51 protein-coding genes (1 of these 51 running past the window's edge) are annotated in these 57,671 nt (G+C 69.6%); 15 read left to right on the top strand and 36 right to left on the bottom strand.

The features are described from left to right. Both FGD71_RS20410 and FGD71_RS20405 read right to left on the bottom strand, forming a co-directional pair. Positions 1-775 carry the 5' portion of an aldehyde dehydrogenase family protein gene (locus FGD71_RS20410; protein ID WP_119101915.1) on the bottom strand. 602 nt of this gene lie to the left of the window's left edge, so only the first 775 of its 1,377 coding nucleotides appear in the window; the start codon lies at positions 773-775; its stop codon lies off the left edge, out of view. Positions 776-786: 11 nt separating this feature from the next. Then, positions 787-2,151 (bottom strand): glutamine synthetase family protein, encoded by a 1,365-nt coding sequence (locus FGD71_RS20405; protein WP_119101914.1) that lies wholly within the window; start codon positions 2,149-2,151, stop codon positions 787-789. Positions 2,152-2,228: 77 nt separating this feature from the next. Here FGD71_RS20405 and FGD71_RS20400 point away from each other — a divergent pair, with 77 nt between their 5' ends. The 3 genes from FGD71_RS20400 to FGD71_RS20390 all read left to right on the top strand — a co-directional run bounded on the left by FGD71_RS20400 (position 2,229) and on the right by FGD71_RS20390 (position 5,195). Next, on the top strand, positions 2,229-2,963 hold the full coding sequence (locus FGD71_RS20400) for a FadR/GntR family transcriptional regulator (protein WP_119101913.1): 735 nt from the start codon (positions 2,229-2,231) through the stop codon (positions 2,961-2,963). An 84-nt stretch (positions 2,964-3,047) separates the two neighbouring features. After that, positions 3,048-4,493, top strand: a complete 1,446-nt coding sequence (gene eat / locus FGD71_RS20395) for an ethanolamine permease (protein ID WP_119101912.1) — start codon at positions 3,048-3,050, stop codon at positions 4,491-4,493. Between the two features lie 9 nt (positions 4,494-4,502). Then, a complete protein-coding gene (locus FGD71_RS20390; protein WP_420878325.1) occupies positions 4,503-5,195 on the top strand; it encodes a gamma-glutamyl-gamma-aminobutyrate hydrolase family protein in 693 nt (230 codons plus the stop codon). Here the strand turns inward: FGD71_RS20390 and FGD71_RS20385 are convergent. The 5 genes from FGD71_RS20385 to FGD71_RS20365 form a co-directional block, all read right to left on the bottom strand. After that, positions 5,164-6,132 carry an aminoglycoside phosphotransferase family protein gene (locus tag FGD71_RS20385; protein ID WP_119101911.1) on the bottom strand — a complete coding sequence of 323 codons (969 nt, stop codon included), beginning with the start codon at positions 6,130-6,132 and terminating at the stop codon, positions 5,164-5,166. The two genes, FGD71_RS20390 and FGD71_RS20385, sit on opposite strands and share 32 nt — an antisense overlap. A 245-nt stretch (positions 6,133-6,377) precedes the next feature. Next, complete coding sequence (locus FGD71_RS20380; RefSeq protein ID WP_119101920.1) at positions 6,378-7,091, bottom strand: helical backbone metal receptor; 714 nt, start codon at positions 7,089-7,091, stop codon at positions 6,378-6,380. A gap of 5 nt (positions 7,092-7,096) precedes the next feature. Further along, positions 7,097-7,660: a helix-turn-helix domain-containing protein gene (locus FGD71_RS20375; RefSeq protein ID WP_119101910.1), complete on the bottom strand. Its 564-nt coding sequence runs from the start codon at positions 7,658-7,660 to the stop codon at positions 7,097-7,099. A gap of 539 nt (positions 7,661-8,199) precedes the next feature. Further along, positions 8,200-10,815 (bottom strand): ABC transporter permease/substrate binding protein, encoded by a 2,616-nt coding sequence (locus tag FGD71_RS20370; protein ID WP_119101909.1) that lies wholly within the window; start codon positions 10,813-10,815, stop codon positions 8,200-8,202. Then, positions 10,808-11,896: a quaternary amine ABC transporter ATP-binding protein gene (locus FGD71_RS20365; RefSeq protein WP_119101908.1), complete on the bottom strand. Its 1,089-nt coding sequence runs from the start codon at positions 11,894-11,896 to the stop codon at positions 10,808-10,810. Before FGD71_RS20365 ends, FGD71_RS20370 begins: the two co-directional genes overlap by 8 nt. Positions 11,897-12,165: 269 nt before the next feature. Between FGD71_RS20365 and FGD71_RS20360 the strand changes: the two genes are divergently transcribed. Together FGD71_RS20360 and FGD71_RS20355 are read left to right on the top strand one after the other, a co-directional pair. Further along, the gene (locus FGD71_RS20360; RefSeq protein WP_240436686.1) at positions 12,166-13,113 is read left to right on the top strand and encodes a 5'-3' exonuclease; all 948 of its coding nucleotides are present in this window, start codon (positions 12,166-12,168) and stop codon (positions 13,111-13,113) included. Between the two features lie 228 nt (positions 13,114-13,341). Further along, positions 13,342-14,178 (top strand): siderophore-interacting protein, encoded by an 837-nt coding sequence (locus FGD71_RS20355; protein ID WP_119101907.1) that lies wholly within the window; start codon positions 13,342-13,344, stop codon positions 14,176-14,178. Between the two features lie 158 nt (positions 14,179-14,336). Here the strand turns inward: FGD71_RS20355 and FGD71_RS20350 are convergent, their stop codons facing one another. From FGD71_RS20350 to FGD71_RS20340, 3 genes are all read right to left on the bottom strand, one after another. Then, positions 14,337-15,116 (bottom strand): ABC transporter permease, encoded by a 780-nt coding sequence (locus FGD71_RS20350; protein WP_119101906.1) that lies wholly within the window; start codon positions 15,114-15,116, stop codon positions 14,337-14,339. Next, a complete protein-coding gene (locus tag FGD71_RS20345) occupies positions 15,116-16,150 on the bottom strand; it encodes an ATP-binding cassette domain-containing protein (protein ID WP_119101905.1) in 1,035 nt (344 codons plus the stop codon). Before FGD71_RS20345 ends, FGD71_RS20350 begins: the two co-directional genes overlap by 1 nt. A gap of 213 nt (positions 16,151-16,363) precedes the next feature. Further along, a complete protein-coding gene (locus tag FGD71_RS20340) occupies positions 16,364-17,011 on the bottom strand; it encodes a PadR family transcriptional regulator (RefSeq protein ID WP_162931178.1) in 648 nt (215 codons plus the stop codon). Between the two features lie 302 nt (positions 17,012-17,313). Between FGD71_RS20340 and FGD71_RS20335 the strand changes: the two genes are divergently transcribed. Both FGD71_RS20335 and FGD71_RS20330 read left to right on the top strand, forming a co-directional pair. Beyond that, a complete protein-coding gene (locus FGD71_RS20335) occupies positions 17,314-18,858 on the top strand; it encodes an amino acid permease (RefSeq protein WP_119101917.1) in 1,545 nt (514 codons plus the stop codon). A 4-nt stretch (positions 18,859-18,862) separates the two neighbouring features. Continuing rightward, positions 18,863-19,807, top strand: coding sequence for an RluA family pseudouridine synthase (locus FGD71_RS20330; protein WP_119101904.1), 945 nt, complete (start codon positions 18,863-18,865; stop codon positions 19,805-19,807). Positions 19,808-19,850: 43 nt separating this feature from the next. Here the strand turns inward: FGD71_RS20330 and FGD71_RS20325 are convergent, their stop codons facing one another. The 6 genes from FGD71_RS20325 to FGD71_RS20300 form a co-directional block, all read right to left on the bottom strand. After that, positions 19,851-21,383 (bottom strand): cytochrome P450, encoded by a 1,533-nt coding sequence (locus FGD71_RS20325; RefSeq protein ID WP_119101903.1) that lies wholly within the window; start codon positions 21,381-21,383, stop codon positions 19,851-19,853. Between the two features lie 129 nt (positions 21,384-21,512). Further along, positions 21,513-22,133: a GTP-binding protein gene (locus tag FGD71_RS20320; protein ID WP_119101902.1), complete on the bottom strand. Its 621-nt coding sequence runs from the start codon at positions 22,131-22,133 to the stop codon at positions 21,513-21,515. Continuing rightward, positions 22,114-22,584, bottom strand: coding sequence for a DUF742 domain-containing protein (locus FGD71_RS20315; protein ID WP_119101901.1), 471 nt, complete (start codon positions 22,582-22,584; stop codon positions 22,114-22,116). Before FGD71_RS20315 ends, FGD71_RS20320 begins: the two co-directional genes overlap by 20 nt. After that, a complete protein-coding gene (locus FGD71_RS20310; protein WP_119101900.1) occupies positions 22,581-22,988 on the bottom strand; it encodes a roadblock/LC7 domain-containing protein in 408 nt (135 codons plus the stop codon). Before FGD71_RS20310 ends, FGD71_RS20315 begins: the two co-directional genes overlap by 4 nt. Next, positions 22,985-24,595: a sensor histidine kinase gene (locus FGD71_RS20305; RefSeq protein ID WP_119101899.1), complete on the bottom strand. Its 1,611-nt coding sequence runs from the start codon at positions 24,593-24,595 to the stop codon at positions 22,985-22,987. Before FGD71_RS20305 ends, FGD71_RS20310 begins: the two co-directional genes overlap by 4 nt. Positions 24,596-24,920: 325 nt before the next feature. Continuing rightward, a complete protein-coding gene (locus FGD71_RS20300) occupies positions 24,921-25,544 on the bottom strand; it encodes a TetR/AcrR family transcriptional regulator (protein WP_119101898.1) in 624 nt (207 codons plus the stop codon). Between the two features lie 166 nt (positions 25,545-25,710). Between FGD71_RS20300 and FGD71_RS20295 the strand changes: the two genes are divergently transcribed. The 4 genes from FGD71_RS20295 (at position 25,711) to atzF (ending at position 32,450) form a co-directional block, all read left to right on the top strand. Next, on the top strand, positions 25,711-26,535 hold the full coding sequence (locus FGD71_RS20295; protein ID WP_119101897.1) for an urea amidolyase associated protein UAAP1: 825 nt from the start codon (positions 25,711-25,713) through the stop codon (positions 26,533-26,535). Beyond that, on the top strand, positions 26,532-27,170 hold the full coding sequence (locus tag FGD71_RS20290; RefSeq protein ID WP_119101896.1) for an urea amidolyase associated protein UAAP2: 639 nt from the start codon (positions 26,532-26,534) through the stop codon (positions 27,168-27,170). Before FGD71_RS20295 ends, FGD71_RS20290 begins: the two co-directional genes overlap by 4 nt. Next, positions 27,167-30,682 (top strand): 5-oxoprolinase/urea amidolyase family protein, encoded by a 3,516-nt coding sequence (locus FGD71_RS20285; RefSeq protein ID WP_119101895.1) that lies wholly within the window; start codon positions 27,167-27,169, stop codon positions 30,680-30,682. The genes FGD71_RS20290 and FGD71_RS20285 overlap by 4 nt, the downstream gene beginning before the upstream one ends. A gap of 100 nt (positions 30,683-30,782) precedes the next feature. Continuing rightward, positions 30,783-32,450 (top strand): allophanate hydrolase, encoded by a 1,668-nt coding sequence (atzF, locus tag FGD71_RS20280; RefSeq protein ID WP_119101894.1) that lies wholly within the window; start codon positions 30,783-30,785, stop codon positions 32,448-32,450. Positions 32,451-32,596: 146 nt separating this feature from the next. Here atzF and FGD71_RS20275 read toward each other — a convergent pair whose 3' ends face one another. The 11 genes from FGD71_RS20275 to FGD71_RS20225 all read right to left on the bottom strand — a co-directional run bounded on the left by FGD71_RS20275 (position 32,597) and on the right by FGD71_RS20225 (position 44,079). Then, a complete protein-coding gene (locus FGD71_RS20275; RefSeq protein ID WP_181359242.1) occupies positions 32,597-35,410 on the bottom strand; it encodes a DEAD/DEAH box helicase in 2,814 nt (937 codons plus the stop codon). A gap of 173 nt (positions 35,411-35,583) precedes the next feature. After that, the gene (gene tatC / locus FGD71_RS20270; protein WP_119101892.1) at positions 35,584-36,546 is read right to left on the bottom strand and encodes a twin-arginine translocase subunit TatC; all 963 of its coding nucleotides are present in this window, start codon (positions 36,544-36,546) and stop codon (positions 35,584-35,586) included. 47 nt (positions 36,547-36,593) lie between these two features. Further along, positions 36,594-36,884, bottom strand: coding sequence for a Sec-independent protein translocase subunit TatA (gene tatA, locus FGD71_RS20265; RefSeq protein ID WP_119101891.1), 291 nt, complete (start codon positions 36,882-36,884; stop codon positions 36,594-36,596). Between the two features lie 236 nt (positions 36,885-37,120). After that, on the bottom strand, positions 37,121-37,315 hold the full coding sequence (locus FGD71_RS20260) for a hypothetical protein (protein ID WP_119101890.1): 195 nt from the start codon (positions 37,313-37,315) through the stop codon (positions 37,121-37,123). Positions 37,316-37,324: 9 nt separating this feature from the next. After that, complete coding sequence (locus FGD71_RS20255; RefSeq protein ID WP_119101889.1) at positions 37,325-37,603, bottom strand: hypothetical protein; 279 nt, start codon at positions 37,601-37,603, stop codon at positions 37,325-37,327. A gap of 11 nt (positions 37,604-37,614) precedes the next feature. Continuing rightward, entirely contained in the window at positions 37,615-38,694 is a 1,080-nt protein-coding gene (locus FGD71_RS20250; protein ID WP_119101888.1) for a helix-turn-helix transcriptional regulator, read from the bottom strand. Between the two features lie 15 nt (positions 38,695-38,709). Further along, positions 38,710-39,663, bottom strand: coding sequence for a helix-turn-helix transcriptional regulator (locus tag FGD71_RS20245; protein WP_119101887.1), 954 nt, complete (start codon positions 39,661-39,663; stop codon positions 38,710-38,712). A gap of 210 nt (positions 39,664-39,873) precedes the next feature. Further along, a complete protein-coding gene (locus tag FGD71_RS20240) occupies positions 39,874-40,248 on the bottom strand; it encodes an FKBP-type peptidyl-prolyl cis-trans isomerase (protein WP_119101886.1) in 375 nt (124 codons plus the stop codon). 55 nt (positions 40,249-40,303) lie between these two features. Beyond that, positions 40,304-41,281, bottom strand: a complete 978-nt coding sequence (locus FGD71_RS20235; protein ID WP_119101885.1) for an FKBP-type peptidyl-prolyl cis-trans isomerase — start codon at positions 41,279-41,281, stop codon at positions 40,304-40,306. A gap of 167 nt (positions 41,282-41,448) precedes the next feature. Next, positions 41,449-42,810: a Pup--protein ligase gene (pafA, locus tag FGD71_RS20230; RefSeq protein ID WP_119101884.1), complete on the bottom strand. Its 1,362-nt coding sequence runs from the start codon at positions 42,808-42,810 to the stop codon at positions 41,449-41,451. Between the two features lie 9 nt (positions 42,811-42,819). Continuing rightward, complete coding sequence (locus tag FGD71_RS20225; protein ID WP_119101883.1) at positions 42,820-44,079, bottom strand: MFS transporter; 1,260 nt, start codon at positions 44,077-44,079, stop codon at positions 42,820-42,822. 108 nt (positions 44,080-44,187) lie between these two features. Between FGD71_RS20225 and FGD71_RS20220 the strand changes: the two genes are divergently transcribed. Continuing rightward, positions 44,188-45,204, top strand: a complete 1,017-nt coding sequence (locus tag FGD71_RS20220; RefSeq protein ID WP_162931177.1) for a LacI family DNA-binding transcriptional regulator — start codon at positions 44,188-44,190, stop codon at positions 45,202-45,204. Between the two features lie 57 nt (positions 45,205-45,261). On the opposite strand, the gene prcA is transcribed toward FGD71_RS20220, so the two are convergent. From prcA to arc, 6 genes are all read right to left on the bottom strand, one after another. Continuing rightward, on the bottom strand, positions 45,262-46,056 hold the full coding sequence (prcA, locus tag FGD71_RS20215) for a proteasome subunit alpha (protein ID WP_119101881.1): 795 nt from the start codon (positions 46,054-46,056) through the stop codon (positions 45,262-45,264). A gap of 59 nt (positions 46,057-46,115) precedes the next feature. Beyond that, positions 46,116-46,961: a proteasome subunit beta gene (gene prcB / locus FGD71_RS20210; RefSeq protein WP_119101880.1), complete on the bottom strand. Its 846-nt coding sequence runs from the start codon at positions 46,959-46,961 to the stop codon at positions 46,116-46,118. Further along, positions 46,913-47,131: an endonuclease VII domain-containing protein gene (locus FGD71_RS49940; RefSeq protein ID WP_338120071.1), complete on the bottom strand. Its 219-nt coding sequence runs from the start codon at positions 47,129-47,131 to the stop codon at positions 46,913-46,915. Before FGD71_RS49940 ends, prcB begins: the two co-directional genes overlap by 49 nt. A 321-nt stretch (positions 47,132-47,452) precedes the next feature. Then, a complete protein-coding gene (locus FGD71_RS20200) occupies positions 47,453-47,671 on the bottom strand; it encodes a ubiquitin-like protein Pup (RefSeq protein ID WP_119101879.1) in 219 nt (72 codons plus the stop codon). A 166-nt stretch (positions 47,672-47,837) separates the two neighbouring features. Next, positions 47,838-49,349 (bottom strand): depupylase/deamidase Dop, encoded by a 1,512-nt coding sequence (gene dop, locus FGD71_RS20195; RefSeq protein ID WP_119101878.1) that lies wholly within the window; start codon positions 49,347-49,349, stop codon positions 47,838-47,840. Between the two features lie 234 nt (positions 49,350-49,583). Further along, entirely contained in the window at positions 49,584-51,350 is a 1,767-nt protein-coding gene (arc, locus tag FGD71_RS20190) for a proteasome ATPase (protein ID WP_119101877.1), read from the bottom strand. A gap of 255 nt (positions 51,351-51,605) precedes the next feature. Between arc and FGD71_RS20185 the strand changes: the two genes are divergently transcribed. After that, complete coding sequence (locus FGD71_RS20185) at positions 51,606-51,911, top strand: ferredoxin (RefSeq protein WP_119101876.1); 306 nt, start codon at positions 51,606-51,608, stop codon at positions 51,909-51,911. Between the two features lie 168 nt (positions 51,912-52,079). Here the strand turns inward: FGD71_RS20185 and FGD71_RS20180 are convergent, their stop codons facing one another. The 3 genes from FGD71_RS20180 to FGD71_RS20170 form a co-directional block, all read right to left on the bottom strand. Further along, positions 52,080-52,658, bottom strand: coding sequence for a hypothetical protein (locus FGD71_RS20180; RefSeq protein ID WP_119101875.1), 579 nt, complete (start codon positions 52,656-52,658; stop codon positions 52,080-52,082). A gap of 197 nt (positions 52,659-52,855) precedes the next feature. Beyond that, entirely contained in the window at positions 52,856-53,764 is a 909-nt protein-coding gene (locus tag FGD71_RS20175; protein WP_119101874.1) for a tRNA (adenine-N1)-methyltransferase, read from the bottom strand. Between the two features lie 216 nt (positions 53,765-53,980). Further along, on the bottom strand, positions 53,981-55,732 hold the full coding sequence (locus FGD71_RS20170; RefSeq protein ID WP_119101873.1) for a site-2 protease family protein: 1,752 nt from the start codon (positions 55,730-55,732) through the stop codon (positions 53,981-53,983). 221 nt (positions 55,733-55,953) lie between these two features. On the opposite strand from FGD71_RS20170, the gene FGD71_RS20165 reads away from it, so the two are divergent. Together FGD71_RS20165 and FGD71_RS20160 are read left to right on the top strand one after the other, a co-directional pair. Then, positions 55,954-56,874 (top strand): RecB family exonuclease, encoded by a 921-nt coding sequence (locus FGD71_RS20165; protein ID WP_119101872.1) that lies wholly within the window; start codon positions 55,954-55,956, stop codon positions 56,872-56,874. Between the two features lie 14 nt (positions 56,875-56,888). Next, positions 56,889-57,560, top strand: coding sequence for a response regulator (locus FGD71_RS20160; RefSeq protein ID WP_030560260.1), 672 nt, complete (start codon positions 56,889-56,891; stop codon positions 57,558-57,560). Positions 57,561-57,671: the final 111 nt, after the last annotated feature.

The following is a 57,671-nucleotide window of genomic DNA, read 5'->3' as shown; positions in this document are numbered from 1 at the left end:
CGAGGAAGGACATCGGGGTGGCCGCGGCGGCGGCTTCGATGTCGGCGTCGGCGAAGACGATGTTCGGGCTCTTGCCGCCGAGTTCGAGGGTGACGGGCTTCAGGAGGGCCGACCCCTTCGCCAGCACCTGTTTGCCGACCGGCGTCGACCCCGTGAAGACGATCTTCGCGACCTGCGGATGCCCGACCAGCGCGTCGCCCGCCACGGGCCCCTCACCGGGAAGCACCTGGAAGAGACCCTCGGGAAGCCCGGCCTCCAGGGCGAGTTCGGCCAGCCGCAGAGCCGTCAGCGGAGTGGTCTCCGCGGGCTTGAGGATGACGGCGTTGCCCGCCGCGAGCGCCGGCGCGGTGCCCCAGGCGGCGATCGGCATCGGGAAGTTCCACGGAGCGATCACGCCGACGACCCCGAGGGGTTCGAGGATCGTGACATCGAGGCCGCCGGGCACGGGGATCTGCCGCCCGTTCAGCCGCTCCACTCCCCCCGCCGCGTAGTCGAGCAGATCACGGACGTTGCCCGCCTCCCAGCGGGCGTTGCCGATGGTGTGTCCGGCCTCGCGGACCTCCAGCCGGGCGAGTTCCTCGACGTGTTCGTCGACGAGGGCGGCGAAGCGGCGCAGCAACCGGGCCCGCTCGCCGGGCGCGAGGGCGGCCCACCCTTCCTGCGCCTTCGCCGCCCGTACGACGGCAGCGTGCACGTCTTGCGGGGTCGCGGCCGGGACGGTGGCGACGACCTCCTCCGTCGCCGGATTCAGGACTTGGAGCTCGTGCTCGGACAAGGAAAGACCTCTCACATGCGTTCGAAGGAGCGGCGGAGCTCCCAGTCGGTCACCGCGGCGTCGAAGGCGTCCAGCTCGACGCGCGCCATGTTGCGGTAGTGGGCGACGACCTCGTCCCCGAAGGCGGCCTTGGCGATGGGACTGGTCTCCCAGAGGTCGGCGGCCTCGCGCAGAGTGGTGGGGACATGCTCGTACTCCGTGGCGTACGCGTTGCCCGTGCACGGCTCGGGCAGCTCCAGCTGCTGTTCTATGCCGTACAGACCGGCCGCGACGAGTCCGGCGACGGCGAGATGCGGATTGACATCGCCTCCGGGCAGCCGGTTCTCGAAGCGCATCGAGCGGCCGTGGCCGACGACGCGGAGCGCGCAGGTGCGGTTGTCGTAGCCCCAGGCGACGGCGGTCGGCGCGAAGGAGCCGGGCTGGAATCGCTTGTACGAGTTGATGTTGGGCGCGTACAGCAGCGAGAAGTCTCTCAGTGCGGCCAGCTGACCGGCGAGGAAGTGACGCATGACGGGCGACATGCCACCGGGGCCGTCGCCCGCCATGGCGCTGCTGCCGTTCTTGTCGGCGAGCGAGAGGTGGATGTGGCAGGAGTTGCCCTCGCGTTCGTTGAACTTCGCCATGAAGGTGAGCGAGACACCCTCCTGGGCGGCGATCTCCTTGGCGCCGGTCTTGTAGACGGCGTGCTGGTCGCAGGTGACCAGGGCGTCGTCGTACTTGAAGACGATCTCGTGCTGGCCGGGATTGCACTCACCCTTGGCGGACTCGACGGTCAGCCCCGCGCCCTCCATCTCGTTGCGGATACGGCGCAGCAGGGGCTCGATGCGGCCCGTGCCCAGCACCGAGTAGTCGATGTTGTACTGGTTCGCCGGGGTGAGGTCCCGGTAGTTCGCGTCCCAGGCCTGCTCGTACGTGTCCTTGAAGACGATGAACTCCAGCTCCGTGCCGACGTTGGCGGTGAAGCCGTACTCGGCGAGCCGCTCCAGCTGGCGGCGGAGGATCTGGCGGGGTGCGGCGACGACGGGCGAGTCGTTGTTCCAGGCGAGGTCGGCCATGAGCATGGCGGTGCCGGCGTTCCACGGGACGCGGCGGAGGGTACTGAGATCCGGATGCATGGCGAAGTCGCCGTATCCGCGCTCCCAGGAGGACATCTCGTAGCCGTCGACGGTGTTCATCTCGGTGTCGACCGCGAGGAGGTAGTTGCAGCCCTCCGTACCGTGGTGCAGCACCTCGTCGAGGAAGAAGCGCGCGGCGAACCGCTTGCCTTGGAGCCGTCCCTGCATGTCCGGGAAGGCCAGGACGACGGTGTCGATCTCTCCGCCGGCGACGAGGGCGTGCAGCTCCTCGACGCTGAGCGGTGGTGTGCGGTCTGCCACGGGAAAGGCCTCCTTGGGTCAGCCGAGAGCCATAAGGTATTGCTGAGAACCATTGCTTGGGAAGGGGGTACGGCCAGATGTCGCAGTCGGACGGACACGGCGTGAACGATCAGCTGACACCGGTGCTGCGGCCGGTGCGGGCGGGCAACGGATTCGAGGAGGCGCTGGAACAGATCCTCCAGGTCGTACGGCTCGGCCTGGTGCCCGGCGGTGAACGGCTGCCCGCCGAACGGGAGTTGGCGGAGCGGCTGGGGGTCAGCCGGGTGACGTTGCGCGAGGTGCTGAAGGTGCTGCAGGACCAGGGGCTGGTCGAGTCGCGGCGCGGACGCTACGGCGGCACGTTCGTCCTGCCGAGGACCGGGGCGCCCGGCGAGGACGAGCTGCGCCGCCGGGTCGAGGGGACCGACATCGAGGACGTCCTGCGCTTCCGTGAGGTCCTGGAGGTGGGCGCGGCCGGCCTGTGCGCCCAGCACGGGCTGGACGAGGAGCAGGCCGCACGGCTGCGGGACGCCCTCGCCCGCACCCACGACGCACCGCTCGCCGACTACCGCCGCCTGGACACGCTGCTGCACCTCACGCTCACCGAACTGTGCGGTTCGCCGACCCTCACCGCCCAGTACGCGGCCGTACGGGCGACCGTGAACGATCTGCTGGACTGCATTCCGCTGCTGGTCCGGAACCTGGAGCACTCGCAGCAGCAGCACACGGCCCTGGTGGAGGCCGTACTCGACGGGGACGCCGACGGGGCGCGCGAGATGATGCGCGAGCACTGCGCGGGGACCGCCGCCCTGCTGCGCGGCTTCCTCACCTGATGCAGACCCCTTGCCTTCCGGCCACGCGGACCGCAAAGGTATGGCTCCGATCCATTGTGTTCCGCTGCGCTGGGGAGTCCGCCCATGTCCCTCGAATCCACCAAACCCCCCGCCGACCAAGAGGCGGACGACTATCTGGAACGCAGAGCCCTGCGCCGGGGAAGCGCCGGCTGGCTGCTGCTCACCGGCCTCGGCGTCGCGTACGTCGTCTCCGGCGACTACTCCGGCTGGAACTTCGGACTCGCCGAGGGCGGCTTCGGCGGCCTGGCGGTCGCCATGGTCCTCATGGGCCTGATGTACACATGCATGGTCTTCGCGCTCGCCGAGTTGTCCTCCATCCTGCCGACGGCGGGCGGCGGCTACGGCTTCGCGCGCCGGGCGCTCGGGCCCTGGGGCGGCTTCCTGACCGGCACGGCGATCCTCATCGAGTACGTCCTCGCGCCCGCCGCCATCGCGATCTTCATCGGCGACTATGTCGAGTCGCTGGGCCTGTTCGGGCTCACCTCCGGCTGGCCGGTGTACCTGGCCTGCTTCGTGATCTTCATCGGCATCCACCTGTGGGGTGTCGGCGAGGCGCTGCGCTTCAGCTTCGTCGTGACCGGAATCGCCGTGGCGGCGCTCCTGGTGTTCGCGGTCGGCGCGTTCCCCGACTTCGACGCGTCGAACCTCGACGACATCCCGGTGGACGAGAGCGCCTTCGGCTCCAGTTCCTGGCTTCCCATGGGTCTGCTGGGCATCTGGGCCGCCTTCCCCTTCGGCATGTGGTTCTTCCTGGGGGTCGAAGGCGTGCCGCTCGCGGCCGAGGAGACCAAGGACCCTGCCCGTACGCTGCCGAAGGCGATCCGCTGGTCGATGGGCATCCTGGTGGTCCTGGCGCTGCTCACCTTCTTCGCCTCCGCGGGGGCGCGCGGCTCGGATGCGATCCAGGGGGCGGGCAACCCGCTCGTCGAGGCGCTCCAGCCGGACGGGGAGGCGACGGCGCTGAGCCGGTTCGTCAACTACGCCGGCCTCGCGGGCCTGGTCGCCTCGTTCTTCTCGCTGATCTACGCGGGCTCGCGTCAGCTCTTCGCGCTCTCACGGGCGGGCTACCTGCCCCGCTTCCTGTCCCTGACGAGCAGCCGCAAGGCCCCCTACCTGGGCCTGCTGGTGCCGGGCGCGATCGGCTTCGCCCTGGCCGCGGCGACGGGAGACGGCGCGCGCATGCTGAACGTGGCGGTCTTCGGTGCCACCATCTCGTACGCGCTCATGTCGCTCTCGCACATCGTGCTGCGCCGCCGCGAGCCGGGGCTCGCGCGGCCGTACCGTACGCCGGGCGGTGTGCTGACGTCCTCGGTGGCACTGGTGCTGACGTGCGCCGCGCTGGCGGCGACGTTCCTGGTTGACGTGACGGCGGCGTTCATCGCGCTCGGGGTCTACGTGGTCGCGGTCGCGTACTTCGGCCTCTACAGCCGCAAGCGTCTGGTGGCGAAGGCTCCGGAGGAGGAGTTCGCGGCGCTGGCGGCGGCCGAGGCAGAGTTGGAACGGAACTGATCAAGGAGAATGGAGTTCATGGTGGGCGGCAGGCCGCTGATCGGAGTCAGTACGTATCTGGAGTCCGCGCGCTGGGGTGTGTGGGAGCTGGAGGCGGCGCTGCTGCCCGCTGGATATCCACGGCTGGTGCGGGACGCGGGCGGGCTCGTCGCGATGCTGCCGCCGGACGAGCCCGCGCACGCCGCGGCGACCGTCGCCCGGCTCGACGGGCTCGTGATCGCGGGCGGCCCGGACGTGGATCCGGCGCGGTACGGCGCCGCTCGCGAGCCCCGGACGGGTCCCGAGGCCCGCGAGCGGGACAGCTGGGAACTCGCCCTGATCGACGCCGCGTTGGCCTCCGGCACACCCCTGCTCGGTATCTGCCGCGGGATGCAGCTGCTGAACGTCGCCCTCGGCGGGACCCTCGTGCAGCACATCGAGGGCCACGTCGAGGTCGTGGGCGTCTTCGGCCGGCACCCGGTGAAGCCGGTGCCGGGCTCTCTCTACTCCCGTCTGGTGCCGGAGGAGGCATCGGTCCCGACGTACCACCACCAGTCCGTGGACCGGCTCGGCTCCGGCCTCATGGCATCGGCCCACGCGCCGGACGGGACGGTGGAGGCCGTGGAGCTGCCCGGGCCCGGCTGGGTGCTGGGCGTCCAATGGCACCCGGAGATGGGCGAGGACCTCAGGGTCATGGAAGGCCTGGTCCGAGCCGCTTCCTGAGCCAGTCGAGAGCGGTCGCGCCCTGGGCGCGCTGGAACGCGCGCAGTGTCGGCAGCCCCGGTGGAGCGGGCTGCCGCGACTGCCGCACGAAATAGCCCGCCAGCGCGGCCAGGGTCGCGGTCACGCCCTCCGGGTCCGCGTCCCGCCCCAGCGGGTGCCCGGTGAACACCTCGTCCGGCTCCGGTCCGCCCTGTGCCCGTACACAGGGCAGCAAGATCAGCAGATCGAACCAGGGCGCCGCCCGCACGGCATGCGGCCAGTCGACGAAGACGACTCCGTCCTCGGTCAGCAGCATGTTGTCGGCGCGGAGATCTCCGTGGGCGAGGGTGTCACCGGAGGCGAACTCGACCCAGGGATCGGAGACTTCGGCGAGCCGGTGCAGATTCCGAGCGATCCACGGGTCGAGCCCCCTTCCCTCACCGCCCGTGTCGCCCGCCTCGATCATCCGATGCCACCCCTGGAAAGCCTCGGCCTGGAGCTCCCCGACGGGCGGCGCGTCGACCGGCGACGGCGTGAGCGCCCGCCCCAACGCGCTCACCTCGTCGAGTACGATCCTCAACTCCCTCTCCCTCCAGGGAACATGAGGCTGCCTTCCCTCGACGTCCTCGAAGACGAGGGCCACCCAGGTCCCGTCGTCATATGTCCCCAGAAGCCGCGGTGCGCGGACTGCGAGCGGCAGTGCGGCGGCGTTGCGCGCCTCGCGGCGGTGCATGTCGGGGCTGTCGGGGTTGCTCTGGGCGCTCACCGCCTTCACGAACGCGCGCTGCCCTTCGACCGTCCGGACGCGCGCTGCCACGCCCGGCGAAAACCCGCCGTCCTGACTGACCGCGGCGACGACCGGACCGCCCAGCACCTCCGCGACAGCGGCGCGCACGGTGTGGGGAAGGTCTTCCCACGGCGTACGAGCGCCTGTGGCCGGCGGGGCGGTGGAGGTCATCCCCCGATCCTGCGCCGCGACCCGCCTCCGGCGCCAGCGCATTTCCTGGGGTGGGGTGGGTGGGGGTGCGCCCTTCAGGGTTCGCTGGGTGACTGAGGGCGAGTGGGGCGCGCCCTTCAGGGGCGCGGGGAACTGCGCGACCAGCCACGACCGGCCCGCAGCCGAAATGCGAGCGATGTCGGGGGTCTGGGGGCGCAGCCCCCTGTTTCGGGAAGGGGTGGGGTTGGGGAAAGGGAAACCCCTGGTCAACCGGCAGCCGCCCGCAGCGCCTCACCCAGCACACGCGGCGCCTCCACCAGCGAGGGCCCGTACCACGTGAGGTGACGCCCGCTGACCAACGCACACGGCGTCCCCGCAAACGCCTCAGGCCCGTCCTCCGCCGAAAAGCGATACGGCTCGTCGGGCAGCACGACAAAGCCCGCGGCCCTCAACTCCTCGATGGGCACCCGCGGATAACGCTCCGCATGCACCGCGTACACGTTGTCCACCCCCAGCCGCGCCAGCACATCCCCGGCGAACGTGTCCCGGCCGAGAACCATCCACGGCCGCCGCCAGATCGGCACAACCGCCCGAACGCGGCGATCAGGAACCGGCAGCTCCGCCCACGCCGCCTCCGCCTCGTCCAACCACCGAGGCCTCCCCCGCCCTCCGCAAGCCCTCACCACCCGCTCCAGCTCCCCGAACGCCTGCGGCACGTCCCGAACCTCGGTGACCAGCACATCGATCCCCGCGTCGCGCAAAGCGGTGAGGTCGGGTTCCCGGTTCTCCTCCTCGTTGGCGATCACCAGGTCGGGGCCGAGTCGAACGATCCGGTCGACGTCCGGATTCTTCGTCCCCCCGACCCGTACGACCTCCAGATCGACGGGATGAGTGCACCAGTCCGTCGCTCCGACCAGCACCCCGGGCAAAGACGCGGCCACCGCCTCCGTGAGGGACGGCACCAGCGACACCACCCTCATGGTCTTCACTGCCGCGGACTCTCCACCGCCTCGATGTGGTCCGCGACCGCGACGATCAGCACGCGTGTGTCCGGCTCGGTCGCCCGCCACCGATGGCGCACGCCACCCGACATGTACAGCGTGTCACCGCGCCCCAGCCGGTACGCGCGCCCCTCCGCCTCGACCTCGACCGCACCGTCGGCGACGTACATCAACCTGTCGTTGCGGTGCTGGAATTCGCGGCCCGCGTCGTGGTCGCCGCTGAACTCCGTGCCGTGCAACTGGTGGTGGCCGCGCACCAGGGAGCGCACGCGGGGCTCTTGGGTGAACTCGGAGTCGTCCGAACGCACGACGTCGACGCTACGCGCCGGGTCGGCGGCGGCGAGGAGTTCGACACGGGTCGTGCCGAGGGCGTCGGCGACGCGTTCGAGGGAGCGCACGCTGGGCCGGGCCCGCTCGTTCTCGACCTGGCTCAGGAACGGGACCGACAGACCGCTGCGCTCGGCGACGACGGCGAGGGTGAGCTCCAGTGCCCGGCGCCGCCGCCGGACGGCCGCGCCCACCCGAAGGGCTTCTTTGCTGTCGTCCATCGCTTCGGCTCCCTCCTGTGCGTCGTCGGTGCATGGTGTGCTGCGTGTGACCCGGTGACGGTCCACCCTTTGTACATACGAGCCGATGTCTCCCGATGTTGTGTTTGCACCCTACGCACGTTCGGCAAACCGTTTCATGCGCCCGTCACATCGTCGTAAACATCGCCGCACCGCACGCGCGACGGAGCGTCACTGTCGTGCAGTAGATCAATTCTCCCGCGTCACCCCGCTCCATCTCCACCCCGAAACGAAACAGGCTGGCCAGGGCGGTGGATGCCCGTCCGGGGCGGTGATCGGGGCGCCGACAGCTCAAGTGGCCCGACTCCCGCGCCCCGCACGGAGAGTGACTCACCTGGCACACTGGGTGTCCGAATCGCATGTGTGCGACTGGGCGGCGCGGCCGGTGAGTTCGCGTGCGGCGGTGCAGTCGAGCGCACGAACCGGTCTCGAAGCCCCGGGAACGCCGCGAGGGATGGGCCTCGCGCACGGAACCGCGTGGTCCCCGCGCGAAGCCCACCCCTCGGCCCGGTGCTGCCGCTCTACCGCGGAGTCATCCGGTCCACCATGTCCGGGTGCTCCTTCAGCCACGCGGCGACGGCGTCCTCCTCATGCCCCTGTCCGCGCTTTTGGATCTCGCTCTCCAGACTGCCCAGCTCGTCCTCGCTCATCTTGAAGTTCTTGATCCACTTGGTGAGCCGGGGGTACTGGTCCGGGAACGTCTTGTTGGAGATGGTGCGAATCGTATTGCCCTCGCCGAACAGCTTCTTGTCGTCCGCCAGCTTGGTGAGCTCGTACTCGCTGTAGGCCCAGTGCGGGGACCACAGGACGACGGCGATCGGCTCCTTCTTGGCGTACGCGCGCTTCAACTCGGCCAGCATCGCGGGCGTGGAGCCGTCGACGACCTCGTACTCCTTGTCCAGGCCGTAGCCCGGCAGGACCTTCGTCTTCAGGAGGTTCATCTCGCCGGTGCCCGGCTCGATCCCGATGATCTTGCCGTCGAAGGTGTCGGCCTTGCCCTTGAGGTCCGCGAGGGACTTGACGTCCTTCACGTACGAGGGCACGGCGATCTCGAGTGACGTGGGCGCGTACCAGGTGCCCAGGTCTCTCAGATCGTTCTTGTGCTTGTCCCAGTAGTTCTTCTGGGCATAGGGCAGCCACGCGTCGAAGTTGAGGTCGAGGTCGCCGGTGGCCAGGCCCGTGTAGACCGGGCCGACGTCCATCTGCTTCAGATTCAGCCGGTAGCCGCGCCGCTCCAGGACGTTCTTCCAGAGGTAGGTGACCGCGATGTCCTCGTCCCAGGGGAACCAGGCGACGTCCAGCGGACGCTTCGCCTCGGCCGGGGTGCCGCCCGTGGAGCTCTTGACCGGGGCCAGCTTGTCGACGACGCCGGGGTTCTGCTTCAGCCAGGCGCGCACGGCGTCCTGCTGCTTGCCCTTTCCGGCCTTGTTGATCTCCGCCTCGAGGCTGGTGAGCTGCTTCTCGGTCATCTTGAAGTTCTTGAGCCACTCGCCGACGACCGGGTTGTCCTGGGCGAAGCCCTTCCGGGACGTCGTGTGCACGCCGTCGCCCTTGCCCCAGGCGCCCTTCGGGTCCTTGAGCTTGGTCAGGTCGTAGTCGTTGTACGCCCAGTGCGGTGACCAGAGCGTGACGACGATGGGCTCCTTCTTGGCGTACGCGCGCTTCAGCTCGGCCAGCATGGCGGGCGTGGAGCTGTCGACGACCTTGTACTCCTTGTCGAGGCCGTACTCCTTGAGGACCTTGCTCTTGAGCAGGCTCATCTCGCCGGCGCTGGACTCGATGCCGGTGATCTTCCCGCCGAACTTCGAGGCCTGGCCCTTGAGGTCCTCCAGGGAGTCGATGCCCTTCATGTAGGAGGGCACGCTCAGCTCCAGGGACGTCTGGCCGTACCAGGCGCCCAGGTCGTCGAGCTGCTCGCCGTACTTCTTCCAGTACTGCTCGTGGGTGGTCGGCAGCCAGGCGTCCGTCTGGAAGTCGATGTCGCCCTGGGCGAGCGAGGTGTAGAGCGGGCCCGCCTCGAACTGCTTCGTCTCGACCTCGAAGCCGCGCTGCTCCAGGACCTCCTTCCACAGGAAGGTGGAGGCGACGCCCTCGTCCCACGGGATGTAGCCGATGGAGATCTTCTTGCCCTGGCCGACATCCTCGGCGTCGGACGCGGTGGACGAGGAACTCGCACCGCCGAAGATGCCCATGCCGCCCGCGACCAGTGCGAGCACGACCACGCCGATCACGGCCACGGCGGGCCGGGGACGGTAGGACCAGATCTTCAGGCCCTGCGCGGCACGCAGCCTGGCGACGGCACGGCGGCCGAGCGGCGAGACCTGGGTGCCCAGCGAGCTGGTCATGCGGTCCAGGTAGATCGCCAGGATGACGATGGCGACGCCGGCCTCGGATCCCAGGCCGACGTTCAGCTGGCCGATGGCCTCGTTCACGTCGCCGCCCAGACCGCCGGTGCCGACCATGCCCGCGATGGCCGCCATGGACAGACCCAGCATGATGACCTGGTTGACCCCGGCCATGACCGTGGGCAGCGCCAGCGGCAACTGGATGCGCAGCAGGGTGTTGCCCGGCGTGGTGCCGAACGCGTCGGCGGCCTCGACCAGTTCCCTGTTGACCTGGCGGATGCCCAGTTCCGTCATCCGGACACCGGGGGCCAGCGCGAAGATCAGGGTGGCCACGATGCCTGCGGGTGCGCCGGTGCCGAAGAACAGGATCGCCGGGATGAGGTAGATCATCGCGGGCAGCGTCTGCATGAAGTCGAGCACCGGGCGGACGATGTTGCTCACCCGGTTCGAACGTGCCGCCCAGATGCCCACGGGCACGGAGATGACGAGCGCGATGATCGTCGCCACGAGGACGAGCGACAGGGTCACCATCGCGTCCTCCCACAGTTCGAGGGAGTCGATGAAGGCGAATCCCGCGAAGGCGAGGAGACCGGCGGCCGTGCCGCGCAGCCAGAACGCGATCACCGCGAAGATACCCGCGAGCAGAAGGGGCTCCGGGGCCTGGAGGACGGCGTTGATGCCGTCGAAGGCGCCCAGGAAGACCGTCTTGAGGAAGTCGAAGAGCCACGCCATGTGGTGGAGCAGCCAGTCCACCGTGTCGTTGACCCAGTCGCCGAAGGGAATCCTAGGCACCGCTCTTCACCGCCTTGGCGGCCTTGTCGCGCGGTGCCTCGCAGGGCGTGGGCTCGCCCTGCTGGTCGCCGAGGAAGCCGATCAGCCGTTGCCGTGGGACGACTCCGACGAGCTGTCGTTTCCCGTTGAGAACCGCGACCGCGTGCGGCACGCGGGCGCTGATGGCGCAGAGGTCCACGAAGGAGGTGTCGGGTGTGGCGGTCTCGCAGCCGCAGTCCGCCTCGTCGCCGCGCAGGTCCTTGTCCATGACGGCCTCGGTGGTCAGCACCCGGGAGCGGTCGACGTCCCGCGTGAAGGACGCCACGTAGTCGTCTGCGGGACGGACCAGGATGTCCTCGGCGGTGCCGATCTGGACGATGCGGCCGTCGCGCATGACGGCGATGCGGTCACCCAGGCGCATGGCTTCGTTGAGGTCGTGCGTGATGAAGACGATGGTCTTCTTGAGCTTCTTCTGGAGCTCGATCAGCTGGTCCTGCATGTCGCGGCGGATCAGCGGGTCGAGCGCGCTGAACGACTCGTCCATCAGCAGCAGGCCGGCGTCGGTGGCCAGCGCCCGGGCCAGGCCCACGCGCTGCTGCATGCCGCCGGACAACTCGTCGGGCCAGGACTTCTCCCAGCCGGCCAGGCCGCACATCGCCAGCGCGTCGGTGGCACGCACCTCGCGCTCGGCGCGCGGCACGCCCTGCACCTCCAGGCCGTACGCGGCGTTCTCCAGGACGCTGCGGTGCGGGAAGAGCGCGAAGTGCTGGAAGACCATGCTGATCTTCCTGGCGCGGACCTCGCGCAGCTCGCGGTCGCTCAGCGTGGTCAGGTCCTGGCCGTCGAAAAGCACCTGTCCCGCGGTCGGGTCCAGCAGGCCGTTGAGCATGCGCAGCAGCGTGGACTTACCGGAGCCGGACAGTCCCATGACGACGAAGGTCTGGCCCGGTTCGACCGTGAAGGACGCGTCGATCACCGCGGCGGTGGTGCCGTCGGCTCGCAGTTCCTCGCGGTCCGCTCCCTGGCGGAGTCTGTCGACCGCCTCGTCGGGTCGTCTGCCGAACACCTTGTAAAGGTGCTCGGCCTGCAGCCTGGATGACACGTGTACCTCTCAGGTAGAACCAAGAACGGCCCGCCTCCCCCGCCGGCGGGCCGTGGAGCGACGCGGGTTCTGCCCACCCATCCGGTCGCTGTCCGTCAGTGGTCGTTGAAAATGCGACCGGGCTCGCTCCGGGGCGGCGCCTGCCCCCGCTCGTTCCGGACAAACGCGGGCCTGGCTCACTTCACACGCTGTTTACGTTCGTCCTGTAGACGCGTCGGCTGTCGCCGCCGGTCCGCGCCGGACAGGGACTGTCAGTGGCGTACGGCATGATGCGAAGCGTGACGCAGCAGACGCAGCCCCTTCGACGACTCATGCTTCTCGACACCGCCTCGCTGTACTTCCGCGCCTATTTCGGCGTCCCGGATTCGGTGAAGGCCCCGGACGGCACGCCGGTGAACGCCGTGCGCGGACTGCTCGAGTTCATCGACCGCCTGGTCCGGGACCACCGCCCGGACGATCTCGTGGCCTGTATGGACGCGGACTGGCGGCCGCACTGGCGGGTCGACCTGATTCCGTCCTACAAGGCGCACCGCGTCGCGGAGGAGACCGAGACCGGTCCGGACGAGGAGGAGGTGCCCGACACCCTCTCGCCCCAGGTCCCGGTCATCGAGACCGTCCTGGACGCGCTGGGCATCGCGCGCGTGGGGGTCGAGGGGTACGAGGCGGACGACGTGATCGGCACGTTCACGGGCCGCGCCACCGGCCCGGTCGACATCGTCACCGGTGACCGCGACCTGTATCAACTGGTCGACGACAAGCGGCAGGTGCGGGTGCTGTACCCGCTCAAGGGTGTCGGCTCGCTGCAGCTCACGGACGAGGCACTGCTGCGCGAGAGGTACGGGGTCGACGGCCCGGGGTACGCGGACCTGGCGCTGCTGCGCGGCGACCCCAGCGACGGGCTGCCCGGTGTGCCGGGCATCGGCGAGAAGACCGCCGCCAAGCTGCTCGCGGAGTTCGGCGACCTGGCCGGGATCATGGCCGCGGTCGACGACCCGAAGGCCAGGCTCACACCCTCGCAGCGCAAGCGACTCGACGAGTCACGGCCGTACGTGGCCGTGGCGCCCAAGGTCGTCCGGGTGGCCGGGGACGTACCACTGCCGGACGTGGACACCGCACTGCCGCACGCTCCGCGCGACCCGGCGGCCCTGGACGCACTCGCGGTGCGCTGGGGTCTGGGCGGCTCGCTGAAGCGGCTGCTGGCGACGCTCGGGACCTGATCCCGTCGCCGGTCCCCGGCCCCGGACGGGTCGTGCTCCCCTGCCCCGGACGGGTCGGGCTCCCCACCCCCCGGACGGGTCGGGGCTCGGATTCCCGCAGACTGGTAATCGACTTCTAAAAACTGCTCCAGGACTTCTCCGGGGGTGCTCATCGACTCTTCGCGCCTGAGGTGTTAACTAGGGAGAGGTGCTAACTTAGGCAAGCCTTAGTGAATTCGGGAGGCCGACATGGCAGAGCGTCCGGTACGCAGAGCTCCGAAGCCCCATTCCGCGCGGGTCGTCCGCACGGAGCGGCTCACCCCGCACATGCAGCGGGTGGTCCTCGGCGGCGAAGGCCTCGCCGACTTCAGCACGGGCACCAGCACCGACCATTATGTGAAGCTGCTCTTCGGCCCCGAGGGCGTGACATATCCCGAGCCCTTCGACGTGGCGCGGATCCGCGAGGAGTTCCCGCGCGAGCAGTGGCCCGTCACACGCACCTACACCGTGCGCGCCTGGGATCCGGAGCTGCGCGAGCTGACGCTCGACTTCGTGATCCACGGCGACGAGGGCCTGGCGGGACCGTGGGCCACCCGGGTGCAGGCGGGCGAGGTCGTACGGTTCCTCGGCCCCGGCGGCGCGTACGCGCCCGACCCCGAGGCCGACTGGCATCTGCTCGCCGGGGACGAGAGCGCCCTGCCCGCCATCGCCGCCACCTTGGAGGCGATGCCCGACGGTGCCGAGGTGTACGCGTTCGTGGAGGTCGAAGGGCCGGACGAGGAGCAGAAGATCGCCTCCGACCTGGAGATCGTCTGGCTGCACCGCGGCGACCGGCCGATCGGCGAGGCGCTGGTGGAGGCCGTACGGGCGCTGGAGTTCCCGGAGGGCCGGGTCCACGCGTTCGTGCACGGCGAGGCCGGCTTCGTGAAGGAGCTGCGCCGGCTGCTGCGCGTGGAGCGCCAGTTCCCGCGCGAGGACCTGTCCATCTCCGGCTACTGGCGCCTCGGTCACAACGAGGACGGCTGGCAGGCGGCGAAGCGGCAGTGGAACGCAGAGGTGGAGGCGGAGCAGGACCGCTCCGCGTGACATCCGGTGCCCATCCACGGGTTGTTTGCGGCTGGTCGCGCCCGCGCCGCGGAGCCGCGTGATGTCACGGCCCCGCGCCCCTGTCGGGGCGCGGTCGTCCGCGTCGACGCGGCACAGCCTTCCCAGGGCCTGTCCGGCGGATCAGGGTCGGATACGCCCTAGACCGACCGCTGGTACGCCCTGAACGTGCGGGTGGAGAGCCATACCGCCGCCACCGCCAGCGCGAGCAGTCCCCCGCCCCGAGTGAGCACGTCGCTCCAGTCCGGGTTCGCCGTCATCGCCGAACGGCCCGCCACCATCGCCCAGTCGAGCGGGTTGAAGTCGGCGATGTGCCGCATCCAGCCGGGCATCTGCGACGGTGCCATGAAGGCCGAAGAGAGGAACGTCAGCGGCAGCAGCAGGAACGTGTTGATACCGATGATCGACTCTCGTTCGCGCACCAGCATGCCCAGCGCGTTGGAGAGCGCGCCGAAGACGGTGCCCAGCAGCGAGGCCGCGACGACGAGCACGACCAGACCCGCGGCGCCGCCCGGATAGTCCGCTCCGCCCAGCTTCCCGAGCAGGATGATCACCACGGATTGCACGGCCGTGGTCAGCCCCTGCTGCACGACATTGGCGTTCATCAGGGCGCCGCGGCTGACCGGAGTGGTCAGGAACCGGTTGAGCGTGCCACGCTCGATCTCCTCCAAGGTGCCCATGCCCGCCCACATGTTGGAGCTGAGCGCGCTCATCACGACGATGCCCGGCACGAGGTAGTCCAGATATGTGGTGGTGCCGAAGCCGCCGAGTTCGACGACCTTCTTGAAGAGGTTGCCGAACAGGAACAGCCAGACCGCCGGCTGGATCAGCATCAACACGACGTACGCGGGCTGCCGGAGCACCGCCATCAGCTGGCGTTGCGTCATGAACCAGGTCTGGGTGAGGGCGTTGGTACTCATCAGGCACCTCCGGCGAGGGCGAGGTTCTCGGTGCTTTCGGTGCTTTCGGCGCTGTCCGCGGCGGCCTCGGCGTCCGCGTAACGGCGGCCCGCGTAGCGCAGGTAGACGTCGTCGAGCGACGGGCGGGCGACGGTGGCGGCGGCGACGCCCACCCCGACGCGCTCCAGGGCACCGAGCAGGGCGGGTACGGCGGCTGCTCCGTCCTCGGCCCGGACACTGATCCGGCGGCCGTCGAACAGCACCTCGTGCACGCCGGGCAGCGCGGAGAGGGAGTCCTTCAGGCTCGTACGACCGGAGTCGCCGACCGCTTCGCGCAGTTCCATGTGGACGGCGTCGCCGCGGAGTTCGCCCTTGAGGGCGTCCGGGGTGCCCTCGACGACGACACGGCCTCGGTCGACGATGGCGATGCGCTCGGCGAGACGGTCGGCCTCTTCGAGGTAGTGCGTGGTCAGCAGGATGGTCAGGCCCTCGTCACCGGCGAGCCGGGTGATCTCGTCCCACATCGCGGTGCGCGCCTCGGGGTCGAGGCCGGTCGTCGGCTCGTCGAGGAAGAGGACCTCGGGCCGGTGGACCAGCCCGAGCGCCACGTCCAGCCGGCGCTGCATACCGCCGGAGTAGCCCTTGACCTGGCGGCCTGCCGCGTCCGCGAGGTGGAAGCGGGCCAGCAGTTCGTCCACGCGGCGCCTGAGAGCGGCGCCCCGCAACCCGTAGAGCCTGCCCTGGAGTTGGAGGTTCTCGCGGCCGGTGGCCACCGGGTCGGCGCCGGACTTCTGCGCGACCACGCCGATCGCACGGCGCACCCGGTCCGGGTGGCGCAGCACGTCGTGGCCCGCGACGGTGGCGGTGCCCGAGTCGGGGCGGGCCAGGGTGGTGAGGATCTTGACGGTGGTGGACTTGCCGGCGCCGTTGGGGCCGAGGAGCCCGAAGACGGTGCCCGGCTCGACGGTGACGTCCATGCCGCTGAGCGCGGTGACGTCACCTGGATAGGTCTTGATCAGTTGGCGCGCCTCGACCGCGGGCGCAGGGGTATTCACGACGACTGCTCTCCTGACTGAACGGATGCGAAATGGTCCGCGTCAATGGATGACGACTGATCCGTGTGAAGAGCGCCGGGCTATCCTGGGTGTGCCGCACCTCGATCGCCTGGCCTGCCCCACGGCGGAGTCAGTTCGGGGTTCGAGACCCTGGCGGGGCTGCTGCAACAGTCCTGCCGGGGTCTGTTTCACCTCTGGGTCACTTCTCGTGGGTCACTTGTCGAAGTAGCTGTCCTCCAACTCCTGGAACTCCGGCGGCATCTCCCCCGTCTCGTGGAAGGTCCGCCACCCCTTCACACCGGGCAGGGAGCCCTCCCTGAGCTCCTCGAGGAGGCCACGGACCCACTCGGCCTGTGCCTCCACCATGTGCAGCTGGTACTCGTTCTCCACCAGGAAGATCCGCGGCAGCGACTCACAGAGTTTCCGCAGCGCTCCCCGGCCGCTGGCGGCCTGCACCTCGAGCGCCTGGAGCCGCTCCGTCAGTAGCCGCGTCACCTCGTCGGGGTGCAGCACCCCCATCAGCGACAGCGCGGTCTCGAAGATCGGGTACTCCCGTGCCGGGACGGCCATCAGGTCCGACATCCACTCGGTCATCTCCTCGCGCCCGGCCTCGGTGAGCCCGTAGACGGTGCGCTCGGGGCGGTTGCCCGCCCGCTCCACATCGGTGACCTCGACGAAGCCGTGCTTCTCCAGGTTCTGCACGACCGTGTAGAGCGAGCCGTAGTTGATCTTCGTGCTGGTGTCCTTGCCCTGGCGGCGCAGCGTCTGAGCGATCTCGTACGGATGCATCGGCCTCTGCGCGAGCGTCGCCATCACCGCGAGCGCCAGCGGATTGCTGAGCTTGCGCCGCTTCGTCGCCACGACGGCCTCACCTCACCCTCGACCTCAGATACCTCAACCTCAGAGACCCCGAACCTCAGAGACCTCGACTTCGGACACTTCGACCACAGAAACCCTCGTATCCGAATATCCGTAGACGAACATATCGCGTCTTCAATGCGAGCGTCAACACACGCGACGTATCGCGATTCGACCTCGCCGCGAGCGCGTGAGGACTTCGGCCCGCAGCGGACACGGCCGTGTCACTGGAGCGAAACAGCCGCTCCCTAATTTCTGTCGCTCGACAGGAACTCCGCTTCCCTGTGCCGAAGGCAGGTGCCGCCGTGACCACCACCGCCCCCTCCGACGTCCGCCCCGAGCCCCCGGACTCCGCCGGCGACGGCTCGCTCGCCGAGTTCGGCTACCGCCAGGAGCTGCACCGCAGCCTGGGCCGCTATGCCTCGTTCGCCGCCGGGTTCTCGTTCATCTCGGTCCTGACGACCGTCTTCCAGTTCTTCGCGTTCGGCTACGCCTTCGGCGGACCGGTGTTCTTCTGGACCTGGCCGGCCGTACTGATCGGGCAGTTCCTGGTCGCCGCGTGCTTCGCGGAGCTGGCGGCGCGCTATCCGATCTCCGGCGCCATCTACCAGTGGTCGTCGCGGCTGTCGAACCTCACCTTCGGCTGGTTCGCCGGCTGGATCATGGTGATCGGGCAGATCGTGGTGGTGGCGGCCGCGGCGCTCGCGCTGCAGATGGTGCTGCCGGCGATCTGGTCGGGCTTCCAGCTGATCGGCGACGACCCGACGCCGACCTCCCCGAGCGGCGCGGCCAACGCGGCGGTGTTCGGCGTGCTGCTGCTGGTCCTGACGACCTTCGTGAACGTCATCGACAACCGCGTGATGTCCCTGATCAACCGGGTCGGCGTCACCGCCGAGATCATCGGCGCCGTCCTGATCATCGTGCTCCTGCTCACCCACTCCGAGCGCTCCCCCGGCATCACCTTCCACACCGGTACGGCCGCCCAGTCGGGCCTGTTCGGGGCGCTGCTGGTGGGTTCGTTCACGGCGGCGTACGTGATGATCGGCTTCGACAGCGCGGGCGAGATGAGCGAGGAGACGCGCAACCCCAGGCACACCGCGCCCCGCACCATCCTCACCGCACTCGGTTCGGCGGGAGTGCTCGGCGGCCTGATCATCCTCGGCGGTCTGCTCGCCGCGCCCAGCCTGACCAACGGCCGCCTCGGCGTGGAGGGGCTGAGTTACGTCCTGACCAGCAGCCTGGGCGACGGGGTGGGCCGGCTGCTGCTGGCCGACGTGGTGGTGGCCATCGCCGTGGCGACCCTCGCGATCCAGACGGCGGCCTGCCGCATGCTGTTCTCCATGGCCCGCGACGGTCAGCTGCCCTTCTCCCGACGCCTTGCGCGGGTCAACCCGCGCACGGGTATGCCGAGCGCCCCCGCTCTGGTCGTCGGCGTCCTCGCCGCGGCCCTGCTGCTGCTCAACTTCGCCTCGCCGGAGGCGTTCCTGGCCATCGGCACCACCTGCATCGTGATGCTGTACCTCGCGTACGCGATGGTGACCGGACCACTGCTGTGGCAGCGCCTGCGCGGCGGCTTCAGCGCCGACGGAACCGACGAGACGGGCCGCCCGCTCTTCTCCCTCGGCCGCTGGGGCGTCCCCGTCAACGTGCTCGCCCTGCTCTACGGCCTGTTCATGACGGTCAACCTCGCCTGGCCCCGCGCGGACGTGTACGACCCGGCGGGCGGGCACTGGTACTTCCAGTGGTTCACGGTGCTGTTCCTGGGCGTGACGCTCGTCGTGGGCGCCGCGTACCGGGCGTACAAGGCGCGTACGACGATCACGGAGGCTCCCTCGGCCTCGTACGCTTGACCAGGTGAGACGTAGGCCCCGGATTCCGCCCGCTCCCCTGCCGCAGCGCGACGGGGTGGATCCGGTGCGGGTGCGGCTGCCGGCGCAGGGGTCCTGGGCGACCGTGCGGGAGCATCTGGTGGAGCGGCTCGCGGCGGGGGCCGGGGTGATCGACGGGATGCTCGACGCGGGGTTGATCGTCGGTGCGGACGGGCGGCCGGTGGCGCCCGACGCGGCGTACGTGCCGGGGATGTTCGTGTGGTTCCACCGGGAGCTGCCCGACGAGGAGCCCGTCCCGTTCGATGTCGACGTCGTGTACCGCGACGAGCACATCGTCGTGGTCGACAAGCCGCACTTCCTCGCCACGACGCCCCGCGGCAGCCATGTCGCCCAGACGGTTCTCGCACGGCTGCGCCGGGAGCTGGGCATCCCGACGCTCGGGGCCGCGCACCGGCTCGACCGGCTCACGGCCGGGCTGGTGATGTTCACGGTTCGGCCCGAGGAGCGCGGCGCGTATCAGTCGCTGTTCCGCGACCGGCGCGTACGCAAGGAGTACGAGGCCGTGGCCCCGTACCAGGCGTCCTTGGTGCTGCCGCGCACCGTGCGCAGCCGGATCGAGAAGGAGCGGGGGGTCATGGCCGCCCGGGAGGTACCGGGCGAGCCGAACGCCGTGAGCCGGATCGAGCTGGTCGAGCACCGGGACGGGCGGGCGCGCTACCGGCTGCTGCCCAGCACCGGGCAGACCCACCAGCTGCGGGTGCACATGAACGCGCTGGGTGTGCCGATTCTCGGCGACCCCCTCTACCCGGTGGTGACCGGCCCCGTGGCGGTCGGTGACTTCCGGCGCCCGCTCCAACTGCTGGCGCGGGTACTGGAGTTCACCGATCCGGTCACGGGGCGGGAGCACGCGCTGGTGAGCGGGCGACTACTCCAGGCCTGGTCCGCGTACGACGACTGGGCGGATCGGTGACAAATAAACGTCCCGATCGGTCAGTGCCGACGCCTTTGGCCTGTCAGTGACCGCGCCACCAGCGCAGGAGGCGCTGCCAGGCGCCGAGTCGGCGCTCGGGTCCGGGGGTCGTGGCCGTGGCCGTAACCGTGTCCGTGCCTGTTCCCGTGCCCGCGGGCTCGGGCTCGGGTACGGGCTGCTGGGGAGCGGAAGGCTGGGCGGCCTGACCGGGTGCGGGCGCAGGGGTGGGTGAGGTGATCTCCCACTCCTGGTGCGGATCCGGAACGGGATGCGCTCGGGGCCGCTGCTTGACGTCCTGCGGCGGTTTCGGCGCGAACTTCACCGGGAGTTCCACCAGATGCCGGGACGCGAGGGACGCCGTCCAGCGCAACTCGTGCTCCTCGCAGGCCAGTTGGACGTCCGGCAGGCGCATGAGGAGCGCGTCGACGCCGGTGTCGGCGATGGCGCGGCCGATGTCCTGGCCGGGGCACTCATGGGGGCCGCCGCCGAAGGCGAGGTGGGAGCGGTTGCCCTGCATGTTCGCCGTGAGGTCCGGGCGGACGCGCGGGTCGACGTTGCCCGGCGCGATCCCGAAGAGCAGTCCGTCCCCCTTGCGGATGCGCTGGCCGCCCAACTCCGTCTCCTGTTTGGCGAAGTAGCCCAGTACGGCGCTGAACGGCGGCTCGTCCCACAGGGACTGCTCGACCGCCTCGGGCACCGTCATCTGGCCGCCGTTGAGCTGGGCGCGGAAGCGCGGGTCGGTGAGCACCATGCGCAGTACGTTGGCGAGGAGGTTGGCCGTGGCCTCGTACGCGGCGATCAGCACGACCCGCAGGTGCTGGGACACCTCGTCGTCGGTGAGCCCCGCCGGGTGGTTGATGAGGTGGCTGGTGAAGTCCCCCTGGGGCTGGGCGCGGCGGCGGGCGGTGAGCCGCACCAGGGCGCCCATGACGTACTCGTTGCTGGCGATCGCCGTCTCGGTGCCCTTGATCATGTCGCGGGCGGCCTGCACCATGCGCTCGTTGTACTCCTCGGGCATGCCGAGCACCTCGCACATCACGGCCATGGGGAGGTGGTCGGCGAACTCGCTGACCAGGTCGGCTTCGCCGTCCTCGCAGAAGCGGTTGGCGAGGAGCTGGGTCGAGCGGTTGATGCTGCGGCGGATGCCGCGGTAGTCGATCGTCGACATGGCGCCGGTGACCGCGCCGCGCAGCCGCAGGTGCTCGTCGCCCTCGGCGTGGGAGCAGATGGGCTGCCATGCGAAGTGGGGCATGAGGGGGTGGTCGGGTGCGACCATGCCCTCTTTGAACGCGGTCCAGGTGCGGCTGTCGCGGGTGAACTGCGAGGGGGTGCGCACCATGTGCAGGTTCTCGCTGTGGCCGAGGACCACCCACATCGGTACGTCCTGGTGGATCAGCACGGGCGCGACGGCGCCGTGTTCGGCCCGGAGTTTCTCGTAGAGGGCTTCGAGGTCCTCGGCCTCGGGTCCGTACAGGCGGCGTAGTCCGCCGGGGCCCGTTCCGTGGGCGGGGCAGCCGGGCGGCGGACCGGGCATGGCGTCGTCCGTACTGGTTCGGGAAGGGGGTTCAGGCGTCACGGTGGTGCTCCGAAGCTGAAGTCGGGAGTGGGGAATTGCGGCCGCGGCCGCGGCCGGGACCGATGACGGTCAGACGGAAGACGATCAGGCGGAAGCAGATCAGGCGGAAGACGGTCAGACGGATGGCTGTCAGGCGGACGCGGAGGCCATGGCGATCGAGTGCAGGAAGCGCATCAGGGTCATCAGGACGTCTCGGCTGGAGGCCCTGCGGCGCGCGTCGCACTTCATGATGGGGATCTCCTCGGGCAGGTCCAGCGCGGAGCGCAGGTCCTCGATGGGGTAACGGGGCGCGTCCGGGAAGTCGTTGACCGCGACGACGAACGGCACCCCGCGCTCCTCCAGCCGGCCGATGACGTCGAAGCTGACTTCCAGGCGGCGGGTGTCGATCAGCACGACCGCGCCCAGGGCGCCCTCGAACAGGCCATTCCACAGGAACCAGAAGCGCTCCTGGCCAGGAGTGCCGAACAGGTACAGCACCAGCTGTTCGGTGATGCTGATGCGGCCGAAGTCCATGGCCACGGTGGTGGCGGTCTTGCTGTCCGAGCCGTAGTTGTCGTCGACCCCGACGCCGGCCTGCGTCATGGTCTCCTCCGTGGTCAGCGGTCTGATCTCGCTGACGGAGCCCACCATCGTCGTCTTGCCGACCCCGAAACCGCCGACGATCACGATCTTCACAGCGGCTTGGGCCGTCTGCGGAAGGTGGTCCTCGGCGCGAGGGCCTGTGACGGTGTCAGAGCTTTTGAAGTCCATGCATCACCGCTTCGAGGAGGGAACGGTCGGGCAGCTCCGAGCGGACGATCGGGGCGCGCGCGTGTACCAGTTCGGCCGTCAGCAGCTCGGTCAGCAGTGCGGTCACCACGCTGAACGGCAGATTGAGATAGGCCGAGAGTTCGGCCACGGACAGTGGGGACCCGCACAGCCGGAGGACGGCCGACTGCTCCGGCTGTGCAGTGGGCGGCGCGTCGGCGCGCGCCACGATCAAGGTCACGAGGTCGAGAGAGGCACGATCACCGTCCTCGACCTGGCTGGTGAGGACGAACAGCCTCTCCGGCTGGTTCTCCGTCTGGTCAGCCGTCTGGTTCTCCCCGCCCTGTGCCCCGCCTTCCTTCGGTGCGTGGGGGGAGACTCCCTCGGGGGCCTGCTGGGGAATTTTCGCGGACGCTTCCTTGGGGAGGCGCCGTCGTCGTTGCGGAGGAGTCATACGACCTGCCCGTTCCGCCGGGGCGGACTCGTCAGGTGGGCACCGATCCGTACGACGAGGTCGCGCATGCGGTTGCTCATGAGCCCGGCGTCCACGGTCTCGTCCGCGAGGACGGCGAGGTAGGCGTTGGGGCCCGCGGCCATCATGTAGAAGTAGCCGCCGTGGATCTCGATGATCACCATGCGCATCCGGCCCTCGGTGCCCGGGATCTCGGTGGCGACGGCCCCCGCCAGGCTCTGGAGTCCGGCGCAGGCCGCGGCGACGCGGTCGGCGGCGTCGGGATCACCTCCGTACCGGGCGATGCGCAGGCCGTCGGCGGAGAGCACGACGATCTGCCGGGTGCCGGGCACCCCGTCGCACAGCTCCTTGAGCATCCAGTCGAAGTTGGCTCGGTGCTGGATCACTTGAGGTCCCCCTCGTCGTCGGCCTCCCGAGGGGCCGGGATGTCGGTCGCGCCTGGTGTCTTGTTCTGGTCCTCGTCTCCGCCCTTGAGGCCTGCCATGAACGCCTCGACCCACAACCCGGGTGGGGGTTCGTCCTTGTCCGGGGTTGGCTGTGCCGCGGACCTGGACCAGTCGATGACGGGCTTGCCGGCCTTGCGCGCGGCCTCCGCCTCCGCCTCGGCGGCGCGGGCCTCGGCCACCCGCTGGCTGAACGGGATCTTGACCCGGCTGCGGCGCTGCGGCAGACCCTGCGGCGTCCACTCGGTGACCACGGGAACGTCGTCCTCCATCGGGGACGCCGATTCCGAGACGCGGGGTCCGGTGGTGGGACGGCGCTTCTTGGGCTTGCGCGCCGGTGGCACGACGTCGTGGAGGTCCACCTGGGGCACGGAGCCGACTCCGATGCCGTGGGCGAGGCCGGGAGCGGTTCCCTCGGTGAGCATGTCACTGGGCACGATGAGCACGGCGCGGACACCGCCGTACGCCGACTGCCGCAGCGAGACCTGCATGTTGTACATCTGCATGAGACGGCCCACGACGGCCATGCCGAGCCGCGGGGTCTCGCCGAGGTCGTTGAGGTCGATGCCGGCCTTGGCCTTCTCGAGCATGCCCTCCGCCCGTCGGCGTGCCTCCTCGCTGAGGCTGACGCCGGCGTCCTCGATCTCGATGGCGACACCGGTCTGCACCTCGACGGCGGTGATGTGCACCTTGGTCTGCGGCGGCGAGTAGCGCGTGGCGTTGTCGAGGAGTTCGGCGGCGGCGTGGATGACCGGTTCGACGGACGGGCCGTCGATGTTGACCCGGGCGATCGAGTGCAGTTCGATGCGCCGGTACTCCAGGATCCGGGACATGGCACCGCGCAGCACGCTGTAGAGCGGTACGGGCTTGGGCCACTGGCGGCCCGGGCGGGAGCCACCGAGTACGGAGATGGAGTCGGCGAGGCGGCCGATGAGCGCGGTGCCGTGGTCGATGCGCAGCAGGTCGTCGAAGACCTCGGGGTTGCGCCCGTGGTCCTCCTCCATCTCGCGCAGTTCCTTGTTCTGCTGGTGGACGATCGCCTGGACACGCCGGGCGATGTTGACGAAGGCGCGCTGCGAGGAGTCGCGCAGCGCGTCCTCGTGGTCGACGATCCGCAGCATGATGCGCAGCAACTCGCGCTGCGAGGCGGGGAGTTCTCGGTACGTGGGGTTCGCGTCGACGACTTTGCGCATCACCTGGTCGGGGGAATCGCCGCAGCGCAGCTGCAACAGCACAGCGGGCAGCAGCTCCTTGCCGAGGTGGACGATCTCGTCGTCCTGGGCGGCGAGGCGCCGTTCCAAGGAGGCTGTCCGGCTCGCGAGTTCGGCGCGCGTATCGCGCAGGACACGGCCGCGGCGGACGGCTTCGGCGGCGGTGGCGAGCACCAGGAGCGTGGCGATGCCGCCGCACCAGCCGACGGCAAGCCGGGCCGGTTCCGCCACCACGGCGACGGCGGCCCCGGTCACCGCGGCCATCACTATGGCCGGCAGCAACAGCACGCGCGCGTAAGGAACTTCTCGGCCACCGGGAGGCGCTTGAACACTCACCATGTATGCCCTCTAAGACAAATCGGCTGGGGATCAGGGGGGAGGTCTCAGGATTTTCAGAACATTGGGGAACAAGCGCACGAATACACCGCAACTCGGTGCGCCGCGGGCGAGCTTAGTCCGACCGGATCATCGCCATGTCATATTCGGCGAGCACCTGAAATCGTCCTCGCGGCGGGAGTACGCTCGGTTCCATTTACACGCTCAGACATCATTCGCACACACTGCGTCATGACGCATGGGCGTACGAAAACCCCTCACCGGAAAGGGTCGGGCCACGGCTTCGGGCTCAGATTTCCGCCCGGCTCCCCACGCCAGGCATACCCGGTCAGACGCCCGCGATGCGCAGCGCCGCGTCCGCCGTGGCGTCGGCGAAGGCCGAGACGGGCCGGTCCGGGTCGGAGCGGTGGACCAGGATGACGCCCTCGATCAACCCGAAGACCAGATCCGTCCGCAGATCCAGCTCACTCTTGGCGAGCGCGCCGCCCGTCTCGGTCGCGGCGATCAACTGACGGTAGGCGTCCTTCAGTTCGGCCCGTACAGCATGGAAGCCGGCGAACCGTTCGGCGCGCACCTCGGGCAGCAGATAGAGCCCGCCGAGGTTGTGCGGGCCGCCGCAGAGCAGCTCGACATCCGTACGGCACAGGTCCCACAGCCGGTCCTCGGCCGGGGTCACGTCCTCGGCGAGGAGCTGCCGGGCGAAGGCCAGCGAGGGCGTGACGGTGGACTCCAGGAGGTCGGCGAGGAGTTCCTCCTTGCCGGAGACGTAGTGGTACATGGAGGCCTGCCGCATACCCGCCCGCTCGGCGACGGCACGGGTGGTCGTGGCCGCGTACCCGCGCGTCGTGAACAACTCGGCGGCGGCCGCGAGGAGTTCGTCCCGCGGTGAGAGGCCGCTGTCCGGTCGCCGCTCGGCGCGCGGCCTGCCCACTCGTCGCCCACTGGACCCCATGCGTTCGATCCTCGCACACCACCCCGGACGGCGATCTCGGTGAGACATCGGTAACCGGTCCGCAACCACCGGGCAACGACGACGACCCGCCCGACTCCTAATTTCTGTCGGGCGACAGAAATGACGGACGGACATGACCGACCACTGCCGAGCCGGAGGTCCCGCGATGGCGACAGCGACCACTTACGGAGCCCGAGCACACGCCCGCGCCCAGCAGGGCACCCGCGCCGAGGCCATGCCCGTGGTCCCGGCGAACACCTGGCCCGCGCCGCCCTGCGAGGCGGGCCATCTGGTGTGGGCGGAGACGGTGGCGGGCGGCAACTACACGCACAAGGTGCTGGCCCGCGGCACGGAGCTGCGGCTGACCGACCTCAGGGGCGACGCCTGCGCGCATCTGCTCCTGTTCGCCGCCGACCGGCCCTGGGAGCGCCTGAACGTGGCGGACACGGTCAAGATCCAGTGGAACGCCTACCTCGGCGAGGACCGGCTGCTCCTCTCCGACCAAGGTCGGGTGCTCGCCTCGGTGATCGCCGACACCTCCGGGCGGCACGACGCACTGTGCGGCACCTCCACCCTCGTACGGAACACTGAGCGGTACGGTGACGGGACGCCGCAGTCCCCGTCCCCCGCCGGGCGCGAACTGTTCAAACTGGCCGCCGCGAAGAACGGGCTGGCGCCCCGGGATCTCCCGCCGTCGCTGTCCTTCTTCCAAGGCGTGGAGGTACGCGACGACGGCGCCCTCGACTTCGCCGGTTCCGCCGGCCCCGGCGCCGACGTGACCCTGCGCACCGAGCAGGACGTGACCGTCCTGATCGCGAACGTGCCGCATCCCGCCGACCCGCGCACCGACTACGTGAGCACCCCCCTGGAGGTGCTCGCCTGGCGCTCGGAGGCGACCAAGCCCGGCGCCCCGCTGTGGGAGGCCACCCCCGAGGGCCGCCGCGCGTTCCTCAACACCACCGAGTTCCTCGCCGCGAGGGGGATCGCATGAAGACCGTCGTTCCGGCCAGGGCGGCCTGGTCGTCCGTGATACGCACCGGCGAGACGCTCACCATCACCGACCTGTACGGCAACCAGGCCGTCGACTTCCTCGTGTACGACGCCCACGACACATCCGTCCGCTACAGCGCCCCCGACACGATCCACGCGCAGGGCAACGTCTTCCTGACCACGGGAAGCGTGCTCATGTCCAACGAGCACACCCCGCTGATGACCGTCGTCGCCGACGACGTCGGCCGGCACGACACGGTCGGCGGCGCCTGCTCCAAGGAGTCGAACACCCTCCGGTACGGCCACCACACCTGGTCCCAGCACGCCTGCGTGGACAACTTCCTCGCCGAAGGCGCCAAGTACGGCCTGGGCAAGCGCGATCTCGTCTCGAATGTGAACTGGTACATGAACGTACCCGTCGAGAAGGACGGCACCCTCGGCATCGTCGACGGCATCTCCGCCCCCGGCCTCGCGCTGACCCTGCGCGCCGAGCGCGACGTGCTCGTCCTCGTCTCCAACTGCCCCCAGATCAACAACCCGTGCAACGGCTTCGACCCGACAGCGGTGGAGATGACCGTCACCGGGACGGACACCGAGACGGGCACCGGGGCGGGCACCGAGGCGGACCCGGCATGAGCTTCGACACGCTGCTCGTCGCGAACCGCGGCGAGATCGCCGTGCGCATCATCAGCACAGCACGCGAGCTCGGCCTGCGCACGGTCGCCGTGTACTCCGACGCCGACCGCTCCGCGCCCCACGTCCGGCTCGCCGACCAGGCCGTACGGCTCGGTCCCGCGCCCGCGAAGGAGTCGTACCTCGACGCCGACCTGCTGCTCAAGGCGGCCAAGGACAGCGGCGCGGGAGCGATCCATCCGGGTTACGGCTTCCTGTCCGAGGACGCTGCGTTCGCACGGCGCTGTGAGGACGCCGGGATCGTGTTCGTGGGACCGACCCCGGAGCAGCTGGAGCTGTTCGGGGCGAAGCACACGGCCCGGGCGGCGGCACAGGCGGCCGGCGTGCCGCTCGCGCCGGGCACGGGTCTGCTCTCCTCGGTGGACGAAGCCCTGACGGCCGCGGACCGCATCGGCTACCCGGTGATGCTCAAGGCGACCGGTGGCGGCGGCGGAATCGGTATGTCGGCATGTCGCTCCGCCACCGCACTGACCGAGGCCTGGGATCGGGTGCAGCGCGTCGCCGCGGCGTCCTTCTCCTCCGCCGGAGTCTTCCTGGAACGCCTCGTCGAACACGCCCGCCACGTCGAGGTGCAGGTCTTCGGCGACGGCCGGGGCAAGGTCGTCACCTTCGGCGACCGCGACTGCTCTCTGCAACGCCGCAACCAGAAGGTGGTCGAGGAGGCCCCTGCGCCCGGGCTCCCCCCGCACGTGCGCGAGCAACTGTCGGCCTCCGCCCGGGACTTGTGCTCCTCGGTCGGCTACCGCTCCGCCGGCACGGTCGAGTTCGTCTACGACGCGACGCGCGAGGAGGCGTACTTCCTCGAGGTCAACACCCGCCTCCAGGTGGAGCATCCGGTCACCGAGGAGATCTACGGCGTCGACCTCGTCGCGTGGATGCTGCGTCTCGCACGCGGGGACGCCGAGGTCGTACGCGACCCGGGGGCCCCGCACGGTCACGCCATGGAGGCCCGCCTGTACGCGGAGGACCCCTCGCGCGAACACCGGCCCAGCGCCGGCCTGTTGACCCAGGTGGCGTTCCCGCGGGACGTACGCGTGGACGGCTGGGTCGAGACCGGTACCGAAGTCACCACGGCCTACGATCCCCTGCTCGCGAAGATCGTCGTGTACGGCTCCGACCGTGCGCAGGCGCTGGCCCGACTGGACGAGGCACTGGCCGGAACCCGGGTCGACGGCATCGAGACGAACCTCGGGCTGGTGCGGGCCGCTCTCGCGGAGCCGTCGTTCCTGGCCGCCGGACACTCGACGGCGACCCTCGCCGGCGTCCTCGACCCGACGCCCCGCATCGAAGTGGTCTCCGGCGGAACGCTCACCTCGGTCCAGGACTGGCCCGGCCGCAACGGCTACTGGCAGGTGGGCGTGCCTCCGTGCGGCCCGATGGACGACCTGTCCTTCCGGCTCGGCAACCGTGCGCTCGGCAACGACGAGGGCGCGCCAGGGCTCGAATGCACCTTGCAGGGACCGGCGTTGAGGTTCACGCACACCACGACGGTGTGCGTCACAGGTGCTCCGGCGCCGATCTCCGTGGAGGGTCTTGCCGTCCCGCAATGGGAGCCGGTGACGGTCCCCGCGGGCGCCCTGTTGGAGGTCGGTCCCCCGGCCGGACACGGCCTGCGCACATACGTCCTCTTCGCGGGCGGCGGCCTCGACGTGCCGGCGTTCCTCGGCAGCGCGTCGACATTCACGCTCGGCCGGTTCGGCGGGCACGGCGGGCGGGCGCTGCGCACAGGGGACGTCCTGCACGGCGGCGCGGTCGCACCCAAGGGTGCGGCGGTGCCCGAGGCGGAACGGCCGGTGTTCGGCGCCCAGTGGCGGATCGCTGCGCTCGAAGGCCCGCACGCCGCACCGGAGTTCTTCACCGACGACGACATACGCGACTTCTACGCGGCCGAGTGGAAGGTCCACTTCAACTCGGCACGCACGGGCGTACGGCTGGTCGGTCCGAAGCCACGCTGGGCGCGCACCGACGGCGGCGAGGCGGGCCTGCACCCGTCCAACATCCATGACACGCCCTACTCCGTCGGCGCCGTCGACTACACGGGCGACATGCCGGTACTGCTCGGCCCCGACGGACCCTCCCTCGGCGGATTCGTGTGCCCGGCGACGATCATCAGTGCGGAACGCTGGAAGCTCGGTCAGCTGCGCCCCGGCGACACGGTGCGCTTCGCGCCGGTGGACGGGAACGGGGCACCACGGCCCGACATCGTGGACGGCGGCGTGCTCGCGCGGGACGGCGACGTGACGTACCGCCGCAGCGGCGACGACAACCTGCTGGTCGAGTTCGGGCCCATGCAACTGGACCTGGCGTTGCGCATGCGGGTGCACGCGCTGATGGAGGCTGTGGCCGAGGCCCGTCTCGACGGGGTCACGGACCTCACGCCGGGCATCCGCTCTCTCCAGATCCGGACCGACCCTCACCGCCTGCCGCAGCACCAACTCCTTGCGACGGTACGGTCGGTGGCCGCCACGCTGCCCGCCACCGACGAGCTGGTCGTACCGTCCCGGACCGTCCACCTCCCCCTCTCCTGGGACGACCCGGCCACCCGCGAGGCGATCACCCGCTATATGGCGGGCGTGCGCGACGACGCGCCCTGGTGCCCGTGGAACATCGAGTTCATCCGCCGCGTCAACGGCCTGGACTCGGTGGAGGACGTGTACCGGACGGTCTTCGACGCCGAGTACCTGGTCCTCGGTCTGGGCGATGTGTACTTGGGCGCACCGGTGGCCACGCCCCTGGACCCGCGCCATCGCCTGGTCACGACGAAGTACAACCCGGCGCGCACCTGGACGGCCGAGAACTCGGTCGGCATCGGCGGGGCGTATCTCTGCGTGTACGGGATGGAGGGGCCCGGCGGCTACCAGTTCGTGGGCCGCACGACGCAGGTGTGGTCGGGGTGGCAGCAGCGGGGCGCGTTCGAGCCCGGCTCGCCCTGGCTGCTGCGCTTCTTCGACCGGATCAAGTGGTACCCGGTGGAGGCGGATGAGCTCCTGACCCTCCGGGCCGACATCGTCTCCGGACGCTTCGTGCCGCTCATCGAAGAGGGTGTCTTCTCGCTGGCCGAGTACGAGGCGTTCCTGGCCGACAACGCGGACTCCATCGCCGAGTTCAGGGCGAGCCAGGTCGCGGCCTTCTCCGCCGAACGGGACGCGTGGGAGGCGGCGGGCGAGTTCACCCGCGCCGAGGCGGCCTCCGCGCCGGCCCCGGCATCGGCTCAGGTCACGGTCCCGCCGGGTGGCCGCCTCGTCGAGGCCGAGTTCGCCGCTTCGGTATGGCAGCTGAACGTCGCCAAGGGCGACGAGGTGACCTCCGGCCAACCCCTACTCGCCCTGGAGGCCATGAAGATGGAGTCCAGGGTGCACGCCCCGATGGACGGCGTGGTCATAGAGATCCTCACCAAGCCGGGCGCCCAGGTGGAAGCGGGCACAGCACTGATGGTGCTCGCACCAGCGAGCTGACAGGTGGTGTGTGGGCAGGCGTTCCGCAGGGCGGAACGGGTGGGCACACACCACCCACCGGGCCGCGGTCGAGCACGAAACCCCAGCGCAAGGAGCACGGATGTCGTCCCCCTCCCTGACCCGAGTCCAGTCGGCCTACGCCCGCATAGAGGCCGCAAACCGCCCCGAGATCTGGATCGACCTGCGCCCCGGCGCGGAGGTCGAGACGGAGGCCCGGGCGATCGACGCCCGGGTAGCCGCAGGCGAACACCTCCCCCTCGCGGGCAGCGTGTTCGCCGCAAAGGGCAACATCGACGTAGCGGGCCTGCCCACCACCGCCGGATGTCCTTCCTACGCGTACCAGCCGGAGGCAGACGCCCCCGCGGTCGCCCGCCTCCGCGCGGCCGGCGCGATCGTCCTCGGCACCACGAACCTGGACCAGTTCGCGACAGGCCTCGTCGGCACCCGCTCCCCCCACGGCGCCGTGCGCAACGCCATCGACCCGCACAGAATCAGCGGCGGCTCCAGCTCCGGCTCAGCCGTAGCGGTAGCGCTCGGCATCGTGGACTTCGCGCTGGGCACGGACACCGCGGGCAGCGGACGCGTACCGGCCGCGTTCAACGGCATCGTCGGCCTGAAACCCACCCGGGGCCTCGTCCCCACCGACGGCGTGGTCCCGGCCTGCGCATCCCTGGACTGCGTGACGGTCTTCGCCCGCACCCTGCCGGAGGCGGAAAGGGCCCTGGCGCACATGGCCTCCCCACCCGGCCGGGCACTGCCCGCGCTCCCTCAGCGCGCCCCAGGGCCTTGGCGCGTGGCCGTCCCGCCCCAGGAGCAGCTCGGCGAAATGGACGAGGGCTGGGCTCAGGCGTACGAAGCGGCCGTGTCCCAACTGCGCGCCGCGGGCGCCGAGTTGCGCACTCTTGACCTCGCCCCCTTCACCGAGGCCGCGGCGATGCTCTACGAAGGCGCCTTCGTGGCCGAGCGCTACACGGCCGTGGGGAGCTTTGTCGATAAGTTGATCTCCGAGGGTGGTGAGGGGCTGGACCCCACGGTCGCCGGGATCATCACCCGCGCCCGGGACATCCCGGCTCACCGGCTCTTCGCCGACCAGGACCGGCTGGCAGCCCTGCGCACGCGGGCACTGGCCGAGTTCGCGGACGCGGACGCCCTGCTCCTGCCGACCGCGCCCGGTCACCCCACACTCGCCGAGGTCGCCGCCGACCCCCTGGGAGCCAACGCCCGGCTCGGCCGCTTCACCAACTCCACGAACCTCTTCGACCTGGCCGCCGTCGCCGTTCCGGCGGGCCAGGTGGCCGGTCTGCCCTTCGGCGTCATGCTGATCGGTCCGGCCTTCACCGACGAACGTCTCGCCCTGATGGCCTGTGCGCTGGCCGTGCCTCCGGTCCGGGTCGCCGTGGTCGGCGCACACCTGTCGGGCCAGCCGCTGAACGGTCAGCTTCTCGCGCTGGGCGCCGAGTTGGAGCGTACGACCGGGACGGCACCCGTCTATCGGCTGCACGCCCTGGCCACCGACCCGCCGAAACCGGGCCTGGTCCACGTGGGCGCGGGCGGCGCCGCGATCGAGGCCGAGGTGTGGCGGCTGCCCGCCGAGGGGCTCGGCCGGCTCGTCGCCGCACTGCCGCGGCCGATGGCGCTGGGCCGGGTCATGCTCGCCGACGGCAGCGACGTACCCGGTTTCCTGTGTGAGCCGGACGCGCTCGGCACGGCACGGGACATCACCGGGTACGGGGGCTGGCGCGCGTATCTGGAGTCGCTCGGCGACTGACGGCGGCTGACGCGGGAACTGGTGCGGACCGGTGCGCCATCCTCGGCGCACCAGCCCTCGTGCACAAGCTCTCGCGGATCGGCCTCAGGATCAGTGCCGAAGATCAGTCCCCGAGATCAGTGCCCAGGATCAGCCCACCGCCGAGCTCAGCCCACCGACGAGTAGGCCACCACCCCGCGCAGCAGACCGTCCACGGCCTTGCGCGCGTTCTTCGCCACCGTCGAGCCCGCCCCGGAGGCGGGCGCCGCCGCCGAGATCTGGCCGAGCACGTCGATGACCTGCTTGCACCACCGCACGAAGTCACCCGCGGGCATGTCCGCCTCGCGGAGCACCTCGTCGAGGCCCTTGCCGGAGGCCCACTCGTAGGCGGCCCAGGCGAAGCCCAGGTCGGGCTCGCGCTGACCGACGCCCTCGGTCTGGCTGATCCGGAAGTCCTCTTCCAGCGCGTCGAGCCGGCCCCAGATGCGGACCATCTCACCGAGCGCGGCCTTCGCCTTGCCGGACGGCACCTTCGGTGCCAGTGCGTCGTCGCCGACCCGCGCCTCGTACACCAGCGCCGAGACGCACGCCGCCAGCTCCGCCGGCGCGAGGCCCTCCCAGACGCCGGCGCGCAGGCACTCGCTGGCGAGCAGGTCCAGCTCACCGTAGAGCCGGGCGAGTCGCTTGCCGTGCTCGGTGACCTCGTCGCCGCGCAGATAGTCGAGCTCGGTCAGGAGCGCGACGATCCGGTCGAAGGTGCGGGCGATGGTGTTCGTCCGCCCCTCGATGCGTCGCTCCAGCTGCGAGGTGTCGCGCAGCAGCCGGTGGTAGCGCTCGGCCCAACGCGCATGGTCCTCACGGTCGCTGCACCCATGGCAGGGGTGTGCGCGCAGCGCGGTGCGCAGCCGTGCGATCTCGCGGTCGTCCGCGGCCTCGGCCCGCTTCCTGCGGTGCCGGTCGGGCACGATGTGCCCGGCCTTCGTCCGCAGCGCGGAGGCCAGATCGCGGCGCGACTGGGGCGAGCGCGGGTTGAACGACTTCGGAATCCGCATCCGCTCCAGCGCCTCGACGGGCACCGGGAAGTCGATCGACGCGAGCCGCTTGACCTGCCGTTCGGCGGTGAGCACGAGCGGCCGCGGTCCGTCGTGGTGCTCGAAGCCGCGGTGACCGTTGGAACGCCCGGCGGGCAGGCCGGGGTCGAGGACCAGCGCGAGCCCCGCGAACTTGCCGGTCGGCACGTGGATCACATCGCCGGGCTTGAGTTTCTCCAGCGCCACGGCCGCTTCCGCACGCCGCTGCGCCGCCCCCTGTTTGGCGAGCTCGGTCTCGCGGTCCTTGAGGTCGCGGCGCAGTCGCGCATACTCCTCGAAGTCCCCCAGGTGGCAGGTCATGGAGGCCTTGTAGCCCTCCAGCCCCTCTTCGTTGCGCTGCACCTGTCGCGAGATGCCCACCACCGACTTGTCGGCCTGGAACTGTGCGAAGGACGTCTCCAGCAGCTCGCGCGAGCGGTGCCGGCCGAACTGCTCGACGAGGTTCACCGCCATGTTGTACGAGGGCTTGAAGCTGGAGCGCAGCGGGTATGTGCGCGTGCCCGCCAGGCCCGCGAGGTGCTCCGGGCTCATGCCGCGATGCCACAGCACGACGGCGTGGCCCTCGACATCGATGCCACGGCGGCCGGCCCGGCCGGTCAGCTGGGTGTACTCGCCGGGTGTGATGTCGGCGTGCTGTTCGCCGTTCCACTTGACGAGCTTCTCCAACACCACCGAACGTGCGGGCATGTTGATGCCGAGCGCGAGGGTCTCGGTGGCGAACACGGCCTTGACCAGGCCGCGTACGAAGAGCTCCTCGACGACCTCCTTGAACGTCGGCAGCATGCCCGCGTGGTGGGCCGCGATGCCGCGCTCCAGGCCTTCGAGCCACTCGTAGTAGCCCAGGACGTGGAGGTCCTCGGCCGGTATGGAGGACGTGCGCTCCTCGACGAGGGCGCGGACCTCCAGGCGTGCCTCGTCGTCGTTGAGCCTGAGGCCCGCGTACAGACACTGCTGGACGGCGGCCTCGCAGGCCGCGCGGCTGAAGATGAACGTGATGGCGGGCAGCAGCCCCTCGGCGTCGAGCCGCTCGATGACCTCGGGGCGGCCCGGTGTCCACACCCGTGATCTCTGGCGCCGCTCGCGCTCACGGTCGGCCTCGCGCATGGCGCGGCCCCGTCTGCGGTCCTGGAACGAGGGGCGCGTCGCCTCCATGCGGGCCAGACGCGCGAGGTCGGGGTTGACGGCCTTCTTGTGGCCCTCGCCCTCCTCGAACAGGTCATATATGCGGCGTCCGGCCAGCACGTGCTGGAACAGGGGCACAGGACGGTGCTCGGAGACGATCACCTGGGTGTCGCCGCGGACGGTGTCGAGCCAGTCCCCGAACTCCTCCGCATTGGACACCGTCGCCGAGAGCGATACCAGGGTCACCGACTCGGGGAGGTGAATGATCACTTCCTCCCAGACGGCGCCGCGGAAACGGTCCGAGAGGTAGTGCACCTCGTCCATGACGACGTGACCGAGTCCGAGGAGGGTCTGCGAGCCCGCGTAGAGCATGTTGCGCAGCACCTCGGTGGTCATCACGACCACCGGTGCGTCGGAGTTGACGCTGTTGTCGCCGGTGAGCAGGCCGACCTTCTCGGCGCCGTAACGGCGCGCCAGGTCGGCGTACTTCTGGTTCGACAGCGCCTTGATGGGTGTGGTGTAGAAGCACTTCTTGCCCTGCTGGAGGGCGAGGTGGACGGCGAACTCGCCGACGATCGTCTTGCCCGAGCCGGTGGGCGCGGCCACCAGCACCCCCTTGCCGGCCTCGAGGGCCTGGCAGGCCTCGATCTGGAAGGGGTCGAGGCCGAAGTCGTACATCTCGCGGAAGGACGCGAGCGCGGTGGCCTGCTCGACAGCACGCTTCCGTGCTGCCGCGTACCGCTCGGCCGGTGAGAGGTCCTCTGTCATCGTGCTTTCGAGACTACCGGCCACCACTGACAACAGGACGATCAATATCCGGATCCGGCGCTGCGTACCGTTCGCCTCCGGGAGCTGAAAGCCGGTGCCGAGGGCTCGGCACCGGCGCACCCCTAAGGCTGACTCGCCGGCCACGGCCTGGACCGTCCCAGGTCGTCCGTGTTTCAGGTCACATCGTCGTACCCGTTGACCCGGTCATGGTCCCGCTCGGAGTCCGCCTGCGCCGGCAGCGCGCGGCTGGCCGACACGGACTCGATCTCGCCGATGTCGTCAGGCGTGAGGTCGAGTTCGGACGCCTCGTCGTCGTCCGGTCCCTCTGCCTCGCGGCGGGCCCGGCGGCGGTCGTTGAGCAGCGAGAAGCCGGTGGCGGCGAAGTACAGGATCCAGATCGGACCGGCGAGCGCCATCATCGTCAGCGGGTCCGTGCTGGGCGTGGCGATCGCGGCGAACACCGTGATGCCCATGATCATGCCGCGCCACCAGCCTGCCATGCGCTTGCCGGTGATCATTCCGGTCATGTTGAGCATGACCAGGAGCAGCGGCAGTTCGAAGGAGAGGCCGAAGACGATCACCATGCGTGTCACGAGGTCGAGCAGGTCGTCCAGTGGCAGCAGGTTGTCGACGCCGAACGGCGTGAACTCGATCAGGACCTTCGCGGTGGTGGGCAGCACTTTGTACGCGAAGAAGGCACCGCCGAGGAACAGCGGGACGCCCGTGGCGACGAACGCGTACGCGTACTTCTTCTCGCTCCGGTGCAGACCGGGCGCCACGAACGCCCAGAGCTGGTAGAGCCAGATCGGCGAGGCCAGCACGACGCCCGCCATGAGAGACACCTTCAGCGCCAGCGTGAAGGGGGTGAGCAGACCGTTGATGGTGATCTGCGCGCAGGTGGTGTCGTCGGACGACTTCGCCAGCTGCTCGAAGGACTTCCCACAGCCGACCGAGTCGAGGATCGGCTTGGTGAAGAAGTTGATGATGTCGTTGTAGAAGAAGGCGGCGACGACCGTGACGGCGACGATGGCCAGCATCGCCTTCGCGAGCCGGTTGCGAAGCTCACGCAGGTGCTCCGCGAGGGGCATCCGCCCCTCCGGATCCTTCTCTTCCTTCTTGCGGGCAGACTTGAGCAACCCACGTTCCCATCTCGTGCAGCGGGCCGGCGGTCACCGGCCCTGCGTCAGCGCTTGGTCGTGTCCGTCGGCTCGCTGACCGGGCGGGAACTGGTCACATCGCCGGGCGCCGCCTGGATGGTGCGCTGGCCCGGGGTCTGCTGGTCGTCGTGCGGCGGAGCGGACGGGGCGGCGCTGTTGTCCTGGCCCTCCGTCTTCATCGCCTTGGCCTCGCTCTTGAGGATGCGGGCGGACTTGCCCAGGGAGCGAGCCATGTCCGGAAGCTTCTTCGCGCCGAACAGCAGGATGATGACGACGAGGATGAGAATGATCTCGGGGGCTCCGAGCCTTCCGAACATAGTCTTTACCTTCTCACCGAGGCGGCGTGGGTGGGTTGCCGTCCGACCCGTCGGACACCTGTCCGAGGGTCGTACAGACAGCGATCGTAACGCTCAGGGGTGAACGCTGGGCAATCCCTGTGCGTACTCCCAGTTCGCGGCCCGCGCCTCGTTCTCCGGGCCGCGTCCAGCAGAGTACCTGCCGACCCTGCGAAGTTGACAGGGCAGACTGCCCCAAAGCGCCCAGCCGGGACGAGTCACAGGGAATCCACAGTGCGTGCCGCGCTCGCGGAGGCTCGTTCCAGGTCCTCGGCGGCGCGATTGATGCGCCGCGCGGAATCGGTGACTTGCCTGCCCAGGCGCTCGGCCTCCAGGAAGACCCGGACGGCGAGGACACCGAGGACGGCGATTCCCAGGAAACCCACAGCGATCGCGAGCATCGGCCAGAACATGCGCCGAGCCTAGACCGTCGAGTGCAGTCGCAGCGTCCGCACCCCTCCGCCGGTGAGGAGTTCGACGATGCGCTCGCCGGCCGGTTTGCGCACCGCCGCGCCGCACTCCGGGCACGTGAAGGAGTAGAAGGTGGTCCGGGGCGTGGCACCGATCGCCAGGCGCAGGGCGCCCGCGGCGAGTTCGAGGCGTGCGCGGCAGTCGGGGCAGGCGGCCCTGAACACCACGGGGTCCACTCTCGCCATCCCCGAAAAAGCGGACGTCGCGGACATTCCACGCGCATCAGACATCGCCGACCTGTTCAAAGCCCTTGCTCCCGCCTGCCGTACAGCCCGTCCTGGACTCCGTGAGGCCCGTCGTGCGGGCTCGGCGCGCCCTGCGGCCCGCCGTGTACGCCCTCCGGCCCGTCGTACGCCGCGAGCGCCTCGCGGGCCGCCTGCCGGGCGCTGTCCGCGAGTTCCCGGGGCGAGACGATCCGTCCGTCCCGCCCGAGTCTCAGCGCGAGGCGGCGCAGCGAGGCGGGATCGGGCGTACGCAAGGTGATACGCAGACCGCCGTCCGGCAGTTCATCGGCACTGTCGTGCGGGTAGTACTCGGCGACCCAGCGCCCGCCGGGGCCCACCTCCACGACCACCTCGGGATCCTCGGCCGCGGGCTGCACCAGCCCCTCGGACAGATCCCGCAGCTCGATCTCGGGCGGCACGGACGGCTCGTCCAGGATCCGGATCTCCGCGACCCGGTCGAGGCGGAAGGTGCGCCGCGCCTCGGAGCGGCGGCACCACGCCTCCACATAGGTGTGACCGACGCTGACCAGGCGGATCGGGTCGATCTCCCGCTCGGTGACCTCGTCGCGCGCGGGCGAGTAGTAGCGGATCCACAGCCGTCGCCGCTCGGAGATCGCCCGGTCGACGTCCGCGAACACCCCGCCCTCGGATTCGAACGTGACCGACAGCCGGGAACTCGCTCCCGCCGCCTCGCCCGACGCGGCCTCCACCTTCGCGGTGGCCCGCAGCAGCGCCTGCCGGTCCCCCTCACGCAGCCCCGGCAGCGTGGACACGGCCCGGGCGGCCACCAGCAGCGCGGTCGCCTCGTCGGCGGCGATACGCAGCGGCTCGGCCGCCTCCGCGCCGAGGGCGCCCGGATTGCGCCACCAGATCCGCTCACCGTCCGTGTCGATGTCCAGCAGATCGCCGCCCCGGAAGCTGGTGCCGCACAGCGGCAGCACATCCAGATCGGAGATCAGCTCGTCCTCGGAGATCCCGAAGGCCCGGGCCACGTCGGCGACCCGCGCACCAGGACGCTCCCGCAGATACGTCACCAGGGAGAGCATTCGCCGGGTCTGGTCGATGGCGCTCGTGGGCCTGGCCGGTTTTCCCACCACTTTCTTGACGTCCCCTCAGCCCTTGGCCACGGCACGCAGCCGGTCCACGACATCGGCCCGCAGCTCGGCGGGCTCCAGGACCACCACATCGGGCCCGAACTCCACCAGCCAGGCGTCCAGTCCATGCCCGTACGGGATCACCAACTCGTCCCACCCGCCGCCCAGTTCCCGCACGGAGACAGCCTTGGCCCGCAGCGGGTAACCCGCGCCCGTACGCAGCCTTATCACCGCGGAGCGGTCGGCGATCTCCCCCGCCCAGCTCGCGACCGTCTCGCGGACGGTGACGACATCGGGCACCTCGGCGGTGAACTTCCCGCTACGGGTACGGACCCTGCCCGTGATCCGTGACAGCCGGAAGACCCGCTCCGCGCCCCGGTCACGGTCCCAGCCGGCCAGGTACCAGTGGCCCCGCCAGCACTCCAGCGCCCACGGCTCGACCAGGCGGGGCTCGGGACGGACGGCGGTCGCCTTGCGGTAGTCGAAGGAGACCGGGCGGCGGTCGCGGCAGGCGAGCATCAGCGGCTCGAAGGCGGCCTCGTGCACGGGGATACGCGGCTCCAGGGCCCCGTGCGCCTCGTACGGGTCGACGTCCTCGGGCAGCCCGGCCGCACGCAGCTTCTGCAGGGCGCCGCTCGCCGCGCCCGCGAGCCGGGCCTGCTGCCAGACCTTGGCGGCCAGCCCGAGGGCCGCGGCCTCCTCGGCGTCCAGAGTGATGGGCGGCAGACGGTTGCTGTCGCGGCGTGCCAGATAACCGACTTCGCCGTCCAGGTTCTCCACCGTCTCGATGACCAGGCCGAGTTCGCGCAGATCATCCTTGTCGCGCTCGAACATCCGGTTGAAGGAGTCGTCCGAACCGGCTTCCAGATAAGCCTCGATGGACTGGCGAAGCTCACGTTTACTCAGGGGCCGCCGCGTCCCGAGCAGACACAGCGCCAGGTTCATCAACCGCTCGGCCTTGGCAATGGCCATCGACGCCCTACGTCCTCTCGTTCAGCCCTTCCGCTCGATGACCGTACCGCTCCGGGGTGTCGCGGCAAAAGCCGAGGGTCCATGCCTGGGCAGGCATGGACCCCAGATGATCGAGTCCGGTCAGACCTCGGTCACACAGCGTACGAAGATCCGCCGCGCCGAGCGCCGGCGGATCCCCGCGAAGATCAGACCGAAGATCAGACCCGAAGATCAGACCGCGACCAGGTCGCAGACGAAGATCAGCGTCTCGCCCGGCGCGATACGGCCGCCACCGGCGCCGCGGTCGCCATAGGCGAGGTGGGCCGGGATCGTCAGCTGACGACGGCCGCCGACCTTCATGCCCTGCACACCCTGGTCCCAGCCGGAGATGACCTGACCGACACCGAGCTGGAACTCCAGCGGCGTACCGCGGTTCCAGGACGCGTCGAACTCCTCACCGGTGGAGAAGGCCACGCCCACGTAGTGGACCTTGACGAAGTCACCGGCCTTCGCGACCGGCCCGTCGCCCTCCCAGATGTCCTTGATCTCGAGGTCCGCCGGGGGCTCGCCGCCCGGGAAGTCGATCTCGGGCTTCTCGATGCTCACTTCATTACTCCTTGTTACGCGGCCTGTGTCCCGGACGGTGTCATCGGCACCGCGGTCAGACCGTTCCGAGAATATCCACGACGAAGACCAGAGTGTTCTTCGCCAGTTCGCTGCTGGGGGTCCCGCCGTAGCCGAGCTTGGGCGGGATCACCAGCAGGACCCGGTCGCCCACGTTCTTGCCGACGAGGCCCTTGTCCCAGCCCGGCACCACGGAGCCGGTGCCGATCTGGAAGGCGATGGCGCCACCGTGGTCCCAGGAGGAGTCGAACTTCTTGCCGTCCTCCCACTTGACCCCGGTGTACTGGGCGATGAGCCCCTGACCTGCCTTGACCTTGTCACCACTGCCCTTGACCAGCACCTGCTGCTCGAGGTCCTTGGGGGCCTTGGTGCCCTTGGGAATGGTGATGGTCGCCGCCTTCTGCGAGGGAGCCTTCACCTCCGGCAGGCCCGCCTCGACGGCGGCCTGCTCACCCTTCGCCTCCGCCTTGGAGTCGACGGAGGCGGTACCGACCGCGTCCAGCACCCAGACCAGCACATCCTTGGGCTTGATTCCCGAAGACGGGTTCAGAGTGTCGCCGAACAGATCGCCCGCGGTGCCCTGCACCAGGATCCGACTGCCCTGCTTCTCACCCTTGACGGCCTCCAGCACCTTGGCGGGCAGCTGCTGGCTCGGCCGGCCGATCCGCTCCACGGCCTGCCTGCGCGGCGTCGACGCCCCGCCCGTCGCGGCCCAGCTGCTACCGAGCTCCTGGGCGCCCTCCCACTTCTCGACGGTCCAGTCCAACCGGACGAAGTCGGAGTTCTTGATCTCGGCTCCGTCACCCTTGGAGAGGGCCTTGATCACCGTTTTCTTGGACGGCTCCCCGTCCTTCGGGACGGAAATCTCGGGCTTCGCCCCGAACTTCCCCTTCACCTGGGCGACGCCGCTCGTCGCCTCGTTGTCGCTGTCATCGTCCGATCCGCACGCGGCGGTGATCAGCAGGGCGGGCACGGCCAGCAGCGCGATGACACGGCGCTTCACATTGTGTTTCATCAGTCCAACTGGGGGATTGGGGCCAGGGCAATGGCCGCCACTCTACGGCGTGCACGCGGTCTTGTTCGGATTGCCGCGAGACGCGCCGCCGCCCCCTACGCCCGATGCCCGGAGGCAGTGCTGCCTCCGGGCATCGGGCGCAATGGCCGGCGCGAGCCGGGGCCGGCTCACATTCCGGCGATGAGCTTCTCCACCCGGTCGTCGACGGACCGGAACGGGTCCTTGCACAACACGGTGCGCTGTGCCTGGTCGTTGAGCTTGAGATGGACCCAGTCGACGGTGAAATCCCGGCGCTGTTCCTGCGCGCGCCGGATGAAGTCGCCGCGCAGCCGGGCCCGGGTGGTCTGCGGCGGCACGGACTTGCCCTCGAAGATCTTCAGGTCGTTGCAGATCCGAGCGGCTTGGCCCTTCTTCTCCAACAGGTAGTAGAGACCTCGGCGGCGGTGGATGTCGTGGTAGGCGAGGTCTATCTGCGCGACACGCGGGTGCGACATCGTCATGTTGTGCTTGGCGCGGTACCGCTCCAGGAGCTTGTACTTCATGACCCAGTCGATCTCCGTACCGATCCGGTCGAGATCCTCCGTCTCGATCGCGTCGAGCGTACGGCCCCACAGTTCGAGGACCTGCTCGACCGTGCCGGTGCGGATACCGCGACGCTCGCAGAAGTCCACGGCCTTCTCGTAGTACTCGCGCTGAACCTCCAGGGCCGAGGCCTCACGGCCGCTGGCCAGGCGAACCTTGCGACGGCCCGTGATGTCGTGGCTGACCTCGCGGATGGCCCGGATCGGGTTCTCCAGCGTCAGGTCACGCATCACCGTGCCCGCCTCGATCATGCGCAGCACCAGATCAGTGGCACCGACCTTGAGGAGCATGGTCGTCTCGGACATGTTCGAGTCACCGACGATCACATGCAGCCGGCGGTAGCGCTCCGCGTCCGCGTGCGGCTCGTCCCGGGTGTTGATGATCGGCCGGGAACGCGTCGTCGCCGAGGAGACGCCCTCCCAGATGTGCTCGGCCCGCTGACTGACGCAGTACACCGCGCCGCGCGGAGTCTGCAGCACCTTGCCGGCACCACAGAGGAGCTGCCTGGTGACAAGGAACGGGATGAGGATGTCCGCGAGCCGGGAGAACTCCCCGTGGCGGGCCACCAGATAGTTCTCGTGGCAGCCGTAGGAGTTGCCCGCCGAGTCGGTGTTGTTCTTGAAGAGGTAGACGTCGCCCGCGATTCCTTCCTCGTGCAGGCGTCGTTCGGCGTCTACCAGGAGTCCTTCCAGAATGCGCTCGCCCGCCTTGTCGTGGGTGACAAGCTCTGTCACGTTGTCACATTCGGGAGTCGCGTATTCCGGATGTGATCCCACGTCGAGATAGAGGCGGGCGCCGTTTCGCAGAAAGACATTGCTGCTGCGGCCCCATGACACGACACGGCGGAAGAGGTACCGCGCCACCTCGTCAGGAGACAGGCGGCGCTGTCCCCTGAACGTACATGTGACGCCGTACTCGTTCTCCAGCCCGAAAATGCGGCGGTCCATGACTGAACATTACGCCTGATGCCCGGTGCTGAAACGGGGTTCGGCTGCACCGTTTCGATCATTTTCCGAAGCGGCTGCCACCACGTCACCGCCGCCCACAGCTGTGAGGACCCGCACCGTGGCCAGCAGAACAACCAGCGCAAGGGCCCCCGCGGCACCCGGGACCGCGAAGCCCCAAACCGCCCCGCCCCACTCGACGACCGGTCCCGCCAGGCCCGTTCCCACCGACGAGCCCACCATGAACGTCGTCACCAACCAGGAGAACGCCTCCGTGACCGTGCCCCGCGGCGCATGCCGGTCGACGATGACGAAGGAACAGGCGATACAGGGCGCGAGGAAGACCCCGGCAAGCGCCGTGAGCGCCGTCATCACCACCACACCGGGCATGAGCATCAGCGGCACGTAAAAGACCGCCAACAGCGCCACGAGCACACGCAGCCGCCGCTCCGGAGCACCACTCCACTGCCGCGCCCCGTACACACTGCCGCCGACGAGTGCGCCGAGCCCGATGGCCGCCATCAGCCAGCCGTACGTCGAGTCCCCGCCATGGTCGTCCGCGTACGACACAGCCGCGACCGCGATGGAGCCCAGCGCCATGCCGACGAAGAGAAACGCGCCGAGCAGAGCGAGAAGGCCGGGCGAGCGCAGCGCGCCCAGCCAGTGCGCCTCCCGCGGCGCCGAACGCCACGCGCGCGAGGGCCGCGAGACGACCACGGAGAGTGCCCCGAGGATCCCGAGCACGTTCAGGACCAGGAGCGCGGCCTGCGCCGACCACAGCGACACGCACAGCGTGACCAGCAAGGGCCCGACGGTGAACATCACCTCCTGCGCCACCGCGTCCATCGCGTACGCCATGGGCACCTGGTCCTCCTTACGGAGGACTGAGGGCCACAGCGCCCGCAGACCGCCCTCCAGGGGCGGCGTGAAGAACCCGGCGACCACCATCATCGCGTACGCGAGCGGCAGCGGCTCGGTGCCGGTGAAGGCGAAGACGGCCATGCCGAGGGCCGACACGACCGCGGCGGGCAGCTGCACGCGCGGCTGCCCGTAGAAGTCCACGAGACGGCCGAGCACCGGCTGCCCCACGGCGTTCGACACACCGTAGGCCGCGGCGAGCGCGCCGGCGAGGCTGTAACTGCCGCCCTCCGCGCGGATGAACAGCAGGACGGCGATCGGGGCCGTCGCGTTCGGCAGCCGTCCCACGAGGGTGCCCACGAGCAGCCGGACGGCGTGCCTCGTCCTGAGGATCTCCAGATAACGCGAGGCCATTCCCTGCCCTTCTCGTAGCCGGTCACAGTCGAAGTTTTACGTATAACTGCTCTGGCCATACGTACCATGTGCGCTGTCCGCGAGTCCAGAAGAAAGAACAGGTCGACGGTGGCACGAGGTAGCACGCGCCCCACAAGCCGTGACGTCGCCCACGCCGCCGGCGTCTCCCAGGCCGCCGTCTCACTCGTACTCGGCGAGAAATGGCGCGGGCGGGTCTCCGAGGCCACAGCCGACCGAGTCCGCCAAGCCGCACAGGAACTCGGCTACCGGCCCAACCTCGCCGCCCGCAACCTCCGCCTCGGCCGCACACGCACCGTACTGCTCGTCGTGCCCGCCCTGACCACCGAATTCTTCGCCGGCGTCTACACCGGCGCCGCCCGCGTCGCCGCCGAACACGACTTCGGCGTCGTCCTCTACCCCTCACCCCAAGGCATCGGCCCCGCCCGCGACCCCTTCGGATCGGCACCCGCCGCCCTGGACGGCGTGATCGCCTCCTCCATGGCCGCCGACGCACTCACCGCGATCCACGGCGACCAGCTGCCCCTCGTCATGCTCGACAGCGACCCCGACGGCAGCCTCGGCGCCGCAACCGTCAACCTCGACATCAGAGACGGCATGCGACAGGTAGCGGAACACCTGCTCGGCCTCGGCCACCGCCGCTTCCTCCATCTGGCGGCCGACATCGCCTCCTGGACCTTCGACATACGCGCGGACGAACTCGCCACACGCGTGAGCAAGACCCCCGGCGCCCAGGTACGCACCATCGCCGCACCGATCACCATCGAAGGCGCCCTCACGGCAGCCGAGACCGCCCTCGCCGCCCCCGGCCCCCGGCCCACCGCACTCGTCTGCGACGACGACAAACTGGCCGTCGGCGCCTACAAAGCGGCCCGACGGCTCGGCCTGCGCATCCCCGACGACCTCTCCATCACCGGAGTCGACGACCTGGCTATCGCCACCGCCATCGACCCAGAACTGACGACCGTACGCCTGGACGCCGAACTCTTCGGCGAACGCGGCATGAAGGCACTCCTCACCGTCCTGGACGGCCGCACACCCGCCGACGGCGACATCCCCGTCGAACTCGTCGTACGAGGCTCCACGGCGCCGCCACACCTGCCCTGAACGCCGTGTGCCCCGGCCACAGACGGCCGGGGCACACGAACAGGCGAGAGAAACCCGCTACTTCTCGTCCTCGGAGCCCCCTGCGCCCCCGGAGCTCCCGGCGGAGTCCTCGGAATCGCCCTCGGCCTCCGCCTCCGACTCCGCACCCGTACCGTCCCCCGCCAGCAGGCGGGACAGCTGACGGCCCACAATGCGCCTGAACTTGCGCTGCTGCGGACGCGTACGGTCCAGGACCGCAACCTCCAGACGCTCCGCGGGAATCTCCCGCTCACTGCCGTTCGTGTCACGCGACAGAGCCTGAACAGCCAGCTTCAGCGCCTCCGCGAGCGTCATACCCTCCCGGTGACGCTGATCCAGATAGCTGCTGATCTGCTCCGCATTGCCGCCGACCGCCACCGAACCGTGCTCATCCACGATCGACCCGTCATGCGGCAACCGGTAGATCTGGTCACCCTCCGGCGTCTCACCCACCTCGGCCACCACAAGCTCCACCTCATACGGCTTCTCAGCCGCACTGGAGAAGATGGTGCCGAGCGTCTGCGCATAGACATTGGCGAGACCGCGGGCGGTCACATCATCACGGTCATAGGTATAACCCCGCAGGTCCGCATACCGGACACCACCAATGCGGAGATTCTCGTACTCGTTGTACTTACCGGCGGCCGCGAAACCGATCCGGTCATAGATCTCGCTGAACTTGTGCAGCGCACGGGACGGGTTCTCACCGACGAACACAATCCCGTCGGCGAACTGCAGCACCACAAGGCTGCGGCCCCGGGCGATACCCTTCCGGGCGTACTCCGCCCGGTCGGCCATGGCCTGCTGGGGTGAGACATAGAACGGCGTCGACACCGGTTATCCGTCCCTTTCTGTCGAAGTCACTGGACCACCTGATAAGAGAAGGGCCGCTGTCAGAGCAGCGCGGCGCGCGGGCCGTCGGGCTGCTCCAGGCGCCGCTCCAGGATCGAGCGGGCGATCTCGGAGGACTCCTCGTCGGTGAGCCGGCGGAAACCCTCCTCGGTGATCACGGTGACGATCGGGTAGATCCGGCGGGCGACATCCGGACCTCCCGTCGCCGAGTCGTCGTCGGCCGCGTCATACAGGGCCTGCACAACCAGCGTCGTCGCCTGCTGCTCGTTCAGATTCTCGCTGTAGAGCTTCTTCATGGCACCGCGCGCGAAGATCGAACCGGAGCCCGTGGCCGCGAAACCCGACTCCTCCGAGCGGCCACCCGTCACGTCGTACGAGAAGATGCGGCCCTTCTCGCGGTCCACGTCGTACCCCGCGAACAGCGGAACCACGGCCAGGCCCTGCATGGCCATGGCGAGATTGGACCGGATCATCGTCGACAGGCGGTTCGCCTTGCCCTCCAGGGACAGCTGGGCGCCCTCCACCTTCTCGAAATGCTCCAGCTCCAGCTGGAAGAGCTTGACCATCTCCACGGCCAGCCCCGCCGTACCGGCGATACCCACCGCCGAGTACTCGTCGGCCGGGAACACCTTCTCGATGTCACGCTGCGCGATGACGTTACCCATCGTGGCTCGCCGGTCACCGGCGAGCACGACACCGCCGGGGAACGTGGCGGCGACGATCGTCGTGCCGTGCGGCGCCTCGATCACGCCCTGGACAGGCGGCAACTGCCGCTTGCCCGGGAGCATCTCCGGCTGGTGCTGGGACAGGAAGTCCATGAAGGAGGACGACCCAGGCGTCAGGAAGGCAGCTGGTAGACGCCCGGTGCTACGAGTGTTGGCTTCCACGAGGATCCTTCCAAGTAGGCGGCAGCCCGACGAACAGCGTCGGGATCATCTCCCAACTTGCCGATGGCCGAATTGCAGTTGAAGCACAGTACGCCAGGGACCCTACCCGTCTCGTGGCAGTGATCCACATGAATGGCCGGAGCCTTTGGACAGATCACGCAGAGCCCCATTTGAGAGGTGGCCATCTCGTCACGTTCAGCCACCGTGATGCCGTATTGACGCTTTAGGTGGCCTTCACGCGCTTCGATGGCTCGACAGGCCTCGCAACGGGTGGACAGGCCGTCGGAGGCTGTTCTATCGCGATCCCACCTCGGCATGCGGCTTGATCCTGCGCCGAGCATTCCCGGCAGTACGCCTGGAGGCCATCGCGCATCGCCTTGTTGCTCGCGAAGGCTGCTCGCGGCTTGTGCTGCTTACACCGCGAGCAACGCTTCACATCTTCCTCGCCGAGCAACCCTCACCCCCCGCTTACCTTCGAATCGAAGGGAAAGTCACTCCCCGCCCTTCTGAACGAAGGACCGCACGAAGTCCTCGGCGTTCTCTTCGAGCACATCATCGATTTCGTCGAGCACGGAATCGACGTCGTCGCTCAGCTTCTCCTGGCGCTCCTTGAGGTCCTCCGAGGCCTCCGCCTCCTGCGCGGTCTCCTCGACCTCCTCGGTGGAACGCGTGGCCTTCTGCTGCCCGCCGCCGGTGTCCTTGGTCGCCATAACCCTCACCCCGCTCGGTTCGACGTTCTTGATCAGACCCTACAAGCAGGGTCCGACATCGGCCCCGCAGTTACTCCAACGTCCGGGGACCACCTCGATGATTCCCGGACGCCGCGTCTTTCCACCCCGCCGGCCCCCGTGCGCTCACGGGGGCTCCCGGGGCCGGTCAGCCGCCCGACAGGACCCTGACCAGGTCTTCTGCCGTGCGGCAGCGGTCCAGGAGCTCCTTCACGTGATTACGCGTTCCGCGAAGGGGTTCGAGGGTTGGCACGCGCTGCAGCGAGTCCCGGCCCGGCAGATCGAAGATCACCGAGTCCCAGGAGGCCGCCGCGACGTCGTCGGCGTACTGCTCCAGGCAGCGGCCGCGGAAGTACGCCCGCGTGTCCTCCGGCGGCTTTGTCTGGGCCGTCAGCACGTCCGCGTCGTTCAGCAGGCGCTTCATCTTGCCGCGGGCCGCCAGACGGTTGTAGAGGCCCTTCTCGGGGCGCACGTCGGCGTACTGAAGGTCGACGAGGTGCAGCCGGGCCGCGTCCCAGTCGAGGCTGTCACGGCGTCGGTAGCCCTCCATGAGCTCCCGTTTGGCGACCCAGTCGAGCTCGCCGGCCAGGCTCATCGGATCGCTCTCCAGGCGGCCCAGGACGTCTTCCCAGCGGGTGAGCACGTCCTTGGTCTGCTCGTCCGCGTCCGCGCCGAAGCGCTCCTCGACGTACTTGCGCGCCAGCTCGAAGTACTCCATCTGCAGCTGGACCGCGGTGAGCGTCCGGCCGCTACGGAGCGTGATCAAACGTTTGAGGGTGGCGTCGTGGGAGACCTGGTGCAGCGTGCGTACCGGCTGGTCCACGGCGAGGTCCACGGCGATGAAGCCGTCCTCGATCATGGAGAGGACCAGGGCCGTGGTGCCGAGCTTGAGGTAGGTGGAGATCTCCGAGAGGTTCGCGTCGCCGATGATCACGTGGAGGCGGCGGTATTTCTCGGCGTCCGCGTGCGGCTCGTCGCGTGTGTTGATGATGGGCCGCTTGAGGGTGGTCTCCAGGCCTACCTCGACCTCGAAGTAGTCCGCGCGCTGGCTGAGCTGGAAGCCGTGCTCGTGGCCGTCCTGGCCGAGGCCGACGCGGCCCGCGCCGGTGACGACCTGGCGGGACACGAAGAACGGCGTGAGGTGGCGCACGATGTCCGAGAAGGGGGTTTCCCGCTTCATCAGGTAGTTCTCGTGCGTGCCGTAGGAGGCACCCTTGTTGTCGGTGTTGTTCTTGTAGAGGTGGATCGGCTGGGCGCCGGGGAGCTGTGCCGCGCGTTCGGCGGCCTCCGCCATGATGCGCTCGCCGGCCTTGTCCCACAGGACCGCGTCGCGCGGGTTGGTGACCTCCGGTGCGCTGTACTCCGGATGTGCGTGGTCCACGTACAGCCGTGCTCCATTGGTGAGGATGACGTTGGCCAGGCCAATGTCCTCGTCGGTGAGCTGGCTGGCGTCGGCGGCCTCGCGGGCGAGGTCGAAGCCTCGCGCGTCGCGCAGCGGGTTCTCCTCCTCGAAGTCCCACCGGGCGCGGCGCGCCCGGTGCATCGCCGCCGCGTATGCGTTGACGATCTGGGACGAGGTGAGCATGGCATTGGCGTTGGGGTGGCCGGGGACGGAGATCCCGTACTCCGTCTCGATGCCCATTACTCGCCGTACGGTCATGCGGCCCTCCTTGCCCGGCGGCGCCCTCGGTCGGGGGCGCAGCTCAAGTACCGCTGGTGCTCCGGTGCGTGTGCGGTGCCCGTCCCCGCACTGCGCAACACGGCGGTACGGAAGAGCCTAGAACGCCTTTGCCCTGGTGGGGAGATCATTTGCGTCATTGCTCCGCTCCGGTTGCGCCCTGGAAAACAGTCGGCTGCGGGTACCCGTTGAGGGCACCCGCAGCCGCCCTGTCTTTTACAGGTACTGACCGGTGTTCGCCACCGTGTCGATGGAGCGTCCGGTGTCGGCGCCCTGTTTTCCGGTGATGAGGGTGCGGATGTAGACGATCCGTTCGCCCTTCTTTCCGGAGATTCGAGCCCAGTCGTCCGGGTTGGTCGTGTTGGGTAGGTCTTCGTTTTCCTTGAATTCGTCGACGCAGGCCTGGAGCAGGTGGGAGACCCGCAGGCCCTTCTGGTTGTGCTCCAGGAAGTCCTTGATGGCCATCTTCTTGGCGCGGCCGACGATGTTCTCGATCATGGCTCCGGAGTTGAAGTCCTTGAAGTAGAGGACTTCCTTGTCACCGTTGGCGTAGGTGACCTCCAGGAAGCGGTTTTCCTCGGATTCGGCGTACATCTGTTCCACGGCCGTCTGGATCATGCCCTGGACAGTGGACCCCCGGTCGCCCGCGTGCTCGGCGACGTCCTCGGAGTGCAGCGGGAGGCGCTCGGTGAGGTACTTCTGGAAGATGTCCTTGGCCGCTTCCGCGTCCGGGCGCTCGATCTTGATCTTCACGTCGAGGCGGCCGGGACGCAGGATGGCGGGGTCGATCATGTCCTCGCGGTTCGAGGCGCCGATCACCACCACGTTCTGCAGGCCTTCCACACCGTCGATCTCGGCGAGCAGCTGCGGGACGATGGTGTTCTCCACGTCCGAGCTGACACCCGAGCCGCGGGTGCGGAAGAGGGACTCCATCTCGTCGAAGAAGACGATGACGGGTGTGCCCTCGCTGGCCTTCTCCCGTGCGCGCTGGAAGACGAGGCGGATCTGCCGCTCGGTCTCACCGACGTACTTGTTCAGGAGCTCGGGGCCCTTGATGTTGAGGAAGAAGCTCTTGCCTGCGGCCACTCCGGTCACCTCGGCGACCTTTTTGGCCAGCGAGTTGGCGACGGCCTTGGCGATGAGCGTCTTGCCGCATCCGGGAGGTCCGTACAGCAGGACGCCCTTGGGCGGCCGCAGTTCGTGCTCCCGGAAGAGGTCGGGGTAGAGGTACGGGAGCTCGACCGCGTCACGGATCATTTCGATCTGGTTGCCCAGACCGCCGATCTGTTCGTAGCCGATGTCGGGGACCTCTTCGAGGACGAGTTCTTCGACCTCGCTCTTGGGGACGACCTCGTAGACGTAGCCGGATCGGGGTTCGAGCAGCAGGGCGTCGCCGGCGCGGATGGTGACGTCCAGCAGCGGCTCGGCGAGCCGTACCACCCGTTCCTCGTCGGTGTGCCCGAGCACCAGGGCGCGCTCGCCGTCCTCGAGGATTTCCTTGAGGGTGACGATGTCCCCGACTCGCTCGTACTCCATGGCCTCGACCACGTTGAGCGCTTCGTTGAGCATCACTTCCTGGCCGCGCCTGAGCTCGTCGAGCTCCACGCTGGGGCTGACGTTCACCCGGAGCTTGCGGCCCCCGGTGAAGATGTCGGCGGTGCCGTCCTCGTTCGCCACGAGGAAGACGCCGAAGCCGGCCGGCGGCTGTGCGAGCCGGTCGACCTCCTCCTTGAGGGCCACGATCTGGTCTCGGGCCTCACGGAGCGTGTTGGCGAGTCGCTCGTTTTGTGCGGACACGCCGGCCAGGTTGGTCTGCAGCTCGACGATCCGCTCTTCGAGAATCCTCGTGTGACGCGGAGAGTCGGCGAGCTTGCGTCGCAGGACGGCGATCTCCTGCTCAAGGTAGGCAATCTGCCCGGCGGGGTCGTCGGACCCTCGTCCCGGGCGGATGCCGCGGTTCATGTCGTCGTCGTGGGCTGCCACGGTCCTCACCTCCTCCAAGGGGAGCTGGACGCTTCCAGACCCTACCTGGGTGGGTGTCGATTGAAACCCCTAGATCACAAAGACGGTCGGGGTGTGTCCGATCTTCACCCTTGCGCTCTCCCTCACGCCAGGGGGATACCCATCCAACAACATCGGAAAGCGGACGGTTGTAGGCTCGCAGCGTTCAACACCCGTCAGAGCTGGGCCGACTTGCCTTTCGTCTCGGATGGCTCGGCACAGGAAACGGCAGGAGATATGAGCGTGCAGCAGGAGGCCGACGTCAGCGGCGAGGCACTGGAGGTCTGGATTGATCAGGACCTCTGTACTGGCGACGGCATCTGCGCCCAGTATGCACCCGAGGTCTTCGAGCTGGACATCGACGGACTTGCGTACGTGAAGGGCTCCGACGACGCGTTGTTGCAGGCCCCGGGCGCCACAACGCCCGTGCCGCTGCCGCTTCTGCGGGATGTGACCGACTCGGCGAAGGAGTGTCCGGGTGAGTGCATCCATGTACGTCGCGTTTCGGACAAGGCCGAGGTGTACGGACCGGACGCGGAGTAGTTCCGCGATCACGTCACGTCATTTCCGGGTGCTGATCGGTCCTGCGCGGCCGTGAGTTCGGCCACATGAGCGCGGGTTCCGGGGGTGGGGTTTCCCGAACTCACACGGGCAGCGGGCCCGGTCCACCGTGTCATGGCGGACCGGGCCCGCTGCGTTATGTCTGGTTCGTCACACGCTCTGGGCGCCGGCCGGGGTGGAGCGGACGAACGCGCCGTTCTTCCACTGCCACTTGGCTCGCTCGGTGGTGTCCGGGCAGCAACTGGGAACGTCGGGCGACGAGTAGCCGAGGAGCGTGGCGGTGACGGTGGCGTCACGTACCGCGAAGTCCGACACGGTGAGGCGGTCCTTCGGGTCGATGAGGGTGGCCACCACGCGGGGTTTGGGTGCGTCGGCGGCCTGGGTGAGGACGTAGACGCCGTTGGGCGGGGTGCTGGCGAGCGCGTCGCAACGGACCACTGCCACCGTTTCCGGCCGGCCGTCGCCGTCGAGGTCCGCGGAGGCTTTCTTCTGGACGATGACCTTGGTGGGGCCGCACTCGATCGGGAAGTCGACGCCGGCGGGATCGGGGGGCGCCGTGACGGCTGCGGCGGTTTTCGTCCCGACGTCGCCCGGCTGGGCGGCGGTGGCCCGGTCGGGCTGCAGGAAGGAGCCGGCCGCGATGACTCCTGCGAGGGCGGCGGCGGTGGCGACCCAGTGGATCGGACCGCTGCGTGTGTGTGCGAGTTCCGGGACAACGGATTGCTGCACGAGAGATGTGTCTCCTGTGAGGCCTGTGCCGGTGGGGGTGGGGGTGGCCAGCATCGTGCCATACGTCACAGTGAGGGGGAACGGCGGGGTCAGGGCTTGTGGCACGGTGTCAACACAAAAGCGTCGTGGCCGAGTTCCCGAGGGGGTTCGGGAACTCGGCCACGACGCTTGTGCGTTGTACGCGGCACCGGGCCATCTCAGCGGCTGGTGGCGGTGCCTCCGTCGGCGTTCGGACCGGCGTAGTCCTCGCCGTACGCGCCCTTGGCGGGACGGCGACGGCGCATGGGCGGCTCGACGCCGTCGGCGAGGCGGCGGGCGGTGAGCAGGAAGCCGGTGTGTCCGATCATGCGGTGGTCGGGGCGGACGGCCAGGCCCTCGATGTGCCAGTTGCGGATCATCGACTCCCAGGCGGTCGGCTCATTGAAGCAGCCGATCTCGCGGATGGACTCGACGGTCCGGGCGAGCTGGGTGGTGGTCGCGACGTAGCAGCACAGGATGCCGCCGGGGACGAGCGCCTTGGAGATGGCCTCCAGGCACTCCCAGGGGGCGAGCATGTCGAGGATGACGCGGTCGACGTCGGTGTCCGAAAGGTTGTCCTGGAGGTCGCCGACGGTGAGCTGCCAGGCGGGGTGCGGGCCGCCGAAGTAGCGCTCCACGTTCGCCTGTGCGATCTCGGCGAAGTCGGCGCGGCGCTCGTAGCTGTGCAGCATGCCGTGGTCGCCGATGGCGCGGAGCAGGAAGCTGCTGAGCGAGCCGGAGCCGACACCGGCCTCCACGACGCGGGCGCCGGGGAAGATGTCGGCGAAGGACAGGATCTGCCCCGCGTCCTTGGGGTAGACCACGGCGGCGCCGCGGGGCATGGACAGGACGTAGTCGGGGAGCAGGGGGCGCAGCGCGAGATAGGCGACGTTCCCCGTGGTGCGGACAACGCTGCCCTCGGGGGCGCCGATCAGCTCGTCGTGCGGGAAGGAACCCTTGTGGGTGTGGAAGTTCTTCCCGGCTTCGAGCGTGAACGTGTAGTGGCGTCCCTTGGGGTCAGTGAGCTGGACCTGGTCCCCGACCTTGAAGGGCCCGCGTCGGCGGGCTGCACCGGTCGGTTCGGACATGTGACCAGCCTACCGGTCCGGGCGGGGGCGCAGGACCACACGCGAGTGAGCCGAAGGGGCGCGCCGGTGTCGAGGGCGCATGGGGGTCCCCCCTGCTCGAGCGAAGCCGAGAGCTTGGGGGAGCGCGGAGGCCCGACGAAGGAGGGTCGAGCACGGTCACGCCCTCGACACCGGCTGTAGCGCCCCGGAGGCGAACCGAGCGCAAATAAGTGCAGCTCAGTTGGGCCTGGCCATGGCCTTGACGAAGGCGCGTTCCACGTCGGCGGCCGAGAGGACGCCGTAGATCTCGCCGGATTCCTCGACGACCAGGTACTCGGTGGCGGGGGTGGCCCGCAGGACGTCGAGGAGTGCTTCGCCGGCGAGCTCGGCGGAGACGCGCATGCCGTCCGTGAGCTCCTGGGCGAGGCCGCTGACCGCGACCCAGGGTCGGCGGTGTTCCGGTACGCCGACGATGGCGGCCTCGCGGACGAGTGAGACGGGTTCGCCGTCGGCGTCGACGACGACCAGGGCGCGGGCGCCGACGTCGTTGGCGCGGCGCAGGGCCTCGGAGAGCGGGGTGTCGGTCTGTACGGGGACGGCGCGGCGGGTGAGGGAGCGGGCGCGCAGTTCGGGGAGGTGTTCGCGCAGGCGGGCCATGCGGAGGCTGTTTCCGGCGCCGGTCCAGATGATCGCGGCGAGGATGGCGGCGAGCAGGGCGTCCGTGACGGTGTCCATGCCGCCGATGTCCTCGGCGTCGGTGCCGAGCGCTCCGGACTGGGTGAGCAGGGGCAGTCCGATCAGTACGGAGATCGCGAGGGCGCGGCCGACCCAGGCGGCGGCGATGGTGCCGGTCATGGGCCTGCCGGTGATCTTCCAGACGACGGCGCGGAGCATGCGGCCGCCGTCGAGGGGCAGGCCGGGCAGGAGGTTGAAGACGGCCACGATCAAGTTGGAGATCATCAGGCCTGCGAGCAGTACGCCGGGGACGGTGCCCGGCTCGACGGTCATCAGGGCGAGGTAGAAGAGGCCGGCGAGGACGAGGGAGAGCAGAGGGCCGACGAACGCGAGTACGAACTCGCGGCCCGGGGTCTCGGACTCCTTCTCGATCTCGGACACGCCGCCGAAGAACTGCAGCTGGATGCGGCGTACCGGCAGTTTGAAGCGGAGGGCCGCGACGGTGTGGGCCAGTTCGTGGACGAGCACGGAGGCGTAGAAGGCGACCGCGAAGAAGAGGGAGACGAGGTAGCGGGCGGCGCCGAGTTCGGGCAGTACGCGGTCGAGCTGGCCGCCGAAGACCCAGGTGATGAGCGCGGCCACGAGGAACCAGCTGGGCGCGACGTACACGGGCACTCCGAAGGGCCGCCCCATGAGCAGCCCGCCGCCGGGCTCCTTGCCACGTCGCGGAGGCCTCGGCCCCCGGCCGCCGGCCTGGGGCCGCCCGTCGGGGTCGCCGCCGGCGCCGTCACGTCGCTGCTTCCCCGGTTCATCGCCTCGTGGGGAGGCCTGGGCGACGCCGCTGTCGCGTCCGTGCCCCGTAGTGCCGGGCGGCTGGGCGGCGGCAGGGGCGGCCGCGGCTCTCTCGTCCACGGCTTCCCGCTGCACGGGGCTGTCCGCCGGGCCTTCAGGGCTCTCGGGGCTCTGAAGGCTCTCGGGGCGCACGTCGGCTGTCTCCGCCGCCGGGGGTTGTTCGGCCGCCGGGGTGCCCACAGGGTCGTCGGCGCTCTCGGAGTCGGTGGTGTCCGCGGGCGGCGATGCGGGGGGATTTCCGGTCGTGTCGGAGGGGCGTGTGGCGGCTGCCGGCTTCTCCCACCTCACTGTGCCCGAAGGCGCGTTGGAGGTGGTGGAGTCGGTGGAGTCCGGGCGGGTGGTGCGATCCGCCGCGTCCGCGTCGGATCGCGGGTGTGCGGTGGTGGCGTCCGGCACCGCGGGGTGCTCGGTCGCTTCGTCCGTACCGGATCGCGGCTGCCCGCTCCCGCCGCTCTCGTCCACGATTTCCTCTCGTTCGACGCGTCTCCCGCTCGCGGTCATGAAGAGCGAGAGGTCCTGTGGTCGATGGTATGCGGCCGTCGCGGTGTGTTTCGCCCCGGCACCCCCTCTGTTGGCCGTGCCGTCGCGTCTGTTGGCCGTGCCGTCGCGCTCCGCGCGTGCGTCACCGTGTGTCGTGTTCGTGCTCCTCTTGGTGTCAGTGGCGGGCCGTAAGGTCTGTCGTCATGGAAACGAGCACCGACGACGGCGTCGCGCAAGCCGGCACCGGTACCGAGCCCGCGACCGCCGTGCCCCCGGCCTCGCTGTCGCCCTCACGCGCCGGCGACTTCATGCAGTGTCCGTTGCTGTACCGCTTCCGGGTGATCGACAAGCTCCCCGAGAAGCCGAGCGAGGCGGCCACGCGCGGCACGCTGGTGCATGCGGTGCTGGAGCGGCTCTTCGACGCGCCGGCCACGGAGCGCACGGCGCCGCGCGCGAAGTCGCTGGTCCCGGGGCAGTGGGACCGGCTGCGTGAGGCGAAGCCGGAGCTGGCGGAGTTGTTCGCCGACTCGGACGAGAAGGCCGCGGGTGAGCGGCTGGCGCGCTGGCTCACCGAGGCCGAGCAGCTCGTCGAGCGCTGGTTCACGCTGGAGGACCCGACTCGTCTCGAGCCCGCCGAGCGCGAGCTTTTCGTGGAGGCCCGGCTCGATTCGGGTCTCACACTGCGCGGCATCATCGACCGGGTCGATGTGGCGCCGACGGGCGAGGTGCGGATCGTCGACTACAAGACGGGCAAGGCCCCGCGTCCGGAGTACGCCGAGGGCGCGCTGTTCCAGATGAAGTTCTACGCCCTGGTGGTCTGGCGGCTCAAGAACGTCGTCCCCCGCCGTCTCCAGCTCGTCTATCTCGGCAGCGGTGATGTGCTGACCTACGACCCGGTGATCGCGGACCTGGAGCGCGTCGAGCGCAAGCTGCTCGCGCTGTGGGACGCGATCCGCCGGGCGACCGAGTCGGGCGACTGGCGGCCGCGGCGTACCAAACTCTGCGGCTGGTGCGACCACCAGGAGGTATGTCCGGAATTCGGCGGTACTCCCCCGCCATATCCCCTACCGGTGAGGGCGCCGGAGTCGGGCGATGCCGCGCAGGGCAGAATGGGGCCGGACTAGCGAAGGAGACTTACGTGGCCATCCGTGTCCTACTGGTCGACGACCAGCCGCTGCTGCGTACCGGCTTCCGGATGATCCTGGAGGCGGAGCAGGACATCGCGGTCGTCGGCGAGGCCGGAGACGGCCTGCAGGCACTCGACCAGGTACGTGCGCTGCAGCCCGATGTGGTGCTGATGGACATCCGTATGCCGCGGATGGACGGTGTGGAGGCGACCCGGCAGATCACCGGCCCCGGTCGGGACGGTCCGGCGAAGGTCCTGGTGCTGACCACCTTCGACCTCGATGAGTACGTGGTGGAGGCGCTGCGCGCGGGCGCCAGCGGCTTCCTCCTCAAGGACGCCCCGGCCAACGAGTTGGTGCAGGCGATCCGTGTGGTCGCCGGGGGCGAGGCGATGCTCGCGCCGAGCATCACGCGCCGGCTGCTCGACAAGTACGCGGGCCATCTGCCCTCGGGCGACGAGCCGGTGCCGGACACGCTGCACACGCTGACCGAGCGCGAGGTCGAGGTGCTGAAGCTGGTGGCACGCGGGCTGTCGAACGCGGAGATCGCGGCGGACCTCTTCGTCAGCGAGACCACGGTCAAGACGCACGTGGGTCACGTCCTCACCAAGCTGGGTCTGCGCGACCGCGTACAGGCGGCGGTGTACGCGTACGAGAGCGGTCTGGTGCGGCCGGGCGCGCAGTAGTCGCGCTGGCGCGCGGCCGGGCCCGGCCGCGCGTCCTGCTCGTCGGACGAGCAGCCCGCCCATCCCGCCACCTGGCTTGCACCCGTCATACGGCGATGGCCGCCCCCCTTC

This window comes from Streptomyces sporangiiformans, from assembly GCF_005768555.2.
GTDB lineage: Bacteria > Actinomycetota > Actinomycetes > Streptomycetales > Streptomycetaceae > Streptomyces > Streptomyces sporangiiformans.
This window is presented reverse-complemented; position numbering and strand designations above follow the sequence as displayed.

Coding starts and splice junctions, on each gene's coding strand:
- FGD71_RS20400 (WP_119101913.1), top strand. CDS start 2,229: ATGTCGCAGTCGGACGGACACGGCGTGAACGATCAGCTGACACCGGTG.
- eat (WP_119101912.1), top strand. CDS start 3,048: ATGTCCCTCGAATCCACCAAACCCCCCGCCGACCAAGAGGCGGACGAC.
- FGD71_RS20390 (WP_420878325.1), top strand. CDS start 4,503: ATGGAGTTCATGGTGGGCGGCAGGCCGCTGATCGGAGTCAGTACGTAT.
- FGD71_RS20385 (WP_119101911.1), bottom strand. CDS start 6,132: ATGACCTCCACCGCCCCGCCGGCCACAGGCGCTCGTACGCCGTGGGAA.
- FGD71_RS20380 (WP_119101920.1), bottom strand. CDS start 7,091: ATGAGGGTGGTGTCGCTGGTGCCGTCCCTCACGGAGGCGGTGGCCGCG.
- FGD71_RS20375 (WP_119101910.1), bottom strand. CDS start 7,660: ATGGACGACAGCAAAGAAGCCCTTCGGGTGGGCGCGGCCGTCCGGCGG.
- FGD71_RS20360 (WP_240436686.1), top strand. CDS start 12,166: ATGCGAAGCGTGACGCAGCAGACGCAGCCCCTTCGACGACTCATGCTT.
- FGD71_RS20355 (WP_119101907.1), top strand. CDS start 13,342: ATGGCAGAGCGTCCGGTACGCAGAGCTCCGAAGCCCCATTCCGCGCGG.
- FGD71_RS20350 (WP_119101906.1), bottom strand. CDS start 15,116: ATGAGTACCAACGCCCTCACCCAGACCTGGTTCATGACGCAACGCCAG.
- FGD71_RS20320 (WP_119101902.1), bottom strand. CDS start 22,133: ATGGACTTCAAAAGCTCTGACACCGTCACAGGCCCTCGCGCCGAGGAC.
- FGD71_RS20315 (WP_119101901.1), bottom strand. CDS start 22,584: ATGACTCCTCCGCAACGACGACGGCGCCTCCCCAAGGAAGCGTCCGCG.
- FGD71_RS20305 (WP_119101899.1), bottom strand. CDS start 24,595: ATGGTGAGTGTTCAAGCGCCTCCCGGTGGCCGAGAAGTTCCTTACGCG.
- FGD71_RS20300 (WP_119101898.1), bottom strand. CDS start 25,544: ATGGGGTCCAGTGGGCGACGAGTGGGCAGGCCGCGCGCCGAGCGGCGA.
- FGD71_RS20295 (WP_119101897.1), top strand. CDS start 25,711: ATGGCGACAGCGACCACTTACGGAGCCCGAGCACACGCCCGCGCCCAG.
- FGD71_RS20290 (WP_119101896.1), top strand. CDS start 26,532: ATGAAGACCGTCGTTCCGGCCAGGGCGGCCTGGTCGTCCGTGATACGC.
- FGD71_RS20285 (WP_119101895.1), top strand. CDS start 27,167: ATGAGCTTCGACACGCTGCTCGTCGCGAACCGCGGCGAGATCGCCGTG.
- atzF (WP_119101894.1), top strand. CDS start 30,783: ATGTCGTCCCCCTCCCTGACCCGAGTCCAGTCGGCCTACGCCCGCATA.
- FGD71_RS20275 (WP_181359242.1), bottom strand. CDS start 35,410: ATGACAGAGGACCTCTCACCGGCCGAGCGGTACGCGGCAGCACGGAAG.
- tatA (WP_119101891.1), bottom strand. CDS start 36,884: ATGTTCGGAAGGCTCGGAGCCCCCGAGATCATTCTCATCCTCGTCGTC.
- FGD71_RS20260 (WP_119101890.1), bottom strand. CDS start 37,315: ATGTTCTGGCCGATGCTCGCGATCGCTGTGGGTTTCCTGGGAATCGCC.
- FGD71_RS20255 (WP_119101889.1), bottom strand. CDS start 37,603: ATGTCTGATGCGCGTGGAATGTCCGCGACGTCCGCTTTTTCGGGGATG.
- FGD71_RS20245 (WP_119101887.1), bottom strand. CDS start 39,663: ATGGCCATTGCCAAGGCCGAGCGGTTGATGAACCTGGCGCTGTGTCTG.
- FGD71_RS20235 (WP_119101885.1), bottom strand. CDS start 41,281: ATGAAACACAATGTGAAGCGCCGTGTCATCGCGCTGCTGGCCGTGCCC.
- pafA (WP_119101884.1), bottom strand. CDS start 42,810: ATGGACCGCCGCATTTTCGGGCTGGAGAACGAGTACGGCGTCACATGT.
- FGD71_RS20225 (WP_119101883.1), bottom strand. CDS start 44,079: ATGGCCTCGCGTTATCTGGAGATCCTCAGGACGAGGCACGCCGTCCGG.
- FGD71_RS49940 (WP_338120071.1), bottom strand. CDS start 47,131: ATGGGGCTCTGCGTGATCTGTCCAAAGGCTCCGGCCATTCATGTGGAT.
- FGD71_RS20200 (WP_119101879.1), bottom strand. CDS start 47,671: ATGGCGACCAAGGACACCGGCGGCGGGCAGCAGAAGGCCACGCGTTCC.
- dop (WP_119101878.1), bottom strand. CDS start 49,349: ATGACCGTACGGCGAGTAATGGGCATCGAGACGGAGTACGGGATCTCC.
- FGD71_RS20185 (WP_119101876.1), top strand. CDS start 51,606: ATGAGCGTGCAGCAGGAGGCCGACGTCAGCGGCGAGGCACTGGAGGTC.
- FGD71_RS20175 (WP_119101874.1), bottom strand. CDS start 53,764: ATGTCCGAACCGACCGGTGCAGCCCGCCGACGCGGGCCCTTCAAGGTC.
- FGD71_RS20165 (WP_119101872.1), top strand. CDS start 55,954: ATGGAAACGAGCACCGACGACGGCGTCGCGCAAGCCGGCACCGGTACC.